General features: G+C 69.3%; 49 protein-coding genes and 1 tRNA gene. 38 read left to right on the top strand and 12 right to left on the bottom strand.

Annotated features, from left to right (window positions below; all coding sequences use genetic code 11):
- The first annotated feature begins 115 nt into the window (after positions 1–115).
- Complete coding sequence (locus AACX88_RS15520) at positions 116–295, top strand: hypothetical protein (RefSeq protein WP_339393772.1); 180 nt, start codon at positions 116–118, stop codon at positions 293–295.
- Between the two features lie 122 nt (positions 296–417).
- On the opposite strand, the gene AACX88_RS15515 is transcribed toward AACX88_RS15520, so the two are convergent.
- Together AACX88_RS15515 and AACX88_RS15510 are read right to left on the bottom strand one after the other, a co-directional pair.
- Positions 418–1,995: a GMC family oxidoreductase gene (locus tag AACX88_RS15515; RefSeq protein WP_339393771.1), complete on the bottom strand. Its 1,578-nt coding sequence runs from the start codon at positions 1,993–1,995 to the stop codon at positions 418–420.
- Positions 1,992–3,476, bottom strand: a complete 1,485-nt coding sequence (locus AACX88_RS15510; protein ID WP_339393770.1) for an aldehyde dehydrogenase family protein — start codon at positions 3,474–3,476, stop codon at positions 1,992–1,994. The genes AACX88_RS15515 and AACX88_RS15510 overlap by 4 nt, the downstream gene beginning before the upstream one ends.
- Positions 3,477–3,921: 445 nt before the next feature.
- On the opposite strand from AACX88_RS15510, the gene AACX88_RS15505 reads away from it, so the two are divergent.
- The 24 genes from AACX88_RS15505 (at position 3,922) to AACX88_RS15390 (ending at position 30,471) form a co-directional block, all read left to right on the top strand.
- Entirely contained in the window at positions 3,922–6,243 is a 2,322-nt protein-coding gene (locus tag AACX88_RS15505; RefSeq protein ID WP_339393769.1) for a hypothetical protein, read from the top strand.
- Positions 6,240–7,268 (top strand): HAD-IIA family hydrolase, encoded by a 1,029-nt coding sequence (locus tag AACX88_RS15500; RefSeq protein ID WP_339393768.1) that lies wholly within the window; start codon positions 6,240–6,242, stop codon positions 7,266–7,268. The genes AACX88_RS15505 and AACX88_RS15500 overlap by 4 nt, the downstream gene beginning before the upstream one ends.
- Positions 7,261–7,443, top strand: coding sequence for a hypothetical protein (locus AACX88_RS15495; RefSeq protein WP_339393767.1), 183 nt, complete (start codon positions 7,261–7,263; stop codon positions 7,441–7,443). Before AACX88_RS15500 ends, AACX88_RS15495 begins: the two co-directional genes overlap by 8 nt.
- Positions 7,440–8,351 (top strand): TlyA family RNA methyltransferase, encoded by a 912-nt coding sequence (locus AACX88_RS15490; RefSeq protein WP_339393766.1) that lies wholly within the window; start codon positions 7,440–7,442, stop codon positions 8,349–8,351. The genes AACX88_RS15495 and AACX88_RS15490 overlap by 4 nt, the downstream gene beginning before the upstream one ends.
- A complete protein-coding gene (locus tag AACX88_RS15485) occupies positions 8,348–9,289 on the top strand; it encodes an NAD kinase (RefSeq protein ID WP_211979132.1) in 942 nt (313 codons plus the stop codon). The genes AACX88_RS15490 and AACX88_RS15485 overlap by 4 nt, the downstream gene beginning before the upstream one ends.
- A complete protein-coding gene (recN, locus tag AACX88_RS15480) occupies positions 9,290–10,993 on the top strand; it encodes a DNA repair protein RecN (RefSeq protein ID WP_339393765.1) in 1,704 nt (567 codons plus the stop codon).
- 15 nt (positions 10,994–11,008) lie between these two features.
- Positions 11,009–12,259, top strand: coding sequence for a putative cytokinetic ring protein SteA (gene steA, locus AACX88_RS15475; protein WP_339393764.1), 1,251 nt, complete (start codon positions 11,009–11,011; stop codon positions 12,257–12,259).
- On the top strand, positions 12,256–13,206 hold the full coding sequence (locus AACX88_RS15470; protein WP_339393763.1) for a copper transporter: 951 nt from the start codon (positions 12,256–12,258) through the stop codon (positions 13,204–13,206). The genes steA and AACX88_RS15470 overlap by 4 nt, the downstream gene beginning before the upstream one ends.
- A 1-nt stretch (position 13,207) precedes the next feature.
- On the top strand, positions 13,208–14,080 hold the full coding sequence (locus tag AACX88_RS15465; protein WP_339393762.1) for a hypothetical protein: 873 nt from the start codon (positions 13,208–13,210) through the stop codon (positions 14,078–14,080).
- Positions 14,077–15,876, top strand: a complete 1,800-nt coding sequence (murJ, locus tag AACX88_RS15460; protein WP_339393761.1) for a murein biosynthesis integral membrane protein MurJ — start codon at positions 14,077–14,079, stop codon at positions 15,874–15,876. Before AACX88_RS15465 ends, murJ begins: the two co-directional genes overlap by 4 nt.
- Positions 15,873–17,075, top strand: a complete 1,203-nt coding sequence (locus AACX88_RS15455; RefSeq protein ID WP_339393760.1) for a glycosyltransferase — start codon at positions 15,873–15,875, stop codon at positions 17,073–17,075. The genes murJ and AACX88_RS15455 overlap by 4 nt, the downstream gene beginning before the upstream one ends.
- A 145-nt stretch (positions 17,076–17,220) precedes the next feature.
- Entirely contained in the window at positions 17,221–18,369 is a 1,149-nt protein-coding gene (locus AACX88_RS15450; protein ID WP_339393759.1) for a glycosyltransferase, read from the top strand.
- A gap of 14 nt (positions 18,370–18,383) precedes the next feature.
- The gene (locus AACX88_RS15445; RefSeq protein WP_339393758.1) at positions 18,384–20,045 is read left to right on the top strand and encodes a CTP synthase; all 1,662 of its coding nucleotides are present in this window, start codon (positions 18,384–18,386) and stop codon (positions 20,043–20,045) included.
- 13 nt (positions 20,046–20,058) lie between these two features.
- Entirely contained in the window at positions 20,059–20,736 is a 678-nt protein-coding gene (locus AACX88_RS15440; protein ID WP_339393757.1) for an NUDIX domain-containing protein, read from the top strand.
- Between the two features lie 6 nt (positions 20,737–20,742).
- A complete protein-coding gene (xerD, locus tag AACX88_RS15435) occupies positions 20,743–21,690 on the top strand; it encodes a site-specific tyrosine recombinase XerD (protein ID WP_339393756.1) in 948 nt (315 codons plus the stop codon).
- 40 nt (positions 21,691–21,730) lie between these two features.
- Complete coding sequence (locus AACX88_RS15430; RefSeq protein WP_339393755.1) at positions 21,731–22,600, top strand: ParA family protein; 870 nt, start codon at positions 21,731–21,733, stop codon at positions 22,598–22,600.
- Complete coding sequence (locus tag AACX88_RS15425; protein WP_339393778.1) at positions 22,597–23,499, top strand: segregation and condensation protein A; 903 nt, start codon at positions 22,597–22,599, stop codon at positions 23,497–23,499. Before AACX88_RS15430 ends, AACX88_RS15425 begins: the two co-directional genes overlap by 4 nt.
- A complete protein-coding gene (gene scpB, locus AACX88_RS15420) occupies positions 23,496–24,137 on the top strand; it encodes an SMC-Scp complex subunit ScpB (RefSeq protein ID WP_339393754.1) in 642 nt (213 codons plus the stop codon). The genes AACX88_RS15425 and scpB overlap by 4 nt, the downstream gene beginning before the upstream one ends.
- Before the next feature lie 9 nt (positions 24,138–24,146).
- Positions 24,147–25,001 (top strand): pseudouridine synthase, encoded by an 855-nt coding sequence (locus AACX88_RS15415; protein ID WP_422614449.1) that lies wholly within the window; start codon positions 24,147–24,149, stop codon positions 24,999–25,001.
- Positions 24,998–26,095: a prephenate dehydrogenase gene (locus tag AACX88_RS15410; protein ID WP_339393752.1), complete on the top strand. Its 1,098-nt coding sequence runs from the start codon at positions 24,998–25,000 to the stop codon at positions 26,093–26,095. Before AACX88_RS15415 ends, AACX88_RS15410 begins: the two co-directional genes overlap by 4 nt.
- Positions 26,092–26,751, top strand: a complete 660-nt coding sequence (gene cmk, locus AACX88_RS15405; RefSeq protein WP_339393751.1) for a (d)CMP kinase — start codon at positions 26,092–26,094, stop codon at positions 26,749–26,751. Before AACX88_RS15410 ends, cmk begins: the two co-directional genes overlap by 4 nt.
- Positions 26,748–28,259: a ribosome biogenesis GTPase Der gene (der, locus tag AACX88_RS15400; protein ID WP_339393750.1), complete on the top strand. Its 1,512-nt coding sequence runs from the start codon at positions 26,748–26,750 to the stop codon at positions 28,257–28,259. The genes cmk and der overlap by 4 nt, the downstream gene beginning before the upstream one ends.
- Complete coding sequence (locus AACX88_RS15395) at positions 28,260–29,351, top strand: AI-2E family transporter (RefSeq protein ID WP_339393749.1); 1,092 nt, start codon at positions 28,260–28,262, stop codon at positions 29,349–29,351. It abuts the gene before it with no gap.
- A gap of 493 nt (positions 29,352–29,844) precedes the next feature.
- The gene (locus tag AACX88_RS15390; RefSeq protein ID WP_339393748.1) at positions 29,845–30,471 is read left to right on the top strand and encodes an L-threonylcarbamoyladenylate synthase; all 627 of its coding nucleotides are present in this window, start codon (positions 29,845–29,847) and stop codon (positions 30,469–30,471) included.
- Between the two features lie 28 nt (positions 30,472–30,499).
- Here the strand turns inward: AACX88_RS15390 and AACX88_RS15385 are convergent, their stop codons facing one another.
- Genes AACX88_RS15385 through AACX88_RS15370 form a run of 4 tightly spaced genes read right to left on the bottom strand, consistent with a single transcriptional unit; the run spans position 30,500 to position 33,387 of the window.
- Positions 30,500–30,709 carry a ferredoxin gene (locus AACX88_RS15385; protein WP_339393747.1) on the bottom strand — a complete coding sequence of 70 codons (210 nt, stop codon included), beginning with the start codon at positions 30,707–30,709 and terminating at the stop codon, positions 30,500–30,502.
- Complete coding sequence (locus tag AACX88_RS15380; RefSeq protein WP_339393746.1) at positions 30,706–31,923, bottom strand: NAD(P)/FAD-dependent oxidoreductase; 1,218 nt, start codon at positions 31,921–31,923, stop codon at positions 30,706–30,708. The genes AACX88_RS15385 and AACX88_RS15380 overlap by 4 nt, the downstream gene beginning before the upstream one ends.
- Positions 31,920–32,294 carry a Rieske (2Fe-2S) protein gene (locus AACX88_RS15375; RefSeq protein ID WP_339393745.1) on the bottom strand — a complete coding sequence of 125 codons (375 nt, stop codon included), beginning with the start codon at positions 32,292–32,294 and terminating at the stop codon, positions 31,920–31,922. The genes AACX88_RS15380 and AACX88_RS15375 overlap by 4 nt, the downstream gene beginning before the upstream one ends.
- Positions 32,278–33,387 (bottom strand): amidohydrolase family protein, encoded by a 1,110-nt coding sequence (locus AACX88_RS15370; RefSeq protein ID WP_339393744.1) that lies wholly within the window; start codon positions 33,385–33,387, stop codon positions 32,278–32,280. The genes AACX88_RS15375 and AACX88_RS15370 overlap by 17 nt, the downstream gene beginning before the upstream one ends.
- Positions 33,388–33,529: 142 nt before the next feature.
- Here AACX88_RS15370 and AACX88_RS15365 point away from each other — a divergent pair, with 142 nt between their 5' ends.
- From AACX88_RS15365 to AACX88_RS15345, 5 genes are all read left to right on the top strand, one after another.
- A complete protein-coding gene (locus tag AACX88_RS15365) occupies positions 33,530–34,279 on the top strand; it encodes an IclR family transcriptional regulator (protein ID WP_339393743.1) in 750 nt (249 codons plus the stop codon).
- Positions 34,280–34,397: 118 nt separating this feature from the next.
- On the top strand, positions 34,398–35,141 hold the full coding sequence (locus tag AACX88_RS15360) for an SDR family oxidoreductase (protein WP_339393742.1): 744 nt from the start codon (positions 34,398–34,400) through the stop codon (positions 35,139–35,141).
- Between the two features lie 56 nt (positions 35,142–35,197).
- The gene (locus AACX88_RS15355) at positions 35,198–36,397 is read left to right on the top strand and encodes an acetyl-CoA C-acyltransferase (RefSeq protein ID WP_339393741.1); all 1,200 of its coding nucleotides are present in this window, start codon (positions 35,198–35,200) and stop codon (positions 36,395–36,397) included.
- A gap of 55 nt (positions 36,398–36,452) precedes the next feature.
- Positions 36,453–37,769: an MATE family efflux transporter gene (locus AACX88_RS15350; protein ID WP_339393740.1), complete on the top strand. Its 1,317-nt coding sequence runs from the start codon at positions 36,453–36,455 to the stop codon at positions 37,767–37,769.
- 115 nt (positions 37,770–37,884) lie between these two features.
- Complete coding sequence (locus AACX88_RS15345; protein WP_339393739.1) at positions 37,885–38,625, top strand: GNAT family N-acetyltransferase; 741 nt, start codon at positions 37,885–37,887, stop codon at positions 38,623–38,625.
- On the opposite strand, the gene AACX88_RS15340 is transcribed toward AACX88_RS15345, so the two are convergent.
- Together AACX88_RS15340 and AACX88_RS15335 are read right to left on the bottom strand one after the other, a co-directional pair.
- Positions 38,596–39,960 carry a M1 family metallopeptidase gene (locus AACX88_RS15340; protein WP_339393738.1) on the bottom strand — a complete coding sequence of 455 codons (1,365 nt, stop codon included), beginning with the start codon at positions 39,958–39,960 and terminating at the stop codon, positions 38,596–38,598. The genes AACX88_RS15345 and AACX88_RS15340 overlap by 30 nt on opposite strands.
- A complete protein-coding gene (locus AACX88_RS15335) occupies positions 39,899–43,852 on the bottom strand; it encodes a Pls/PosA family non-ribosomal peptide synthetase (protein ID WP_339393737.1) in 3,954 nt (1,317 codons plus the stop codon). The genes AACX88_RS15340 and AACX88_RS15335 overlap by 62 nt, the downstream gene beginning before the upstream one ends.
- A gap of 165 nt (positions 43,853–44,017) precedes the next feature.
- Here AACX88_RS15335 and AACX88_RS15330 point away from each other — a divergent pair, with 165 nt between their 5' ends.
- Together AACX88_RS15330 and AACX88_RS15325 are read left to right on the top strand one after the other, a co-directional pair.
- Positions 44,018–45,232 (top strand): metal-dependent hydrolase family protein, encoded by a 1,215-nt coding sequence (locus AACX88_RS15330; RefSeq protein ID WP_339393736.1) that lies wholly within the window; start codon positions 44,018–44,020, stop codon positions 45,230–45,232.
- 64 nt (positions 45,233–45,296) lie between these two features.
- Complete coding sequence (locus tag AACX88_RS15325; RefSeq protein ID WP_339393735.1) at positions 45,297–45,881, top strand: DedA family protein; 585 nt, start codon at positions 45,297–45,299, stop codon at positions 45,879–45,881.
- 69 nt (positions 45,882–45,950) lie between these two features.
- On the opposite strand, the gene AACX88_RS15320 is transcribed toward AACX88_RS15325, so the two are convergent.
- Entirely contained in the window at positions 45,951–47,381 is a 1,431-nt protein-coding gene (locus AACX88_RS15320) for a sugar porter family MFS transporter (RefSeq protein WP_339393777.1), read from the bottom strand.
- Between the two features lie 298 nt (positions 47,382–47,679).
- Here AACX88_RS15320 and AACX88_RS15315 point away from each other — a divergent pair, with 298 nt between their 5' ends.
- Together AACX88_RS15315 and AACX88_RS15310 are read left to right on the top strand one after the other, a co-directional pair.
- On the top strand, positions 47,680–48,897 hold the full coding sequence (locus tag AACX88_RS15315) for an MFS transporter (protein WP_339393734.1): 1,218 nt from the start codon (positions 47,680–47,682) through the stop codon (positions 48,895–48,897).
- Between the two features lie 232 nt (positions 48,898–49,129).
- Positions 49,130–50,335 carry an integrase core domain-containing protein gene (locus AACX88_RS15310; protein ID WP_339393733.1) on the top strand — a complete coding sequence of 402 codons (1,206 nt, stop codon included), beginning with the start codon at positions 49,130–49,132 and terminating at the stop codon, positions 50,333–50,335.
- A 130-nt stretch (positions 50,336–50,465) separates the two neighbouring features.
- On the opposite strand, the gene AACX88_RS15305 is transcribed toward AACX88_RS15310, so the two are convergent.
- Positions 50,466–50,542 (bottom strand) — tRNA-Pro (locus tag AACX88_RS15305).
- A 233-nt stretch (positions 50,543–50,775) separates the two neighbouring features.
- Here AACX88_RS15305 and gcvH point away from each other — a divergent pair.
- From gcvH to AACX88_RS15285, 4 genes are read left to right on the top strand one after another with little or no spacing between them, the layout of a single operon-like run.
- Positions 50,776–51,180, top strand: coding sequence for a glycine cleavage system protein GcvH (gcvH, locus tag AACX88_RS15300; RefSeq protein ID WP_339393732.1), 405 nt, complete (start codon positions 50,776–50,778; stop codon positions 51,178–51,180).
- Positions 51,180–52,136 carry an FHA domain-containing protein gene (locus AACX88_RS17705; protein ID WP_422614448.1) on the top strand — a complete coding sequence of 319 codons (957 nt, stop codon included), beginning with the start codon at positions 51,180–51,182 and terminating at the stop codon, positions 52,134–52,136. Before gcvH ends, AACX88_RS17705 begins: the two co-directional genes overlap by 1 nt.
- 10 nt (positions 52,137–52,146) lie before the next feature.
- Positions 52,147–52,629 carry a bifunctional nuclease family protein gene (locus AACX88_RS15290; protein WP_339393731.1) on the top strand — a complete coding sequence of 161 codons (483 nt, stop codon included), beginning with the start codon at positions 52,147–52,149 and terminating at the stop codon, positions 52,627–52,629.
- Positions 52,630–52,642: 13 nt separating this feature from the next.
- Entirely contained in the window at positions 52,643–54,037 is a 1,395-nt protein-coding gene (locus AACX88_RS15285) for a class II 3-deoxy-7-phosphoheptulonate synthase (RefSeq protein WP_339393730.1), read from the top strand.
- Positions 54,038–54,126: 89 nt separating this feature from the next.
- Here the strand turns inward: AACX88_RS15285 and AACX88_RS15280 are convergent, their stop codons facing one another.
- Positions 54,127–56,220: a protein kinase domain-containing protein gene (locus AACX88_RS15280; RefSeq protein ID WP_339393729.1), complete on the bottom strand. Its 2,094-nt coding sequence runs from the start codon at positions 56,218–56,220 to the stop codon at positions 54,127–54,129.
- Complete coding sequence (locus AACX88_RS15275; protein WP_339393728.1) at positions 56,217–57,353, bottom strand: LysM peptidoglycan-binding domain-containing protein; 1,137 nt, start codon at positions 57,351–57,353, stop codon at positions 56,217–56,219. Before AACX88_RS15275 ends, AACX88_RS15280 begins: the two co-directional genes overlap by 4 nt.
- Between the last annotated feature and the right edge of the window lie 318 nt (positions 57,354–57,671).

Genomic DNA, 57,671 nt, shown 5'->3' with positions numbered 1-57,671 from the left:
AGGCACGCAATTCGGAAGCACAGAAGATTCGGGTGCGGAAGCGCTAGGCTCGGTTCCCACCGGGATTGGGCCATGTTCGAAGCCTGCACGACGAGGTTCCGGAAGGGAGCTCTCGATGGACATCGGCGAAGTGTTATCGGCCGGCGGAGAACTGCTGGGCTGGTGGTTCGAGACGTTCAAGTCCTCGGAAGAGACGCTCGAGACTGAAGACGGTGCCGATTCCGAAGACGGAACCGAGCCCAATGGCCCTGAACCCGACGGTCCCGACGACCAGGGTGGCCCCGAGGCGGAGTGACCGCAGCACAGCAGAGGGCCGGCCGCTCACCTCACTGGTGAACGACCGGCCCCGCGACGCGAACAGCACGTGGGCGGTCACCGACCGCCTGCGCAGCCACAGCCTCGGCGATCAGCGGGACATCACTGCCCGGACTTGATCATCTCCGCGAGCTTCTCACCCATCATCATCACGGTGATGTTCGGGTTGACGGTGGTGATCTCCGGCATCGCCGAGGCGTCGACGACGCGCAGACGGTTGACGCCCTTGACCCGCAGCTGCGGATCGAGCGGCGCCGAGACGTCGTCGGCCGCACCCATCTTCGCCGTGCCCACAGGGTGGTAGACGGTGTTGTGGGTGCGTACGATGTAGTCCTCGAGCTCCTCATCCGTCTGCGCCTCGGTGCCGGGGAACAGCTCACGTCCGGCCCACTCGGACATCGCATCCTGCGAGACGATCTCCCGGGCCTTGCGGATGCCGGCGATCATCACGCGCATGTCGTGACCGTCGGGATCGGTGAAGTAGCGCGGATCGACGAGCGGCTTGTCCCGGAAGTCGCACGAGCGCAGGCGCACCGTGCCCCGCGACCGCGCATGCGTGACGTTCGGGGTGAGGCAGAACGTGTTCTCCGAGGTCGGGTAGCCCTGACGCACGGTGTGCATGTCGAAGGGCACCGAACCGTAGTGCATCATGAGGTCCGGACGGTCGAGCCCATCCTCGGTGGGGGAGAAGATGCCGATCTCCCACCACTGCGTCGAGTCCTCGACCATCGGCTTCTTCGCCTCCCACGAGATCACGCCCTCGGGGTGGTCTTGGAGGTTCTCACCGACTCCCGGCGCGTCGACACGGGTCTCGATTCCCACCTCGGCGAGGTGGTCTGCCGGACCGATGCCCGAGAGCATGAGCAGCTGCGGGGTGTTTATCGCACCGGCGGAGACGATGACCTCCTTCTTCGCCTCGATGCGGTGGGTCTTGCCGAAGGCGTTGTTGACCACGAGGACGCCTGTGGCGTTGTTCTCGTCGTCGAACTCGATCTCCTTGGCCTGGGTGTCGGTGAGGATCGTGAGGTTCTCACGGTCGAGGATCGGGTGCAGGTAGGACACCGATGAGGACGACCGGGTGCCGTCGTCCTTGCGGTTGACCTGGAAGAAGTTCGCCCCGTTGATGACGGTCTCGCCCTCGTTGAACTGCACCTTCGGGATGCCGGCCTGCTCGCAGGCCTCGAGGAGCGCGATGCCGCACGGGTCGACCGGGGGCACGTTCATCAGGCGCACCGGACCGTCATGGCCGTGGTGGTCTCCGGGCAGCTCATTGTTCTCGAGCTTCTTGTACAGGCCGAAGGTGTCCTTCGACCCCCAGCCGGTGGCCCCGTACTTCGTCTCCCACTCGTCGAGGTCCTCCTTCGGCGCCCAGAAGGCGATGCACGAGTTGTGCGAGGAGCACCCGCCGAGGACCTTCGCCCGCGCGTGGCGCATGAACGAGTTGCCGTGCTCCTGCTTCTCGATCGGGTAGTCCCAGTCGAACCCGGATTCGAGGAGCTCCATCCACCGGTTGAGGCGGAGGATGACGTCCTCGTCGACATCGGTGGGGCCGGCCTCGAGCAGGCCGACGGTGACGTTCGGGTCCTCGCTCAGGCGAGCGGCGACCGCGGCTCCGGCCGATCCGCCTCCGACGACGACGTAGTCAAAGCTGTGCGTGGTATCCACGGGGACTCTCCTCATTCGCTCTCGGTGTGCACGGGGAACCAGCCGGTGACGGCGGGCTCGAGGTTGTGGTAGATGTGCTTGGCCTCCTGGTACTCGGCCATGCCGGTGGGTCCGAGCTCACGCCCGAACCCGGACTGTTTGAAACCGCCCCATTCGGCCTGCGGCAGGTACGGGTGGAAGTCGTTGATCCAGATCGTGCCGTGGCGCAGCTTCGCCGCGACCTCCTGGCACTTGCCCGCATCCTGCGTCCACACGGCGCCGGCCAGGCCGTAGATGGTGTCGTTGGCCGTGTCGACCGCCTCGTCGACGGAGGAGAAGGTCTCGACCGTGACGACGGGACCGAACGCCTCATCGGAGACCACGGACATGCCGCGTTCGACCTGGTCGAGCACGGTGGGCAGGTAGTAGTAGCCGTTCTCGAGGTCGCCCTCGCCCCACTTGCCGCCGCAGCGCACACGGGCACCTTCGGCCACGCCCTTCTCCACGTACTTCGTCACCTTGTCGCGGTGGGCGGCGGAGATGAGCGGTCCGGTCTCGGCATCGGGATCGAAGGGCCCGCCGAGGCGGATCTGGGAGGCCCGTTCGACGAGCTTGTCGACGAACTCCTCGGCGATCGACTCCTCGACGATGAGGCGGGCACCGGCCGAGCACACCTGGCCGGAGTGGACGAACGCGCCGTTGAGCGCATTGTCGAGGGCAGCATCGAGGTCGGCGTCGGCGAAGACGACGTTGGGGTTCTTGCCGCCGAGCTCGAGCGCGACCTTCTTCACGGTCGCGGCGGCGTTGGCGGCGAGGAGACGTCCGGTGATGAGGCCGCCGGTGAAGGAGACCATGTCGACGTCCTCGCTCGTCGACAGCGGGGCACCGGCATCGGCACCCGCGCCGAGGATGAGGTTGCCGACTCCGGCGGGCAGCCCGAGCTCCTCCATGACCTGCATCGTCATGATCGCGGTGTGCGGGGTGAGTTCGGCCGGCTTGAGGACGAAGGTGTTGCCCGCGGCCAGACACGGGGCGATCTTCCACGCGGCCTGCAGCAGCGGGTAGTTCCAGGGGGTGATGAGCGCGCACACGCCGACGGGCTCATACGAGATGCGGCTGACGACGGCGTCGGAGCCGGCGTCGACGATGCGACCGGCATCGTTGGCGGCGAGCTTGCCGAAGTAGTCGAAGCAGTTGGCGATGTCGTCCATGTCGATGCGCGACTCGATGATCCGCTTGCCGGTGTCCAGCGACTCGGCGACGGCGAATTCCTCCTTGCGCTCGCGCAGCACGGAGGCGAAGCGGAGCAGGAAGTCACCGCGTTCGCTCGCGGGCACGCTCGACCAGACGCCGGAGTCGAAGGCGCGGCGGGCCGCAGCGATCGCGAGTTCGGTGTCGGCGGGGCTGGCTTCGTCGACGACGGCGACGAGAGTGTCATCGGCAGGATTGCGGATCTCACGGGTGCGGCCGTCCTGGGCCGAGACCCACTGTCCATCGATGAAGAGTGTGTTGGGCACGATGTCTCCTATTCCTGGTGCGATCGTTCGGATGCGTTCGTGTGGTCAGCGATCATAGCCGCCGGCACGATGAGCCGACAGGTGGGCTGAAGGTGGTGGAGAGGAAACCGTCGACGGTGACGGAGATTTCGCCGAGGCGGTTGCGAATCCCCGATGCAGAAGCAGGCTGACGACATCTGTCGTTTCTGCGGCCATGAAAACCCCACTGACTGCGTGTGCATGGGTGGTCGCCCCGGAAGACGAGGCTCTCTGATCGGTTCGCGACGAGTCTAACAGAGCGATCGGGGCGGACTCCGAGGTGGGAACGGCTGTGATCCGAGGGTAGGGGAGCGGGCGATCCGGGTGCGCGGATGCAGGTGGGGGCGTGTCCCCGACCACAAGGTGCCTGACGCGAGCGTGGACTAGAATGGTGCGGAATCATTGAAAAGTCTTTATAGGGAGAATCGTGGCCCAAGGGGATTCGCGAGACAGCCAGCACAACCGCCGACAGGACTCGTCGTCCTCGCGCGGGCCACGACATTCCGACCGCCGAGGCGGCTACGGCGGAGACCGTCGCAACGACGGTGAGCGCCGTGGTGGGTACCAGGGCAATCGCCGTGATGATGACCGCCAGGGTGGTTACCGCGGAAACCGCGGCAATGATGACCGCCGTGGCGGGTTCGGCGGAGATCGCCGCAACGACGGTGAGCGCCGTGGTGGGTACCAGGGCAACCGCCGTGACGATGACCGCCGGGGCGGCTACCAGGGACAGCGCCGAAACGACGACGATCGCCGGGGTGGATATCAGGGCAACCGGCGTGATGACGACCGCCGTGGTGGTTACCAGGGCAATCGCCGTGATGACGACCGCCGTGGTGGTTACCAGGGCAATCGCCGTGATGACGACCGCCGTGGCGGCTACCAGGGCAATCGCCGCGACGATGACCGTCAGGGCGGCTACCGCGGGAACCGCGGCAACGACGACCGCCGAGGAGGCTACCAGGGGCAGCGCCGAAACGACGACGACCGCCGCGGTGGATTCGGCGGAGACCGCCGCACCAACGATGATCGCCGTGGCGGCTACCAGGGCAACCGCCGAGATGACGACCGTCAGGGCGGCTACCGCGGAAACCGTGGCAACGATGGTGATCGCCGTGGTGGTTACCAGGGCAACCGGCGTGACGATGACCGTCGTGGTGGCTATCAGAGCAACCGTCGTGACGATGACCGTCAGGGCGGTTACCGCGGGAACCGCGGTGATGATGACCGCAGGGGCGGCTACCGCGGCGACCGACGTGGCGACTACCGCCGGGACGGCTACCAGGGCAATCGCGGCAGCGAACGCGGCGGCTACGGCCGCAACAACAATGACCGCCGCGCCTCTCGCGCGACCGACACGGGCGACTACGCACGCGAGCAGCGCGCTCGCCGTCCCCGCCTCCAGGAACCCGAGATCCCCGAGGACATCACCGGCAAGGAACTCGACAAGGAGATCCGCGGCCAGCTGCGTTCTCTCGACAAGGAGAACGCCGAGACCGTCGCCAAGCACCTCGTCGCGACCGGCGGTTTCCTCGACGTCGACCCCGAACGCGCCTACGAACACGCGAAGGCCGCAATGGCCCGTGCCGGCCGTGTCGGCCTCGTCCGTGAAGCACTCGGCATCGCCGCCTACCACGTGGAGAAGTACGACGAAGCCGTCCGCGAACTGCGCACGCACCGCCGCATCTCCGGGTCGAACGAGAACATCGCTCTCATCGCCGACGCCGAACGCGGCCGCGGCAAGCCGGAGAAGGCCCTCGAACTGCTCGAATGGGCCAAGGAAGCCGAACTCGACAATGACACTCGCACCGAGCTCGTCATCGTCGCAGCCGGCGCCAAGTCCGACCTCGGCGACATCGATGCAGCCCGCGCGCTCATCGAGGCCGAGGACTTCACCCAGCGTCCGAGCGGTGCGCTCGTCCGCCTGATGTCCGCTTACGCTGAGGTGCTGCGCCTCCACGGTGAGACCGAGCTCGCCGACAAGTACGAAGAGCTGTCCCGCCGCACCGCGAAGGCCACGGGAACGCTGTTCGGCGACGAAGAGCCCGACCCGAACTTCGGCGTCGAGATCGAGACCGTCGAAGAGATTCCCGACGAGGATCTTGAGGGCAACGACGATGCTGACGCTGACTCGAACGGTGACGCTGACTCGAACACCGACGCCGACGTAGAGGCTGACGCGCATGCCGACGCCGATGCAGAGAGCGACGCGGCAGCGGATGACATCGCGTCGACCGACACCGTGTCGACCGGCACCGCGTCTGACGAGACTCCGTCGACCGACGAGGGCACCCCCAGCGCAGATGCCGGGCAGACCGGCTCGACGGACGACGATGCTCCGTCCTCGTCGGGTGAGGCCATCGAGGACTCCGTAGCCGGCGACGCAGCATCTGTGGCCGAAGCGGACGAACCGACCGTGGCCCGGCCTGCCTCGAAGACGCATGTCTCCGAGAAGGAGCTGAAGAAGGTCAAGGTCTCCGACGACGAGATCGAAGCAGAGCTTGACGAGCTCCTCGCCGAAGCAGACGCCGCCGAAGCAGACGCCGCCGAAGCAGATGACGCTGAAGCGGGCGCCTCCGATGCGACCGACGGTGACGCGATCGCCGACTCTGCCGAAGCGCCGAGCGACGGCGACGAGGCAGATGCGACCGACGCCGACGACACCGCGACGGACGACACCGCGACCGACGCTGACGACACCGCGACCGACGAGCCGGAGGGATCGGACTCGGCGAACGGAGATCGGTGACCGAGGCCGCCGAGCACGCCCGAGACCACGGCGTCCCCGCGGGGACGCCGATCGACGGCGTGCTCTTCGACCTCGACGGCGTCGTCTACCACGGCCCCGAAGCCATCCCCGGCGCGGTCACCGGCATCACCGGACTCCACGACCGCGGCATCCCCGTCGGCTATGTGACGAACAATGCGACCCGCACCGCCGAGGTCGTCGCCGCCCACATCTCCGACCTCGGCATCCCCACGGCCCCGACCGACGTCATCACCTCACCGCAGGTCCTCGCGGCCCGCCTCAACGAGGAATACGGCGCGGGCGCGAAGATCCTCCTCGTCGGCACGACCGGGCTCTCCGAGGCGCTCACCCAAGCGGGCCTGACGATCGTCGACTCCCTCGAGGACTCTCCCGTCGCCCTCGCGCAGGGACTCGACCCGCACATCGACTACGCCGGCATCGTCCGCGCGGCCGAGGCGATCACGACAGGCCTCGACTGGTGGGCGACGAACCCCGACTTCTCGATAGTCGGCCGGGCGAGCAGAGTGCCCGGCAACGGCGCCTTCCTCGACATGCTCTCTCGCCTCACCGACCGACAACCGCGCATCGTCGGCAAACCCTCCCCGGACGTCATGACCCACGCCGGGAAGCGGCTCGGCGCCGCCCGCCCGCTCATGGTCGGCGACCGCCTCGACACCGACATCGAAGGCGGCAACCGGGCAGGCTTCGACACCGCCCTCGTCCTCACCGGCGTCCACGACCTCCACGACGCCCTGGCCGCCGACCCGATCCGCAGGCCCACGTTCATCCTGCCGACGCTTGACGACCTGCCGCGCGTGCTCGACGCCGCGATGGGGCGGCCGCAGGCACCAGAAGGAAACGGCGTCGAGCTTGCCCCCACCGCCGGCGGCAGGGAGCTCCACCTCGCCGAGGCGGCACTCACCGACCCGGCCGCGATCGAGGACGCGCTGCGCCTGGCCTGGCAGGCGATCGACGCCGGTGAGAGCATTGAGCCGGGAAACCTGCCGAGGAGGATCGATGACTGAGACCCCGAACGCCCCCGGGACCCCCGTCCCCACCCCGGGAAGCGCCAACAAGGACGTCCCCGCCGAGGCGTGGAAGCGGGATCTCGCGACGGCCGCAGAGGCCCCGGCCGCCGACCGGCACACCACGATCTCCGCCCTCCTCGACGACCTCGACGCCCAGGTGGGTTCTCTGTGAGCCAGCCCGGCCCGACCGACCCCGGCCCGATCCCTCCCGGTCCGATCCCTCCTGGCCACCCCGGCCCCGACGACGCCCCATCGCACGGACCGCAGCCCCGCACACGCCTCGACCGTGCCCTTGTCGACCGCGGCCTGCTGCCCTCCCGCTCCCGCGCCGCCCGCGAGATCGCCGCCGGCCGTGTGAGCGTCAACGGCGCCACCGTGGTCAAACCCGCCGTCGAAGTCACCGCCGCAGACACCCTTACCGTCGACGACCCGGACCCGTGGGTCGCCCGCAGTGCCCACAAACTCCTCGGCGCCCTCACCGACTTCGGCGTCGACCGCCTCGACGGGCTCACGGCACTCGACGCCGGCGCCTCGACCGGCGGATTCACCCAGGTCCTCCTCAGCCGCGGCGTCGGCGAGGTCTGGGCCGTCGACGTCGGCCACGACCAGCTCGCCGAGATCCTGCGCACCGACGCCCGCGTCCACGTCCGCGAAGGCCTCAACCTCCGGGCCCTCGCAGGCTCCGACGTGCCCGCCCACGGCGTCGACCTCGTCGTCGCCGACGTCTCCTTCATCTCCCTGCGCCTCCTCCTCGAACCCCTCCTGGCCACCGTCCGCCCCGGCGGCGAACTCCTCCTCATGGTCAAACCCCAGTTCGAACTCGCCCGCTCCGTCCTCGACAAGCACGGCGTCGTCACGAAGCCCGCCGACCGCCGCCGCGCGATCGCCTCCGTCCTCGACGCGATCGACGCGACAGGGGCCCGCGTCACCGACATCGCCGCCTCGGCGCTTCCGGGACCCAGCGGAAACCGGGAGTACTTCCTGCGTGTTCGACCCGAATCCACCCCACCTGCGTCCGATAGGCTCGATACGGCGGCGGTCCGCGCCCGCCTCGAGGAGATCATGGAAGGAGAGTCGTGAGCCGGTACATCATGGTGCTGCTCCACCCGCAGCGCGAGGACTCCGCGGTCGCCGCGGTCCAGGTGTGGAAGGCCCTCCTCGACGACGGCATCACCCCCGTCGTCCTCGACGAGGAGATCCTCGACGTCGCCTCCCGCAGCTCCTACCCCGACGTCCACCAGGACCTCCTCTCCCGCTGCGTCATCATCAGCGCCAGCCAGCTCGCGACGTGGAAGACCAAGTGCGAACTCGTCATCGTCCTCGGCGGCGACGGCACGATCCTGCGCGCCGCCGAACGCTTCCACGGCTCCGGGGTCCCGCTCATGGGCATCAACCTCGGTCACGTCGGATTCCTCGCCGAAAGCGAGAAGGAGGACCTCGCCGAGGCGGTCCACCGTGCCTCCGAACGCGACTACCTCGTCGAGGAGCGGCTCGCCCTCGACGTCAGCGTCTGGCATGAGGGCGAGCAGATCTACTCGGCCTGGGCGCTCAACGAGGCGACCGTGGAGAAGACCTCGAAGTCCCGGATGATCGACGTCGTCCTCGGCGTCGACTCCCGCCCCGTCTCTGCGTTCGGCTGCGACGGCGTCATCCTCGCGACCCCCACCGGGTCGACCGCGTACTCGTTCTCCGCCGGCGGACCCATCGTGTGGCCCGAGGTCGAAGCGCTCCTCCTCGTCCCGATCTCCGCCCACGCGCTGTTCACCGAACCGCTCGTCGTCAACCCGAACTCCCGCCTCGGCGTGGAGATCACCCCATCGAACCCCGACTTCGCCGCCGTCCTCTGGTGCGACGGCCGCCGGGCCCTCGAACTGCCCGCCGGGGCCCGGGTCGAAGCGAAGCGCTCGGAGTCCCCGATCAAGCTCGCCCGCCTCCACACCGGTCCCTTCACCGACCGCCTCGTCGCGAAGTTCCGCCTCCCCGTCTCCGGGTGGCGGGGACCGATCGAGGGAGGCTGAATGATCTCCGAACTGCGCATCTCCCACCTCGGCGTCATCGCCGCAGCCGAGGTCGAACTCGCCCCCGGATTCACCGTCGTCACCGGTGAGACCGGTGCCGGCAAGACGATGTTCGTCTCCGCTCTCAGCCTGCTCATGGGGGAGAAGGTGGGTGCCGGCGTCGTCCGCACAGGCGCGGAGAAGGCCGAGGTCGAAGGCATCTTCACCGAGGTGCCCGAGCCCGTGCAGACCCGCATCGAAGAAGCCGGGGGCAGCGCCGACGACGAGGCGATCATCTCCCGCACCGTCGCGAGCAAAGGCCGGGCGCGGGCGACCGCCGGGGGCCGGACCGTGCCCATCGGGGTCCTCTCCGAGATCGCCGATGACCTCATCACCCTCCACGGCCAGTCCGAACAGCTCCGACTCAAAGGCCAGACCGCGCAGCGCCGCCTCCTCGACTCAGCCGGGGGACCCGCCCTCGCCGACGCCGCTGAGGCGTACCGGACCGCGTTCGGACACTGGCGGGAGACCGAGGCCCGCGTCCAGCGGATCAAGGACTCCACCGCGGCCAGGCGCGAACGCATCCTCTGGCTCCAGGGCTGCCTCGACGCGATCGACAAAGTCCGCCCCCAACCCGGCGAGGACGAGGCGCTCACCGCCCTGGCCGCGAAGCTCGGTGCCGCAGCTGACATCACCCGCGCCGTCGGCGGCGCCCACGACCTCCTGCTGGGCTCCGAACTCGATGAGACCGGTGCCGCCGTCGACCGCGTCCACGAAGCGATCAGCGCACTGACCGACGTCGAGAGCTCCGACCCCGAACTCGTCCGCATCCGCGAGGGCCTCTCCGACACCGTGCTGCGCCTCTCCGACGCGGCCGCGGAGCTGAGCTCCTACCTCTCCGGCTTCGACGAGCTGGGGGAGACCTCGCTCGAGGAGACCGAAGCCCGGCGCGCCGAACTCGGAACGCTCGCCCCCTACGGGGAGACCGTCGCCGAGGTCCTCGACTTCGAGACCCGCGCGGCCGCCGAACTCACCGAACTCGAAACCGAGGACCGCGACCTCGACCAGCTCGACGCCGAACTCGCCGCCGCCGAGGCGGCCATGCGGGAGACCGGTGCCGCCCTCAGTGAGGCCCGCCGGGCGACCGCGGAGACGTTCTCTGCCGCGGTGAGCGAGGAGCTCACCGCCCTGTCGATGCCCAAGGCGCAGGTGCGCTTCGAGATCGCCGACCGCGAACCCACGATCCACGGCCTCGACGACATCCGCCTCACCTTCGCCCCGCACGACTCCTCACGCGGTGACGACATCGGGAAGGTCGCCTCCGGCGGTGAGCTCTCCCGCGTCATGCTCGCCATCGAAGTCGTCCGCGCCGCCGAAGACGGAGTGCCCACATACGTCTTCGACGAAGTCGACGCCGGAGTGGGCGGACGGGCCGCCGTCGAGATCGGCCGCAGGCTCGCGAAACTCGCCCGCCACGCCCAGGTCATCGTCGTCACCCACCTCCCGCAGGTCGCCGCGTGGGCCGACACGCACGTGACGATCGTCAAGGACGACGACGCGGAGACCGTGCGCTCAGGGGTGCGGGAACTGAGCGAGGACGAACGCGTCGTCGAGCTCTCCCGCATGCTCGCCGGGATGGAGGACTCCGCCTCGGCGAAGGCCCACGCAGCCGAACTCCTCGACTCAGCGCGGCAGGTCAAAGCCGGGTCCGTCGCGGCCTCATGAGAGAATAGGCGAACCATGAAAGCGCGCAGACTACGGGAGAACCCCCCTGTCCCGACCCGGTCCGATGCGGCCCCGGCCAAGCTCGACCGACGGACGAAGGACCTCACGAAGCGCTTGGCCCCCGGTGACATCGCGATCATCAAGCACTCCGACATCGACCGCGTCTCCGCCGAGGCGCTCGTCGCGTGCCGCCCCGTCGCCGTGATCAACGCGGACAAGTCGATCTCCGGCCGCTACCCGAACCTGGGCCCCGGGATCATCGTCGACGCGGGCATCCCGCTCATCGACGCCACCGGGGCTGAGATCTTCGACACGGTGGCAGAAGGCGACGAGATCAGCATCGATTCGGGCACCGTCTACCTGGGCGGCACCGAGGTGGCCTCCGGCGTCTTCCAGACCCCGGAGACCATCGCCGAGGACATGCACGAAGCCGAAGCCGGCATGAACTCCGTGCTCGTCGACTTCGTCGACAACACCATCGAGTACATCCGCAAGGACTCCGACCTCCTCTCCGCCGAACTCGTCGTCCCAGACGTCCGCACCGACTTCAGCGGCCGCCACGCCCTCATCGTCGTCCGCGGCTACCACTACAAAGAGGATCTCGCGATCCTCGCTTCCTACATCCGGGAGTACCGGCCCCTGCTCATCGGCGTCGACGGCGGTGCCGATGCGATCCTCGAAGCCGGCTACAAACCCGACATGATCGTCGGCGACATGGACTCCGTCTCCGACTCCGCGCTCACCTCCGGGGCCGAGATCGTCGTCCACGCCTACCGTGACGGCCACGCCCCGGGCACCGAGCGGGTCCAGGCCCTCGGCGTCGACTGCGTGGCCTTCGCCGCCTCCGGCACGAGCGAGGACATCGCAATGCTGCTCGCCGACGACAAAGGCGCGGACCTCATCGTCGCCGTCGGCACCCACGACACCCTCATGGAGTTCCTCGACAAGGGACGCAAGGGCATGGCCTCGACGTTCCTCACCCGACTGCGCGTGGGCTCGAAGCTCATCGACGCCAAAGGCGTGTCCCTGCTCTACCGGCAGCGGATCTCCAGCCTCCAGCTCACCGTGCTCATCATCGCCGGTCTCGTCGCCCTCGGCGTCGCACTCACCGCGACCGCGGCCGGGCAGACGTTCCTCGGACTCATCGCCGCCCAGCTCGACAGCGTCTTCGGGTGGATCGGCTCCCTGTTCGGCGGCGACCCCGCTGTGACCTCCGACTCCGCCGGCGCGTTCTGGGCCGGACTCGACTCAAGGACACTCAAGTGATCGACTTCCGCTACCACCTCGTCTCCCTCGTCTCGGTCTTCCTCGCCCTCGCCGTGGGCATCGTCCTCGGCGCCGGCCCCCTCAAGGAGCCGATCGGCGAGTCTCTGCAGAGCCAGGTCGACGCCCTGCGCACCGACCGCGACGACCTGCGCGGGAAGCTCGAGGCCGCCAACGGCAACATCGACAAGCAGAACGACTTCGTCACCGCCGCAGCCCCCGAACTCATCGGCGACACCCTCAAGGGCACGACGATCACGATGATCTCCGCCCCCGACGCCCAGCAGGAGCAGGTCGAACAGGTGAGCAACCGCATCAAGGAGGCAGGCGGCACGATCGCCGGCGACGTCTCCTTCGTCGACGACGCACTCAGCGTCAGCGGCGCCGGGGACTTCCTCACCACCCTGCGCGGCATCGTGCCCACCCTGCCGCAGGACGATGCCACAGCCATCCGCTCGGCGCTCGTCATCGCCCTGACCGGCAAGGCCTCGATGCTCGCCGAAGGCAAGGACCGCGACGACGCGCAGGCCAAGGCCGGGGAGCTCTTCACCGCCTTCGTCGACGCCGGCCGTCTGCGCACCGACACCGACCACAAGACCACCGACCTCTTCGTCATCATCGACGACGAGGACTCCCAGCTCGCCGACGAGACGAAGCCGAGCCCCGACGCCACGAACGACCAGGCGACCCGCGACATCATCACCGAGTTCGTCAACGCCCTGACCGCGGAGGCGAAGTCCGTCGTCGTCGCCGGCGACGCCGCCTCGGCGCAGAACGGCCTCGTCTCCGTGCTCCGCACCGAGAAGTCCCGCGCCTCCACCGTCGACGGGCTGGGCCTGAGCGCCGGCGCCATCATCACGGTCCGCGCGATCGCCGCCGGCAACGCCGGCACCCACGGCCACTTCGGCTTCGCCTCTGACGCCGAATCGATCCTGCCCGGGAAGGTCTGACATGATCCGCACCCTCGTGTCCTCCGCCGTCGCCGGACTCATCGGCTACGGCGTGACGAAAGCCGTGCTCCACTCGCCGCTGCGCACCCACCGCTCGACCGTGCGGACCAACCACGCCGGACGCGATGTCTCCCTCGTCGAAGGACCCGCCGTGACCGCGGGTCTCCTCGCCGGCAGCGTCCTCATCGAGGACCCCCGCCAGCGCGCGGCCACCCTGCTCGCGACCTCGGTCTCCGGTGCCCTCGGCGCCGTCGACGACTTCATGGAATCCGGGTCGTCGAAGGGTCTGCGCGGCCACCTCAGCGCTCTGGCCCACGGTGAGATCACGACCGGGGCGATCAAGGTCACCGGCATCCCCGTCGCCGCGATCATCGCCGCCGCCGTCCTCGGCTCAGAGGCCGACCGCCGTCACGGACTGCTCGACTGGGTGCACCCGGTTCAGGAACGGTCCTGGTGGCAGGCAGCGGTCGAGACCGTCGTCACCGGCGGCGTCATCGCCGGCACCGCGAACCTCTTCAACCTCCTCGACCTCCGCCCCGGTCGCGCGCTCAAGGCCGGGCTCCTCGTCGGAGGTCTCATGCCGCACCAGCGGCACGTCACCTGCGTGCCGACCGCCGTGGTCACGGGCACGAGCATCGCCGCGTGGCCCGATGACCTCGACGGGTCCGTCATGCTCGGCGACACCGGCGCCAATGCGCTCGGTGCCGCCATCGGCACGACTCTCTCTGCGAACCTGACGCCCAGACAGCGCGCCGTCGTCCTCGCCGTCCTCGTCGGACTCACCCTGGCCAGCGAGAAGGCCTCCTTCACCACCGTCATCGAATCCACCCCCGGACTGCGCGAGATCGACGCCTTCGGGCGAGCGGTGAAGTGAATAAGCTGGTACGGGTCTTCGCCTCCGCGGCGCTGCTCGTCTCGGTCATCACCCTCATCACCCGACTCGTCGGGTTCCTCCGGTGGCTCGTCTTCTCCGGGTCCGTCGGCGCCGGCACCGTCGGCACCGCATACCAGAGCGCCAACCAGGTGCCGAACATCCTCTTCGAGGTCGTCGCCGGCGGCGCTCTGGCCGGAGCGATCATCCCGCTCCTTGCGATCCCGCTCGCCCGTTCGGACCGGGTCACGGCGGGCCGCATCGCCTCGGCGTTGCTGACCTGGGCGGTGAGCGTGACTCTGCCCCTGTCGGTCATCCTCGCCGTCTTCGCCCAGCCGATCGCCGCCCTCCTCGTGCCCCGCGCGGGAGACGAACAGGTCGCCACGGCCGCGTTCCTCCTCATGTTCTCCCCGCAGCTCGTCCTCTACGGCATCGGCGCGGTCCTCACCGGTGTCCTCCAGGCCCACCGGAAGTTCCTCTGGCCGGCCTTCGCCCCACTGCTCTCGAGCCTCGTCGTCATCGGCTCCTACATCACCTACCGCAGCGTCGGCGGCACGGATGCCACGTGGGAGACCCACATCGGGTGGCTCGGCTGGGGGACCACCGCCGGTGTCGCCGCCCTCGCCCTCCCGCTGGCCCTGCCCATGCGCAGCACGGGACTGAGCATCCGCCCCACCTGGGTCTTCCCACCCGGGGTGGCCCACCGGGCACTGCGCCTGGCCGGGGCCGGAATGACTGCACTGCTCGCCCAGCAGGGTGCCGTGCTCGTCACGATGCTCCTGTCCAACCGATCCGGCGGAACCGGCACGTTCGTCCTCTTCAACTACATCAACGCCGTCTACCTCCTGCCCTACGCCGTCCTTGCGATCCCCGTGGTCACGGTGATGTTCCCGACCCTGTCGACCTGGGTCGGGCGGACCAAGGACGCCGAGCTGCCCCCGGAGGATCGGGCGGGCGCGGGAGTGCGGCTGCGGTCGATGACGGCGACCACCTCGGCGGTCATCGTCACCATCGGACTCCTCGGCACCGTCATCCTCTTCAGCGCCGCCGGCCCCCTGCAGTCGTTCTTCACCGCCATCGACGCCGTCGGCGGGAAGGACGCCGCACCGTTCTCGGCGATGAGCACAGCGATCATGGTCATGGCCCTCGCCGTGCCCGGCTGGTCGTTCATCGCGTGGGGATCGCGGATCTTCTACGCCCTCGAGCGCTCCCGGCACGCCGCTGTCGCGACGACGACCGGGTGGGTCCTCGTCATCGTCGGCATGGTCGCGGCGATCGCCCTCACCGAGGCGGCCGGCAGTCCCGGCCGCACGCTCGTGGCGATCTGTCTGGGCTATGTCATCGGCATGAGTGCGGCCGCCGTATCGCTGCTCGTCTCGATCCGTCGGGTCCTCGGCCCCGAGGCTCTGCGCGGTCTCCTCCGCCGGGGTCTGCGCTCCCTCGGTGCCGCCGCGGTCGCCTCGGGCATCGGCGTCCTCGTCGCGTGGTGGCTCACGGGCCTGCTCGGCACGGCCGCCGTGCCCTCGGTCATCGTCGGCGTCCTCGCAGCCCTCGTCGGGGTCCTCGTGTTCGCAGGCCTTCACCTCCTCGATCGCAGCTACATCGCCGAGGTGCGCGGCATGCTCGCGTCCCGCCGGCAGGCCCCGCCCGCCCAGGACCCGGCCGTGCCGACCGTTCCCGAACCCGGCCCCGACCACGAGGGCCCCGGCATCCCGCCGTCGACGCCCGGCACCGCACCCGGCGCCGCTCCGGGCGCCGCCCCCGGACCCCAGTCGGACTCTGATGAGGAGAGACCATGAGGATCGTCTACGTCATCGGCACCTCGACGGGGGGGGTCGGCACGCATGTGCGGGCCCTGGCCCGCGACGTCGCCGCCGCCGGCAACGAGGTCGGCGTCATCGGACCGGCGGAGACCGATGAGCACTTCGGCTTCTCCGCCCTGCCCGGGGTGCGCTTCGCCGCCCTCGAGGTCGGCACCGGCGTCGACCCGCGCGACACCGTGCTCGTCGCCCGGCTGCGCCGCATCCTGCGCGGCTTCGGCCCCGATGTCGTCCACGCGCACGGCTTCCGCGCGGGCCTGCTCGCCTACCTCGCCACCCGGCTGCTGCGCCCCCGACCGCGCTTCATCGTCAGCCTCCACAACCGCGCCTCGGGCACCGGGGTGCGCGGAAGCGTCGAGACGGGGATCGAACGTCTGCTCGCCCGCAGCGCCGATCTCACGCTCGCCGCGAGCACCGACCTCGTCGTCCGCGCCCACGAGCTCGGCGCCCGTGACGCCCGCTTCGCCCCGGCCGCAGCCCCCGCCGTGCGCACCGTCACCCCCGCCGAGGCGGCAGCGACCCGCCGCGCGCTGGCCGCGCAGTTCGGGTTCTCCGTCGACGCCGTCATCGTCCTCGCCGTCGGCCGGGTCGCCCCGCAGAAGAACTACGGCATGCTCGTGCGCGCCCTGACCCGCCTCGGCGCGGACGCGGACCACCGCCGCGACGTCGACGCAGACCGGGCCGACGGCGTGGACGACGCCGAGGCAGCGGACCGACGCGAGATCGTCGTCCTCGTCGCCGGGGCCGCGGATGAGACCGTGCTCGCCGACATCCGTGCACAGTACGCCGAGGCCGCGGCCGCCTCGGCGCTGCCGGCTCTCCATTTCCTCGGCGCCCGCCAGGACATCGCCGAGCTCGGTGCCGCCGCGGACATCTACGTGCTCACGAGCGTGTGGGAGGCCCGCGCCCTCGTCCTCCAGGAGGCGCTCATCACCGGGCAGCCGATCGTCGCCACGGCGACCGGCGGGACCCCGGAGCTCGTCGCCGACGCCGGTGTCCTCATCGAGTCCGACGACGACGCGGCGCTCGCCGAGGCGATCCGGACCCTCGCCGCCGACCCGGAGCTGCGCGAGGAACTGGGGGAGCGGGCCCGCAACCGCGGCCGTGAGCTGCCCGACGAAGCCGCCGTCGCCGCCGAGCTCCTCGCCGTCTACGCCGAGGCTGACACCGAGCGCTGAGCCGGCCGACACCGCGCTCTCGATCCCCGCGATTTCCGCGCGCTGAGCCAGCACGGATACCGGCAGGTAGGCTGATGCGGCCGCTGCCCGAAACGGTGCCGTCTCCCAGGTAGGCTAGAGACACACCAACGAGAAGGACGAGGGAATGACCGAGACCGATCAGATCGAGCCGCTGAGCACGCAGACACGGATCCTCCACGTGCTCGCCGACACCACGGAACCCGTCGCCGAAGTGGCGAAGCTCGCCGTCATCGGTCACCTGCGCGCCGGCCACCAGGTCGCCCTCGCCGCCCACTCCTCGATCCTGGAGACCCTCGAGGTGCCCGCGGACCTGGTCGAGAACTACCGGGAGATCGAGCTGAGCGCCAAGCGCCGCCTCTCACCCTCCGATCCCGCCTCGGCGTTCACCCTCCACAAGATCTACCCGCACGTCGACATCGTCCACGGTCACGGCCTCCACGCGGCCACCCTCTCGGGACTCGGCTTCACGGGCCTGCCCTCGCGGCTGAGCCCCCGGGCCGTCGGCACGATCGAGAACTTCGACCCCGCCGACGTCATCGAGAAGACCGGGGCGGAGATCGTCGCCCGCACCGCCAGCGCGGTCCTCGGCACGACCGAACCCGTCGTCGAATGGTTCTCCGGCTCCGTGCCGCTGACCGAACGCGCCGAACTCGTCACCCCCGACATCGACTCCGACCTCACGGTCACCGCCTCCCGCGCGCAGGTGCGCCGCGAACTCGGCATCGACGAGGGCACGTGGATGGTCGCGAGCCCCATCGCACTCAAGGACCACACGGCGCTCGCGACCGTCCTCGACGCCGCCGACCAGATCAACCGGCGCCGCCCCGACCGCCGGGTCGTCTTCGTGCTCACCGGCACCGGACGCGACCGCCGCCAGATCGCCCGGGCGTTCTCAGACCGCGGCGTCATCGTCGCCCCGACCGGTGACCTCGTCGACGTCGTCGCGGCCGCCGACGTCGTCATCGCCGCCGAGCAGATGACGGGCCTGAGCCACGAGGACCTCATGCAGCTGGCCAAGCCCACCGTCTTCATCGGCGCCGAACGCCGCGCCGGCATCTGGGGTGACGCGGCCGACATCGTGCCCGCCGACGACACCGACGCCCTGCTGCGTGAGATCAATCATCTTCTCGACGACCCGTCCGCACGCGGAGCCCAGGCGATCGCAGCGAAGAAGCGGGTCATCGACGTCGACAGCCCCTCAGAGATCGCCGCGAGCCTGCTCGGTCTCTACGCCGAGGTCGAGGCCCGGTCGAAGTCGGCAAGCCGAGTTTGATAGAATCAAATTCCGTGGTGAATCGAACCGGGCCGACTGAGCCGAACACAGTAAAGCACATCTTCGTCACGGGAGGCGTCGCCTCCTCTCTCGGCAAGGGTCTGACGGCATCGAGCCTCGGACACCTGCTCACACAGCGCGGCATCAAGGTCGCCATGCAGAAGCTCGACCCCTACCTCAATGTGGATCCGGGCACGATGAATCCGTTCCAGCACGGTGAGGTCTTCGTCACCGAGGACGGAGCGGAGACCGACCTCGACATCGGCCACTACGAGCGCTTCCTCGACATCGACCTCGACGGGGCCGCGAACGTCACGACCGGTCAGGTCTACTCCTCGGTCATCGCCAAGGAGCGCCGCGGCGCCTACCTCGGCGACACGGTCCAGGTCATCCCGCACATCACGGACGAGATCAAGTCCCGGATGCGCGCCCAGGCCGAACGTCCCGCCGAGGACCGTCCCGATGTCATCATCACCGAGATCGGCGGCACCGTCGGCGACATCGAGTCCCAGCCGTTCCTCGAGGCCGCCCGCCAGGTCCGCCACGACGTCGGCCGCGACAACGTCTTCTTCATCCACGTCTCCCTCGTGCCCTACCTCGGGCCTTCGGGTGAGCTGAAGACGAAGCCGACCCAGCACTCGGTGGCGGCCCTTCGCTCGATCGGCATCCAGCCCGACTCGATCGTGCTCCGCTCCGATCGAGAGCTGCCCGACTCGATCCGCGGCAAGATCGCCTCCTCGTGCGACGTCGATCTCGAAGCGGTCGTGTCCTGCGTCGACGCCCGCAGCATCTACGACATCCCCAAGGTCCTCCACGACGGCGGCCTCGACGTCTACGTCATCCGCCGCCTCAACCTGCCCTTCCGCGACGTCGACTGGACGAAGTGGGACTGGGTCCTCGACCGCGTACACCAGCCCGCCCACGAGGTGACGATCGGCGTCGTCGGCAAGTACATCGACCTGCCCGACGCCTACCTGTCCGTCACCGAGGCGCTGCGCCACGGCGGGTTCGCCAACGACGCGAAGGTCCGGATCGAATGGATCCAGTCCGACGGCTGCGAATCCGACGCCGAGGCGGCCGCCGTCCTGGGCGGCCTCGACGCGATCTGCATCCCCGGAGGCTTCGGCATCCGCGGCATCGAAGGCAAGGTCGGTGCCCTGAAGTTCGCCCGCGAGAACAACATCCCGACCCTCGGCCTGTGCCTGGGCCTGCAGTGCATGGTCATCGAGTACGCACGCAACGTCGCCGGCATCGAGGGCGCCTCGTCCTCGGAGTTCGACCCCGACACGAAGTTCCCGGTCGTCGCGACGATGGCCGAGCAGATGTCGATCGTCGACGGCGAGGGCGACCTCGGCGGCACGATGCGCCTGGGCACCTACCGGGCGAAGCTCGACGAGGGCAGCGTCGTCGCCGAGACCTACGGCTCGACCGACATCAGCGAACGCCACCGTCACCGCTACGAGGTCAACAACGCCTACCGCGACGACCTCGCCGAGGCGGGGCTGAAGTTCTCGGGCACCTCGCCCAACGGCGAGCTCGTCGAATTCGTCGAGCTGCCCGAGTCCGAGCACCCGTACTACGTCTCGACCCAGGCCCACCCCGAGCTCAAGTCTCGTCCGACGAAGCCGCACCCGCTCTTCGCGGGGCTCGTCGCCGCAGCCCTGAAGCAGAAGTGAGGGCCGGGCGCCGATGAGCGATCTGCACGACGTCCCGTTCACCCCGGAGATCACTGCCTCCGACGAGGTGTATCGGGGCGCCGTGTGGACGATCCGGCGTGAGACCTTCGACCTGCCCGAAGCCGCAGGCCTCGTCCGCGACCTCATGGCCCACACCGGGGCCGTTGCCGTCGCGTGCGTCGACGCGGAGGATCGCCTCCTCCTCGTCCAGCAGTACCGCCACCCCGTCCGGGCGCGCCTGTGGGAGGTCCCCGCGGGCCTGCTCGACATCCCCGGCGAGGACCCGCTCACCGCCGCCAAACGCGAACTCGCCGAGGAGGCCGACCTCACCGCCGCCCGCTGGGAGGTCCTCTCCGACTCGGCGCTGTCACCCGGGGGCAGCAGCGAATCCATCCGCCTCTACCTTGCCCGTGGGCTCAGCCTGGTTCCCGCCGCGGACCAGCATGAGCGCAGCGACGAGGAGGCCGGGTTCGTCTACCGGTGGGTCAGCCTCGACGAGGCGCTCACCGCGATCGGCGAGGGCAGGATCACCAATGCCGTCGCCCAGCTCGCGATCCTCCAGGTGAGCAATGTCTTAGCCGCCGAGGCGGCCGGCCGGCCGACGCGCACGCGCAGTTTCGACGCGCCCCGTCTTCTCGTCGACGGCCGTGACACCCCGCCGGCCGGTCAGTCGACCGACGCGGACTCCTAGACCCGCATGGCCCGGCACGGCGCCGAACTCCTCCCCGAGCTGCCTGCGGCGATCGCCCGCGACATCGGAGCCTACCTCGCATCCCTGCGCTTCGAACGCGGGCTCTCACTCAACTCGATCGACGCCTATGCCCGTGACCTCGGGAGGTACGGGACGTGGCTGGCAGACGCCGGGGTCGAGCGCCTCGGCGAGGTCAGCCGCACCCACGTCGAGGACTTCGCCCTGCACCTCCAGGACTCCGGTCTCGCCCCGCGCACCCGCGCCCGCGCCCTCGTCGCCGTCCGCCGGTTCCACTCCTTCGCCGCCGCCGACGGCCTCACGGGGACCGACCCGGCATCCGAGGTCAGCCCGCCCCGGGAGGGACTGCGGCTGCCGAAGGCGCTGTCGGTGGCAGCGATCGAGGCGATGCTCGCGACCACCGGCGGGGAGGAACCCGCGCAGATCCGGGCCGCAGCCCTCCTCGAACTCCTCTACGCCACAGGTGCCCGGATCTCCGAGGCCGTCGGCGCCGACCTCGACGACATCGACCTGGAGACCGGACTCATCCGCCTCTACGGCAAGGGCGGGAAGGAGAGGATCGTCCCCTTCGGCTCGCATGCCCAGGCGGCGCTCGGGGCCTGGGTGACCCGGGTGCGCCCGGGGATGGCGGCGAAGGCGAAGGCCGGCACCCCGGCAGGGGCCCTGTTCCTCAACGCCCGCGGCACCCGGATGTCCCGGCAGACGGCGTGGAAGATCGTCGGGCGGGCCGGTGAGCTCGCCGGGGTGGGCACCGAGGTGTTCCCGCACACGTTCCGGCACTCGTTCGCCACCCACCTCCTCGAGGGCGGGGCGGACATCCGCGTCGTCCAGGAGCTGCTCGGCCACGCCTCGGTGACGACGACGCAGATCTACACGAAGGTGTCGGAGGAAACATTGCGCGAGGTCTACGCCACCTCGCACCCCCGAGCGCGGTAGGGTTGGTCTCAGCACGCAACGAAAGGTGGCCGACCGAGTGATGAATCCGCAACAGGCGTTGGATCTGTCCGCAGTGAAGTCCCCCACGGCGGGAGCCGAGGACTTCGCCGAACCAGCACCCCTGGACTCGCACGGTCCCGCCCGCATCATCGCCATGGTCAACCAGAAGGGCGGGGTCGGGAAGACGACCTCGTCGATCAACCTCGGTGCCTCTCTGGCCGCGTACGGCCGCAAGATGCTCCTCGTCGACTTCGACCCGCAGGGTGCCCTGTCCGTGGGACTGGGCATCAACCCCTACGATCTCGACATCAGCGTCTACAACCTGCTCATGAACCCCCGCCTCGACCCGCACGAGGTCATCGTCGAGACCGACTTCGACAACATCGACGTCCTGCCCGCGAACATCGACCTCTCCGCGGCCGAGGTCCAGCTCGTCGGCGAGGTCGCCCGCGAACAGGTCCTCTCCCGGGCACTCGCGAAGGTCGCAGGCGAATACGACGTCATCCTCATCGACTGCCAGCCCTCACTCGGTCTGCTCACCGTCAACGCGCTCACCGCAGCCCACGGCGTCATCATCCCGCTCGAGACCGAGTTCTTCGCCCTGCGCGGCGTCGCCCTCCTCGTCGAGACGATCGAGAAGGTCCAGGACCGGCTCAACCCCTCGCTTGAGATCGACGGGATCCTCGCGACGATGTTCGACTCGCGGACCCTGCACTCGAAGGAGGTGATGACGCGCGTGTCCGAGGCCTTCGACGACAAGGTCTTCGACACCGTCATCAACCGCACCGTGAAGTTCCCCGACGCCTCCGTCGCGGCCGAACCGATCACGAGCTTCGCCCCGAAGCATCCCGGCTCCGAGGCGTACCGGCGCCTGGCCAGGGAGCTCATCGCCCGCGGAGGCGCGCCCTGAGCGAGGCTGTCACCGAGGAGGCCGCGGAGCACGGCTTCCAGGTCGAGCTGGAGAACTTCTCCGGCCCCTTCGACCTCCTCCTCGGGCTCATCTCCAAGCGCCGTCTCGACATCACGGAGATCGCGCTCGCCGAGGTGACCGACGAGTTCATCGCGTACACGACGAAACTGGGGGACGAGGGAAGCGGGGCGAGCCTCGCCGAGATCTCCCAGTTCCTCCTCGTCGCCGCGACCCTGCTCGACCTCAAGACCGCCCGGCTCCTGCCCCATGAGGAAGGGGAGGAGGAGCTCGACCTCGAACTCCTCGAAGCCCGCGACCTCCTCTTCGCCAGGCTTCTGCAGTACAAGGCGTACAAGGCCGTGAGCGGGTTCCTCTCCGAGGCGATGACGGCCGGGTCGATCCGCGTGCCCCGTGCCGTCGGACTCGAGGAGGAGTTCCAGGACGTCCTCCCGCCGCTCGAGCTGAGCATCGGCCCCGGTGAGCTCGCCTCCCTGTTCGCGACCGTCCTCCAACGCGACCACACCCCGCCCACGGTCGCCGTCGACCACATCCACCTGCCGCTCGTCAGCGTCTCCGAGCAGCGCGGGCACATCCTCGGGCTGCTGCGCTCCGGCGAGGTCGACTTCCAGGACCTCCTCGACTCTGCGCAGAACACGCTCGTCATCGTCGCCCGGTTCTTAGCCCTCCTCGAGCTCTTCAAGGTCGGCCTCTGCGACTTCACGCAGGACGAGCCGCTGGGCCAGCTCCTCATCTCCCGGACCGAGACCCCAGAGGACGGCGTCGACCTCCGCACGGAGGGTACCTGGAGCGCCGAGGAGGACGAGAGCACCGCCTCGGCGGGGGAGAACGACGACGCGACCGCCTCGGCGGGGACAGACGACAAGGACGGCAGCGCATGATCGACGACGAGATCCTCTCCGGCATCGAAGCCGTGCTCATGGTCAGCGACGCCGCGGTCTCGACCGCGGAACTCGCCGCGGCCCTCGGCATCGACGAGGACACGGTGACCGAGGCGATCGCCGAGCTCTCCCGCGACTACGACGGCGCCCCGGCCGGCTCCTCGGCGGAAGACGGGCAGCCGGCCCGGCGGCAGCGGGGCTTCGAGATCCGGGCCGTGGCAGGCGGCTTCCGCATCCACTCCCGCGGGGACTACCACGACGTCGTCAAGGACTTCCTCACCGCCGGGCAGAGCGCGAAGCTCTCCCAGGCCGCGCTCGAGACCCTCGCGGTCATCGCCTACCGGCAGCCGATCTCGCGCCCCCGCATCGCCGCGATCCGCGGGGTCAGCGTCGACGGCGTCATCCGGACCCTGCTGCTGCGCGGACTCATCGTCGAGGCGGGGAAGGAGGCGACCACCTCGGCGCTGCTCTATGCGACGACGCACCAGTTCCTCGACGCCCTCGGCATGGTCAGCCTCGACGAACTGCCCGACATCGCCCCGTACCTGCCCGAAGACGCCGACGTCGAGGAGCTCGGAGCCGACGAGACCGAGGTCCTCGCCACAGTCGAGGACGGAATGTCACCAGACGACGATTGATTTGAGACAATGGTCCCCATGAGTCCCTACCGCGATCCCAGGGCGCCCGGCGGGCGCAGCAACCGTCCCAGCCGCAAGCAGCGCGCCAGCACGAAGAAGGCGCCCACCGGCACGGGTGAGACCTCGGACGCCCACGTCAGCGGGGGAGTGCGCCTGCAGAAGGTCCTCGCCGAGGCGGGACTGGGCTCACGTCGGGCCTGCGAGCAGCTCATCCTCGACGGCCGGGTCGAGGTCGACGGGAACATCGTCACCGAACTCGGCACCCGCATCGACCCCGAGACGCAGTCCGTCTACGTCGACACGCTGCGGATCTCCACGTCGAAGCAGAAGGTCTACCTCGCGCTCAACAAGCCCGCGGGAGTCGTCTCGACGATGAAGGACCCCGAGGGCCGGAAGAACCTCGCCGACTACGTCGGCAACCGCGCGGAGCGGATCTTCCACGTCGGTCGCCTCGACACCGACACCGAGGGCCTCATCCTGCTCACCAACGACGGGGAGCTCGCCAACCGGCTCGCCCACCCGCGCTACGAGATCCCCAAGACCTACCTCGCGCAGGTCAAGGGCCAGCTCGCGAAGGACGCGAGCGCACGGCTGAAGGCCGGCATCGAACTCGACGACGGCATCGTGAAGGTCGACGAGTTCCGGCTCGTCGACTCCACCCCCGGCCGCTCCGTCGTCGAACTCACCCTCCACTCGGGACGCAACCGGGTCGTGCGCCGCCTGCTCGCAGCGATCGGCAACCCCGTCGAACGCCTCGTGCGCACCCAGTTCGGACCGATCTCGCTCGCCGAGCAGCGGCAGGGCAAGATCCGTCCCCTGCGCTCGGACGAGATCGGCGAGCTCTTCGAGGCCGTCGACCTGTGAGAGTCCACATCATCGGCACCGGGCTGCTCGGTGCGAGCCTCGGCCTGGCGCTGACCGGGCGCGGGCACACGGTGACCCTCGAGGACACCTCGCCCACGGCCCAGCAGCTCGCCGCCGACCTCGGCGCGGGACGCCCGTACACCGCCGGTGAGCCGATCGACCCCGACATCGTCGTCGTCGGCACCCCGCCCGACGTCGCCGCCGCCGTCATCGCGCAGGCGCTGCGGGACTACCCGCGGGCGACGGTGACCGATGTCGCGAGCATCAAGACCCGTCTCCTCGAGACCGTGACGGACCTCGTCACCGCTGATGAGCTCGACCGCTACATCGGCTGCCACCCGATGGCCGGGCGGGAGAAGTCGGGGGCGATCTCGGCCCGGCCCGACCTCTTCATCGCCCGCCCCTGGGTGATCTGCTCCGACGCCGACACCCCGACCCACCGACTCCGCGAGGTCGAGGAGATGGCCGAGGCCACCGGCGCCTCGGTGACCCATCTCGATCCCGGCATCCACGATGCCGCGGTCGCGAAGGTCTCCCACGTCCCGCAGGTCGTGTCCTCCCTCGTCGCCTCCCAGCTGCGCCATGCCCCCCTCGACGAGGTGGCCCTGGCCGGTCAAGGACTGCGCGACGTCACCCGCATCGCCGCCTCCGAACCGGGCCTGTGGACGCAGATCCTGGCCGGCAACGCCGAGGAGGTCAGGGCCGTCCTCGTGGCCCTGCGCACCGAACTCGACACGGTCATCGAGGCCCTCGAACTCGGTCCCGGATCGACCGGGGCGATCGCGCGGACGATCGCGCACGGCAACGAGGGACACGACCGGATCCCCGGCAAGCACGGACAGGCCCCGACGGCATATGCTGTCGTCACGGTCCTCATCCCCGACACGCCGGGGACGCTGGCCTCCCTGTTCAAGGACATCGGGGACCTCGGCATCAACGTCGAGGACTTCCGCATGGACCACGCTCCCGGGCGCCGGCTCGGCATCGTCGACGTCTCGGTGATGCCGGCGAACGCGAGCGACCTCGAGACCGGACTGCAGTCACTGGGATGGCGGATCCCCGAATCCGCCATCGAGAAGGAAGGAACCACATGAGCGTCGTCGCCATCGACGGACCCAGCGGGGTCGGCAAGTCGAGCACTGCGAAGGAGGTCGCCCGCCGCCTTGACTACGCGTACCTCGACACGGGTGCGATGTACCGGGCGATGGCGTGGCTGGCGCTCAGCCGCGGGGTCACCGATCCCGTCGACGTCCTCGAACAGGTCCGCGGCGCCGACCTCGAGATCTCCACCGACCCCGACGAGTTCTCCGTCTCCGTCGACGGCATCGACGTCACCGATGAGATCCGCAGCGCCGAGGTCTCCGAGAACGTCCAGACCGTCTCCTCCGTCACCGACGCCCGGGCCGAGCTCATCGAGCGGCAGCGCGAGATCATCGCGGCAGCCGCCCCCGGCATCGTCGTCGAGGGCCGTGACATCACGACCGTCGTCGCCCCCGACGCGCCCGTGCGCATCCTCATGACCGCCCGCGACGACGTCCGCGTGGCCCGCCGGGCCAAGGAGGTCCACGGCAATGCCGACGCCGAGGCGGTCGCCGCCACCGCGAACCTGGTCACCGGCCGTGACGCGAAAGACGCGGCCACGACGAGCTTCCTCACCGCCGCCGAGGGCGTCTTCACCCTCGACACGAGCGATCTGAACTTCGAGCAGGTCGTGGGGACCGTGCTCGACCTGGTGAAGGACGCAGAATGACCGACGAGGAATTCCACGAGACCCCCGACGAGGCGCTCGCCGAGCGCCTCGGGCAGATCAGCGACGAGGAAGCCGAACAGCGGGCGACCGCGCTCGAGGCCGGACTCGAGAGCTACGAACTCGAGGACGAGGACCGGGCGCTGCTCGACACCCTCGGCTTCGAGATCGAAGAGGAGGAGGCCCACGGGGCCGATCCGGTCCTGGCGATCGTCGGCCGACCCAACGTCGGCAAGTCCACCCTCGTCAACCGCATCCTCGGCCGCCGTGAGGCCGTCGTCGAGGACGTTCCCGGCGTCACCCGCGACCGGGTGAGCTACCGGGCGGAGTGGAACGGCAAGGACTTCACCCTCGTCGACACCGGCGGCTGGGACTCCGACTCGAAGGGCATGGCCTCGCGGATCGCGATCCAGTCCGAGGTCGCCGTCGACATGGCCGACGCCGTCGTCCTCGTCGTCGACGCGACGACCGGTCCCACGGCCACCGACGAGATGGTCGTGAAGATGCTGCGGAAGAAGAAGAAACCCGTCATCCTCGCCGCGAACAAGGTCGACGACGAACGCGGCGAGCTCATGGCCGCCGAACTCTGGGGCCTCGGACTCGGCCAGCCGTGGTCGGTCTCGGCCCTGCACGGGCGCGGCGTCGCCGACCTCCTCGACGAGGCGATCTCCGTCCTGCCCGAGGTCTCCGAGGTCGAGACCCGCATCGAGGAGGGCGGACCCCGCCGGGTCGCCCTCGTCGGGCGACCCAACGTCGGCAAGTCCTCCCTGCTCAACAAGCTCGTCGGCTCCGAACGCGTGCTCGTCGACAACGTCGCCGGCACCACCCGCGATCCCGTCGACGAACTCATCGAGCTCGGCGGGAAGCAGTGGCGCTTCGTCGACACCGCCGGCATCCGCAGGCGTGCCCACCAGGCCAGCGGCGCGGACTTCTACGCCGCCCTGCGCACGCAGACGGCGCTCGAGCGCGCCGAGGTCGCCGTCGTCCTCCTCGAAGCGCAGGAACCCCTGAGCGAGCAGGACGTGCGCATCGTCACGACCGCCGCCGAGGCGGGACGGGCCATCGTGCTCGCGTTCAACAAGTGGGACCTCCTCGACGAGGAGCGCCGCTACTACCTCGAACGCGAGATCGAACGCGACCTCGCCCACGTCGCCTGGGCACCGCGGGTGAACATCTCCGCGAAGACCGGACGGCACGCGGAGAAGCTCGTGCCGGCGATGGAGACCGCGCTGGAGAACTGGGACAAGCGCATCCCCACCGGGCGTCTCAACGCGTTCCTCGGCGAACTCGTCGCCGCGAACCCGCACCCGGTGCGCGGAGGCAAGCAGCCGCGCATCCTCTTCGGCACCCAGGTCCAGTCCCGGCCGCCGAAGTTCGTGCTCTTCACCTCCGGATTCCTCGAACCGGGGTATCGTCGGTTCATCATCAGGCGTCTGCGCGAGACGTTCGGCTTCGAGGGAACGCCGATCGAGGTCTCGATGCGGATTCGGGAGAAGAGACGAGGTCGGTAGATGAGCGAAGGCGCTGAGCCGCAGGCAGCCCCACCATGGCATGCCCGGCCGCCGGCGAGAGCCCTCGCCGTCGTCCTCACCATCGCAGGCCTCGCCTACGCTCTGACCTTCTTCCGGGGACTCCAGGAGATCGTCGCCCCCGTCTTCCTCGCGCTCAACTTCTACATCGTCGTCTACCCCGTGCAGCGGTTCCTCACCAAGCGCGGGGTGCCCGGGGCGATCGGGGCGTGCGTGTCCGTCGTCCTCGTGCTGCTCATGATCCTGGCGTTCTTCGGGCTCACGGCGTGGTCGATCGCCGAACTCGTCATCCTCATCCCCAGCTACGGCAGCGAGCTCGTGGCGACGTATCACAGCCTCATGTCGATGCTCTCGGACCTCGGGGTGACCTCGAACCTGCTCGAGGCGCAGCTGCGGCAGTTCAACGTCCGCTCGATCCTCGACGCGATCACCCCGCTGCTGACGAACATCTCCCTCGGTGCCGGCCTGCTCACCACGGTGATCATGGCGGTCTTCTTCGTCGCGATGGACTCGATGGGCGTGGGCATGCGGATGGGGATGCTGCGGGACGCCAAGCCGTCGCTCGCGCAGGCCCTCGGCGGGTTCGCGACCGGCGTGCGCCGCTACTGGGTGGTCGCGACGATCTTCGGTCTCATCGTCGCGATCCTCGACGTCGTGGCGCTCGCGATCATCGACGTCCCGCTCGTGTGGGTGTGGGGTGTGCTCGCGTTCCTCACGAACTACATCCCGAACATCGGCTTCGTCATCGGCCTCATCCCGCCGGCATTGCTCGCCCTCGTCGACAGCGGTTGGCAGTCGGCCCTGTGGGTGATCGTCGCGTACTGCGTGCTCAACTTCGTCATCCAGGCGATCATCCAGCCGAAGTTCACGGGAGAGTCCGTGGGGGTGACCCCGCTCGTGTCGTTCCTCTCGCTGCTCTTCTGGGTGTGGGTGCTCGGATGGCTCGGTGCCCTGCTCGCCCTGCCGGCGACCCTGCTCGTCAAGGCGCTCCTCGTCGACGCCGACCCGAAGGCGCGGTGGGTCAACATCCTGCTCGCCTCCGACCCCAAGACGGCCCACACCCCCGTCCACTGACCCGGACACCCGAGGTCACTGACCCGGTCGCCGGTCGGCCGCCTCGGCGAAATTCTGTCGATCCACGCGGGGCCGGATTTCCGCGTCGCGGGCGGCGCGGATTTCGTGCCTGGCGTGGAACGGCGGTGCGGCGGATCGCGGGGGCGTCGATTTCCGTGCTCCGCGTGGATCCGCGCGGACGGATCCAGCCGCCGGTCGACTGCCTCGGCGAAATTCTGTCGATCCACGCGGGGCCGGAATTCCGCGTCGCGGGCGGCGCGGATTTCGAGCCTCGCGTGGATCGGCGTCGCGGCGGATCGTGGGGGCGTCGATTTCCGTGCTCCGCGTGGATCGGCGCGGACGGATGCCGGCCGGTCGACTGCCTCGGGAACCGACTACCGCCTGGGGCACGGACGCGCATGCCGGCCGACCGCCTCGGCGGGGTGCGGTCTGCGTCCTCGCCGCCGCTGCCGGCGTCGCTGACAATCGGCGGCAGGCGTGACTACCATGGACTATGGCGACATTGCTGCAGATCCATCCCGAGAACCCCCAGCCCCGACTCATCACCAAGGCCGCTGAGGTCCTCCGCGACGGCGGACTCATCGCCTACCCCACGGACTCGTGCTACGCGCTCGGCTGCGCGCTCGAGAACAAGGAGGGCATCGAGCGCATCACCCGCATCCGCCAGCTCAACTCGAAGCACCACTTCACCCTCATGTGCCACGACTTCGCCCAGCTGGGGCAGTTCGTCATCGTCGACAACTCGGACTTCCGGGCGATCAAGTCGATGACGCCGGGCCCGTACACGTTCATCATGAAGGCGACGAAGGAGGTCCCGCGCCGGATGATGCACCCGAAGAAGCACTCGGTGGGCGCCCGCATCCCGCAGAACACCACGGCCCTGGCCCTCGTCGAGGCGATGGGGGAGCCGATCCTCTCCTCGACCCTCCTGCTGCCCGGCGATGAGAACCCGCTCACCGAGGCCGAGGACGTCATGGACCAGATCGGCCACGACGTCGACGTCGTCATCGAGTCGGGCACCCCGGGCGTCGTGCCCACCTCGGTCATCGACTTCACGGGCAAGTACCCGGAGGTCGCCCGCGTCGGCGCCGGTGACGTCTCCCGCTTCCTCGACGAGTAGGATTCCTCGCCGAGGCGGGCACCGATCCTCAGGTGCTCTCGATGATGATCGCCCCGACCGGACACGTGCGTTCGGCGAGCTCCAAGCGGGCAGGGTCCCTGTCGTCGGCCTCGTCGGTGACCACGGCGACGCCGCGGGCCTCATCCATCCTGAACCAGCCGGGGGCGAGCCGTGCGCAGCTGCCCGAGCCGATGCAGATGGGCTCCTCGACGGTGACCTTCTCAGGATTCGACATCATGCTGCGCTCTCTGTGTGTCGGACGGTGAATTCCCGCCGCAGAGCGGCGAACTCTCGGGGCCTGCCGACGACGAGGGCGGCGACGGGACGTCCCCGGTGCCGGTAGTGGGCGATGAACGTATCGGCGGCCTCACCGTCGTCGAACTCGACGTCGAGGCTGTCGATGTCGGTTCCCGGCGGAACCTGACCCAACCACTGCACGAGCAGCCCGTGCTGATGCGACCAGAAGTACGGGACAGGGTCGAACGGTTCGAGGTCGGCGACCTCCCCTTCGGCCAGGACGGTCCTCGCCGCTGCCGCACCGTGCTCGGCAGCCGTGCGCCAGTGACCGCCGGGCAGCCACGACCGTGTCCGGGGACTCCACCGTCGGGTGCAGTCGCCGGCGGCATAGACATCGGGGACACCCGTGCGGCCGTAGGCGTCGACGCTGATGCCGCCGAGGCGGGAGGTCTCGTCGACGAGGTCGGTGACCGTCGGGCACCACCGATCGTTGGGGACGATGCCGGTGCCGACGAGCACGGCGTCGCCGCTCAGATGCGTGCCGTCGCCGAGCATGACGTCGACACCGGAGTCCGTCGAGCACAGGGCGACCGCACGACCGCCGAGGAAGCGCACCCCCTTGGCATGGTGTCGTTCCGCCATGCGCTCGGCGGCCGCATGGCCGACCGCGGCGGCAAGCGGCCTGGCGCTGCGGTCGACGATGACGACCTCGCAGCCGAGGGATGCCGCGGTCGAGGCGACCTCGCAGCCGACGAAGCCGGCGCCGATGACGACGAGCCGTCGCAGCCCGGGAAGCTGACTGCGCAGGGCGCGGGCGTCGGGAAGATCGCGCAGCACATGGATCCGGGGGTCGGTGAGGAGCCCCGGCACCGTGCGCCGGGCATGGGCCCCGGTGGCGATGACGAGACTGTCGTAGCCGATCGCACTGCGGTCTGAGAGCTCGACGCGATGCGCCTGCGGGTCGAGCGCCACAGCCCGGCGTCCGAGGACCATCTCGACCCCGGCGTCCTCGTAACCGCCCGGCTGCAGCAGAGTGTCGTCCGCCTCGACTAACCCGGAGAGGAACTCCTTCGACAGCAGGGTGCGGTCATAGGGTGCGGTGCGTTCGTCGCTGATCATCGTGACCTCTCCCGCCCGACCGGAGGCCGCCAGCACGGTCGCGCAGCGATGGGCGGCGACGCCGCCGCCGATGATGACGGTGCGCTGAGACCTCACAGTTCGATCACCACCTCGTCGCCGTCGACTCTCACGGGGTAGCGGCGGGCCCTGAACTTGGGGTCGGCGAGTGCCTCTCCGGTGGTGATGTCGAACTCCCAACCGTGCCACGCGCAGCGGACGATGCTGCCGTCGCGACCGTATGCGAAGTCCGTGCCCTGGGTCGGCATCGTGGTTCCGCAGATCGGGCCTTCGCACAGGGCGCCGCCCTTGTGCGGGCAGCCGTTGTGAAGGGCGTAGAACCGACCGGCGACGTTGAAGACGCCGATGCTCCGGCCCTCCACCTCGACGATCCGCCGCTGACCGGGCACGAGCTCGTCGACGGTGCACACGGGATGGCCGTCCCGCCTCGTCTCAGCCGGCGAGCTCATCGACGACCTCCTGTGCCGGCAGTCGGTAGACCGACCGCGCATTGCTGTCGAGGACGGCCTCACGCCAGTCCTCGGGCAGCCGGATGAAGTTGGGATCGTCGAAGTCCCAGTGCGGGTAGTCGGAGGCGAACATGAGCATGTCCTGGGCGCCGATGTCGGCCAGCGCCGGCCACAGCGCCTGCGGGGAGTTCGGCACCTCGAGGGGCTGAGTGGTCAGCCGGATGTGGTCGCGGGCGTACTCGCTGGGCAGGCGTCTGAGCCACGGCGTCTCCTTGCGCAGCGCACGGAAGTCCTCATCGAGGCGCCAGAGGACCGGGGGCACCCAGGCGACGCCGCATTCGATGAGGATCAGCCTGGCATTGGGCCACTTCTCGAACACGCCGTGGGCGATCGTGCTGCCCAGGTGCGCCATCCCGGTCTCACAGAGCAGGGCGTGGGTCTCCCAGAAGAACGTCGTGGGACCGCACGCGATCGGCGTGGAGTTGAGACCGCCCTGCCCGCCGAGGTGGGCCGCGAACGGCAGATCGTACTCCGCGCAGGCCTCCCAGATGGGGTGGAAGAAGGGATCGCCGTACGGCCGTTGGGAGCCGCTGGAGACGAGGACCTGGACGATGTCGGGATGGTCGCCGAGGCGGCGGATCTCGGCGGCGGCGAGCTGCGGGTTCTGCGGTGCGACGCTGAGAGATCCCCGCAGACGCGGGTCGGCCGAGAGCCAGTTCTCGATCATCCAGTCGTTGTAGGCGCTGGCCCCCCCCTGGGCGTAGTACGGGTTGGCCAGCGTCGAGACCTCGATGCTCTCGTCGCCGGTGAGCACGGCATAGTCGATCGAGTACCGATCGAGCAGCTGCTCGGCCAAGAACGGCAGGTCGGCACCCGGGGTCACTCCGGACGGGGGCACGGCGTCGTAGCGCATGAAGCCCTCCGGGTGGAGCCACGGGCGATGCGCGTGGGGGAAGGCCCCGCGCGGCCCGGGGATCTCGCCGCGGTCGAGATACTCCCGGAAGGCAGGGTCGAGGTAGTCGAGCAGAACCTCCGCCGAGGTCCAGCTGTTGTGGACGTCGCAGTCGATCACAGGATCCTCCTTGATTGCCATATGGGCAACATTGGATACATATGGCAATACCAGCGTGGCATCCGCGAGAGGGGCCGTCAAGAGCGGATCGCGATCGGGTGCCGGTCGGGCGCGACCGCCGTTCCGTTCTGCCTGGTGGCGCCGATGCTACGATCTGGAGACCATGAGGAAACTGGAGACGGTGGATCGTGCGCTGCAGCTGCTGCAGGCCTTCAGCGACGACTCCCGCGAACTGACGGTCGGGGCGCTCGCGACGGCGCTCGATGTCCATCCGAGTTCGGTGTCCCGACTCGTCGGCACCCTGGCCGAGCGCGGCTTCCTCGAACGGGTGCCCGGCGGGGACGCCTGGCGTCTGGGACCCGAGCTCGTGCGACTCGGAACGATGGCGCGGGGCTCGGTCGACCTCATCACCGCGGCGCGGTCGCCGATGGACTCGCTTGCCGGGGCCACGGGGGAGACCGTGGTGCTCTCGACCCTCGACCAGGGCGAGGCGGTCGACGTCGCGCAGGTCGACGGCCCCCATCTCATCTCCGCGCGCCAGTGGATCGGCCGACGCGCACCCCTCCACGCCTCCTCCGACGGCAAGGTGCTCATGGCCTTCGCCGAGGGCCGACCCGCCGAGCTCACCCGAGAGACCGACCGCACCCTGACCACGCGGAAGGAGCTCGACGCTGAGATCGCCGAGGTGCGCCGCCGGGGATGGGCGACGGCTGAGAGCGAGATGGAGCTCGGCCTCAGCGGCGTCGCGGCCCCTGTCCGCGATCATCTCGGGCGGTGCGTGGCGGCACTGAGCATCAGCGGGCCCGAGTATCGACTGTCCGCCGAACGACTGGAGGCCGCCGCCGGCGATGTCGTAGCGGCCGCGGCGACGATCAGCGAGGCTCTGGGTCTGCGGCGCCCGTCCAGTCAGTGAGCAATCATTCGTTCAGGAGCGTTTCTGGGCTAGAGTGAGTCGTGGCCGCAGTGGGAGGTGCATCACGTACCCCGGCGGCCCCGAGCAACCCAGCACCTGACTCCCGGAGGGATCCCGCATGGCACGCACAGCAATCGTCACCGGAGGCGGACGCGGCATCGGCGCCGCGATCGCGAAGAAGCTCGCGGCCGAGGGCCTTAGGGTCGCTGTCCTCGACATGGGTCCGACCGAGGACACCGTCGCAGCGATCACCGCCGCCGGGGGAGAGTCGATCGGTCTGGATGCCGACGTCTCCGACGAGGCCTCGGTGGGCGGTGCCGTCGCCGAGGTGGCCGACCGCCTCGGCGCCCCCACCGTGCTCATCAACAACGCCGGGATCCTCCGTGACAACCTGCTGTTCAAGATGACCTACGAGGAGTTCGAGAAGGTGCTCGCCGTCCACCTCGGCGGGGCGTTCCTCATGGCCAAGGCCGTCCAGGAGCACATGGTGGCCGAGAAGTTCGGGCGGATCGTCTCGATGTCCTCGACCTCGGCGCTGGGCAACCGCGGGCAGACGAACTACTCGGCGGCGAAGGCCGGCATCCAGGGGATGACGAAGACCTGGGCGATCGAACTCGGGAAGTTCGGGGTCACGGCGAATGCCATCGCCCCCGGATTCATCGAGACGGACATGACGAAGGCGACGGCCGACCGCGTCGGCGTCGACTTCGAGGACTTCAAGAAGGCCGCGATCAGCCAGATCCCCGTCGGCCGGGCCGGACACCCTGAGGACATCGCGAACACCGCCGCGTTCCTCGTCTCCGAGGGCGCAGGCTTCGTCTCCGGCCAGGTCATCTACGTCGCCGGCGGCCCGAAGGACTGACTCCGGCCCGCACTCATCCACCAACACCGCAGACACGTCCACGAAGGAGCCACACCATGGTCGACGCCGTCATCGTCTCCACCGCCCGCACCCCGATCGGTCGGGCCTACCGCGGAGCATTCAACGACACCCAGGCCCAGGAGCTCGCCGGGCACGCGATCGCCCACGCCGTCGAGCGGGCCGGCGTCGAGGGGGGTGAGGTCGACGACGTCATCATCGGCTCGGCCCTCCAGCAGGGCAGCCAGGGCACGAACATCGGCCGTCAGGCCGGCCTGCGAGCGGGACTGCCCGTCACCGTGGCCGGCATGTCCGTCGACCGGCAGTGCGCCTCGGGGCTCATGGCGATCGCGACCGCGGCGAAGCAGATCATCGTCGACGGACAGCGCATCGCCGTCGGCGGCGGCGTCGAATCCGTCTCCCTCGTCCAGAACGAGCACATGAACACCTACCGGGCGAAGGACCCGTGGCTCGAGGAGAACGTGCCCGGCATCTACTATCCGATGCTCGCGACCGCCGAGGTCGTCGCCGAACGCTACGGCGTCTCCCGCGAGGACCAGGACGCCTACTCCCTCGAATCGCAGAAGCGCACCGCCGCCGCGCAGGAGGCCGGTCGATTCGATGACGAGATCGTCCCGCTCACCTCGACGAAGGTCGTTCTCGACAAGGAGACGGGAGAGACCTCCACGCAGGAGGTCACCCTGACCAAGGACGAGGGCAACCGCCCCGAGACGACGCTCGAGGGACTCGCGAAGCTCACACCCGTCCTCGAGCCCGGTGTCGCTTCGACGGTGCCGAGCATCACCGCGGGCAACGCCTCCCAGCTCTCCGACGGCGCCTCGGCGTCCGTGCTCATGTCCGATGCCGAGGCGTCCCGGCGGGGACTGACTCCGCTCGGCATCTACCGCGGGATGGCCGTGGCCGGAGTCGCCCCTGACGAGATGGGCATCGGACCGGTCTTCGCCGTGCCGAAGCTCCTCGACGCCCACGGGCTGACGATCGACGACATCGGCCTGTGGGAGCTCAACGAGGCCTTCGCCGTCCAGGCCCTGTACTGTCGTGACCGGCTCGGCATCGACCCCGAGCGCTACAACGTCGACGGCGGCGGCATCTCCGTGGGCCACCCGTACGGGATGACCGGGGCCCGCCTCGTCGGCCACGCCCTCATCGAAGGCAGGCGCCGAGGTGTGAAGTACGTCGTCGTGACGATGTGCATCGGCGGCGGGCAGGGAGCCGCGGGACTCTTCGAAGTCGTCTGAGCCCGGCCGGGCCCGGCAGCCTTAGCCCCTGTCCCGATTCGCTAGACTCGCTGTCGTGGCAGCGATCGACAGGGACATCATCCGGCTGGCGCTGCCGGCGCTCGGCGCGCTCATCGCCGAACCGATCTTCCTCCTCACGGACACGGCCATGGTCGGCCACCTCGGCGCGGACGCCCTCGGTTCGCTCGCGATCGCCTCGACGATCCTCCAGACGGTGCTCGGGCTCATGGTCTTCCTCGCGTATGCGACGACGCCGCGGGTGGCCAAGCGGATGGGCGCCGGCGACACGCAGGGCGCGGTCGGGGCGGGCTTCGACGGGATCTGGCTGGCGCTGGCCACCTCGGTGGTCCTCCTCGCCGTCGGCCTGCCGCTGCTGGGCACGGCGATCGCCGCCTTCGGGCCCAGCCCCGCGATCGCCGCAGGAGCCCAGTCCTACCTCGCGATCTCGTGGTGGGGTCTGCCGTTCATGCTCGTCGTCATCGCCGCGACCGGGCTGCTGCGCGGACTCCAGGACACCCGCACCCCGCTCGTCGTCGCCGCTCTCGGCTGCGTGGCCAACATCGGCCTCAACGCCCTCTTCATCTACGGCCTCGGCATGGGTGTGGCCGGGTCTGCGCTCGGCACCGTCATCGCCCAGGCCGGCATGTGCGCCGTCTACATCCTCATCGCCCTGCGGGCGGCCCGCCGCTTCCACGCAAGCTTCCGTCCCGACTGGGCGGGGGTTCTCACCTCGGCGAAGACCTCCGGCTGGCTGCTGCTGCGCAATGCGAGCCTGCGGGCGTCCCTCATCATCCTCGTCGTCCTCGCCACCGCGCTGGGGACGACGCAGCTCGCCGCGATCCAGGTTGCGCAGTCGATCTTCTTCGCCCTCGCGCTCGCCCTGGACTCCCTGGCGATCGCCGGACAGGCGCTCATCGGCCTCCAGCTCGGGGCGAAGACCGTCGACGTCGTCGCCGCGATCAACCGCCGCCTCATCGCCTGGGGCATCGGCTTCGGTCTCATCGTCGGCCTCGTCCTCATCGCCGGGTCCGGTCTCATCCCGTACGCGTTCTCCTCCGACCCCGGCGTCATCGCCGTGCTCACGGGCCTGCTGCCCATCCTCGCGGTGAGCATGCCCGTGGCCGGGTACGTCTTCGTCCTCGACGGCGTCCTCATGGGGGCCGAGGACGCCCGCTATCTCGCTCTGGCACAATTGGTCGCGGTGATCGGCTATGTGCTCCTGCTCGGTCCGATCACCGGACTCGTGCCCGGCGCGAAGGGGCTGTGGGCGGCGTTCTGCCTCGGCTTCGTCGGGCTCCGGGCGATCACGCTCGGCTGGCGAGTCCGCAACCACCGGTGGATCCGCACCGCGGTCGAGAAGGGAATCACATGAGCAGCACCGACACCCCGAATCCGCACCGGATCTGCGCGCGCGGATCCGTCCCCTGCCGGCCGACACCCCCGAGGAGACGTTCCTGCCGTTCCTCGACCTCTGCTTCAACTGGTCGATGGACAAGCCGACGATCCCGCGCGAGGATCTCGTCCACCGAGCTGATGCCCGCCACTACTTCGCCGGCTGGGGGCGGCCCGGGGATCTCGCCGTGGCCTGCTTCGACGAGACCGGTGAGGAGATCGTCGGCCTCGCCTGGCTGCGTCTGGCTGAGGACGGCGGGGTCGACGCCGGAGACGGCGGACCGGCCGATGCCGCGTTCGCGGCGGGGCTGAGTGAGGATCCCTCGGAGGCCGGCCGGACCGTGCCCTCCGATGTCCTCGCCGAGGCGGACGCCGCCACCGAGGCGGATGCGGGCATCGAGGCGGACGCGGGCATCGAGGCGGACGCCGGCTTCGGGAAGGACGCCGTGACCGACCCCGCCGAGGCGGACCCCGGCACCGAGGTCAAGCCCGGCACCGAGGTCACGCCCGAGTCCGAGGTCACGCCCGAGTCCGACGGCACGCCCGCCTCGGCGACGAATGACCCCGAACCAACGGACGCCCCCTTCGCCGGCTACGGGTGGGTGGCCGCCGACATCCCCGAACTCTCGATCGCGGTCCTGCCCGACCATCAGGGTGAGGGCATCGGGCGGGCGCTGCTCACGGTCCTGCTCACCCTGGCGCGGATGAGCGGGGTCGAGGCGGTCAGCCTCGCCGTCGAGGACGGCAACGGGGCGAAGAGCCTCTACCTCGACGAGGGCTTCGTCACCGTCGGACGCAACGGGGACTCAGACCTGCTGGTGCGGCAGCTGCGGTAGGGTCGCGCCGTAGAGCCACGGGTCGATCACCTCGGCGACGTCCCGGCCCGCGACCTTCGAGAAGCACGCGATGAGGTCGGCGGTATCGACGTTGCCGTGGCGGTGACGGGTCGTCCACTCCCGCACCCCGTCGAAGAACACCTTGTCGCCGAGGCTGACCCGCAGGGCATGGAGGCACAGGGCCCCGCGCTTGTAGACGCGGTCGTCGAACATGCCCGGCCCGCCGGGATCTCCGAGGACGATGTCCTGGGGCGAGACCGCCAGCGACTCGTACCAGGCCACTGCCCAGTCGTGGGCGCTCATCCGGCCCGAGGCCTCCGACCACAGCCACTCCGCGTAGCACGCGAAGCCCTCGTTGAGCCAGATGTCCGACCAGGTCTTGGGGGTGAGCGAATTGCCGAACCACTGGTGGGCAAGTTCGTGGGCGATGAGACGCTCGGACTCCCATTCGGGGCCGAGATGGTTGGGTCCGAGCACGGACAGCGGCTGCGACTCGAGCGGGATCTCGAGCTCCTCGTCGGTGACGACGACGTCGTAGCGGTCGAACGGGTAGGGCCCGAAGAGGTCGACGAAGACATTCATCATCGTGTGCTGGACGGGCAGGCGCAGGGCCGCGGTGTGCCAGTGCTGTCCGGCGAAGAGTCCGAGCGGGACGGGACTCGGCGCGGCCCCGACCGGCACGGCGATGGGGCCCTGCCGGTAGCGGCCGATCTGCACGGTCGCTAGGTACGTCGCCAGCGGTGTCGTCGACCGGTACGTCCACGCGGTGCGCCCGGCCTTGCGGACCTTGTCGGTGAGTTCGCCGTTGGAGACGACGGTGTACTCGGATTCCGTGAGCACGGTGATCCGGAACTTCGCCTTGTTCGAGGGATGGTCGTTGCACGGGAACCACGTCGAGGCCCCGATCGGCTGTCCGGCGACGAGGACCCCGTCCTCGAGCTCCTCCCAGCCGATGTCACCCCACGTCCCGATGGCCGGCTGCGGGTTGCCCGCATACGCGATGTCGATGCGCACCGGCTGGTTGCGCACGAGCGGCTCCGTGGTCAGGCGCAGCTTCTTCCCGCGGGCGGTGAAGCGGACCTTGCGGCCGTTGACGCTCGCCTTCGTCACCCGCATGCCCGTGAGGTCGAGGACGATCGACGTCGTATCGGTGAGCACCCGACCGGTGAGCCGGGCGCGGCCGGCGAGCCGGTTGGGTCCGATCCGGTAGTCGAGGTCGATGTCGTAGTGGTCGATGTGCAGATCGGGGGTGCCGACGCCGGGAGTGTAGGGATCAAGCATGGACACGGTCGGCGGTGTCGTCGTTCCGGTGGCGCTCGGGAAGTTCTGGGGCATCCACCCAGGGTATGACAGGATTGCCGCTGAAGTAGGCATGCGGGGGAACGAACTCGCCGCGCATGACCAGCGAGGTCGCCCCGACCGTCGAGTTCTCACCGAGGGTCGCCGCCGGCAGGATGACGCTGTTGGGTCCCAGGGTGGCCCCGGCTTCGAGTTCGACGGTGTCGAGGCTCATCACCCGGTCGTGGAAGAGGTGCGTCTGGACGACGCAGCCGCGGTTGACCGTCGAATTGTCGCCGAGGCGCACGAGGTCGGCCTCGGGCAGCCAGTAGCTCTCACACCACACGCCGTGGCCGATCGTCGCGCCCATCGCCCGCAGGTACCACACGATGGCAGGCGTGCCCACGGCGTTGCGGGTGAACCAGGGGGCGGCGACGAGTTCGACGAAGCAGTCGGCGACCTCGCCGCGCCAGATGAACGACGACCACAGCGGATGATCGCCGGGGGAGATGCGGCCGACGAACACCCATTTCGCGATGACGGCGATTCCGGCCGCGACCGCACCGGCGGCCATCATGACGATGCCGGAGGTGAGCAGGGCGAGTCCGACCGAGGCGAAGAACTCCTGCTGCCCACCGTCGCCGAACAGGGCCGCCGGCACGCCGAGGAGGGCGATGATCGTGAGGATGACCGCGGCGACGAGGGCGCCGCCGACCATCACCGAGGTGATCCGCATCGTCTCGAACAGCCCGCGGGCGGCCTTGACCCCGAACTTCGGGGCGTAGGTGAGCCCCTCATCGGCGTCGACGGCGGCCCGGCGCAGCTGCACCGGGGGAGAGCCGAGCCACGAGGAGCCCTTCTTCGCCTTCGCCGGGGCCGCGGAGAGCACGGCGACGAGGGCGTTCTTCGGCACCCGCCGTCCGGGGGAGGCGATGCCGGAGTTGCCGAGGAACGCGCGTTTGCCGACCTTCGCCCGTCCGGCGCGCATCCAGCCGTGGCCGAGTTCGTAGCTGGCGACCATCGTGTCGTCGGCGAGGAACGCTCCGGCCGCGATCGTCGTCATCTTCGGGACGAAGACGACGGTGGAGATCTCCGTGCCGGGACCGACCTTCGCCCCCAGCGCCCGCAGCCACCACGGGGTGAGCATCGAGGCGTAGAGGGGGAAGAGGAGGTCGCGGGCCAGGTCGAGGAGGCGTTCGGTCGCCCACACCCGGTAGCCGCGTCCCGAACGGACGGGGAACTCGCCCTCCTCCATCCCGATCGCGAGCAGACGCACGGAGACGAGGATGAGAAGGGCGACCGTGACGAACCACAGGCACGCGATGAGCGGGGACCAGGCGAGGACGAGCCACGGATTCTCCACGACCTCGATGCCGGAGACGGCGACCATGAGCCACAGTCCCGGCAGGGCCGCGAGGTAGGGCAGGGCGGCGTTGAGCTGCGAGCCTGCGGCGTAGAAGAGGAACGGCAGGCGGCGGCGCTCCGGCGGGGCCGGCCACGTCTTCTTCGCCTTGCCGATGCGCACGGCCGGGGAGCCGGAGTAGATCTGGTTGCGGCGGACCTTCCCGGTCACCGCGGACCCGGCCTCGATGAGCGCCCCCGCCCCGATCCGCGTGCCGGGCATGAGCGTCGAGCGGGCCCCGACGGTCGCGTTCTCACCGACCTCGATCGTCCCGATGCGCAGCAGATCGCCGTCGACCCACCAGCCCTTGAGGTCGACTTCGGGTTCGATGGCCGCCCCCGCTTCGAGGGTGAGGAACCCGGTGACCGGGGGTGCCGAATGGAGGTCGGCACCCGAACCGACCCGGTTGCCCAGCAGACGGGCGTACCACGTCACCCACGGTGCGCTCGCCACGGACACGGCTGCGGCGATGTCGGCGATGTGCTCGGCCAGCCACAGGCGTTTGTGCACCCAGCCCGAACGCGGGTAGACCCCGGGCCGCAGGCCTGCGAGGAGGAGCCTGGCGGCGAGGGCGGAGATGAGCATCCGTCCCCACGCGGTGACGAAGACGAGGTAGAGGGTGATGACCACCGGCCACGGGGTGAACGGGACGGCCGCGCCGAGGAGGTCAGCGACATTGGCGAGCACCATGGCGATGACGACCCAGCGGACGCCGGCGAGGATGTGGACGGGGATCGCCAGCAGCGTCTGGAACGCCTGCATCCCCTTCGAGGTGCGCCCGATGTCACGCTGCGGACCGGCAGGCACCGCGGCCCCCTCATCGCCGAGGCACAGGGTCGCCAGTGCCCCGAAGCGGGGGTGGGCGTAGATGTCGCCGACGGTCACGCTCGGGTGCTCCTGGCGCAGCCGGGAGACCAGCTGGGCGGCGGCGAGGCTGCCGCCGCCGGCGGTGAAGAAGTCCGTGTCCGTGCCCGGTCGGGTCCCCAGCACCGCCGTCCACTGGTCGGCGATCCATTCGGTCTCGGGGGCGAAGGCCTCCGCCGAGTCCTCGGCCTGCTCGCTCCCGCCCATCGGCCACGGCAGGGCGTTGCGGTCGACCTTGCCGGAGGTCTTCGTCGGCAGTTCGCCCACGAGCGCGAGCCGGGGGACGAGGGCGGCGGGCAGCTCCGCCCGCAGGGCCTCCTCCCAGTCAGGGATCCGCTCGTCGGCTCCCGCCGAGGTGGTCGCGAGGTAGCCGACGAGGATGTCCGTGCCCGCGGGGGTCTTCTTCACCGCGGCCGCGGCACCCTCGACCCCGGGCAGGGCCTGGAGGGCTGCGTCGATCTCCCCGAGTTCGATGCGCCTTCCCCCGAGCTTGATCTGCTCGTCGGCGCGGCCGACGAAGATCAGGCCCGCGGAGTCGTTGACGACGAGGTCACCCGATCGGTACGCCCGGTCCCAGCCGAGCGTGGGCATGGGGGCGTACTTCTCGGCGTCCTTGGCCGGGTCGAGGTAGCGGGCGAGGCCGACGCCGCCGATGATGAGCTCACCGGTCTCGCCTTCGGCCACGGGGACTCCTGCGGCGTCGACGACGGCCAGTGCCCACCCGGCCAGGGGCAGGCCGATGCGCACGGGGTCGGTGCCGTCGAGGATCGCCGCGCACGCAACGACGGTCGCCTCGGTGGGACCGTACGTGTTCCACACCTCCCGGCCCTCGTCGCTGAGCCTGCGGCCGAGTTCGGGCGGGGCCGCCTCGCCGCCGAAGATGAGCAGGCGCACGGCGTCGAGGGCCTCGGCCGGCCACAGGGCGGCGAGCGTGGGCACGGTCGAGACGACGGTGATCCCGCGCGAGGACAGCCACGGGCCCAGATCCATGCCGGACTTCACGAGCGCCCGAGGGGCGGGCACGAGGCACGCGCCGTGCCGCCAGGCCAGCCACATCTCCTCGCAGCTGGCGTCGAAGGCGACGGAGAGACCCGCGAGGACCCGGTCGCCGGGACCCAGCGGATCGTCCTGGCAGAACAGGGCCGCCTCGGCGTCGACGAAGGCCGCCGCCGAGCGGTGGGTCACGGCCACACCCTTCGGGGTGCCCGTCGACCCGGAGGTGAAGATCACCCAGCAGTCATCGTCGGGGGTGGGGCTGCGCAGCGCGGACCGGTCGAGAGGTCCCCGATCGTTGCGGGATTCGATCGCCCGCTCCGCGGTGACGACCCCGGTCACGGCCGCCTCGGCGAAGACCGTGCGCGCCCGCTCATCGGGATCGTCGACGTCGACGGGGACGTACGCGGCCCCGAGCATCATCGTCGCGAGGATCGAGACGTAGAGGTCGACCGACCCCGAGGGCACCCGGATGCCGACCTTGTCTCCGGGACCGATGCCGGCGTCGGCGAGTGAGAGCGCGAGATCCCTGATCTCGGCGATGAGCTCGGCGTAGCTGAGCACGGTGCGACCGTCGTCGATCGCGGGCTGATCGCCATGGGCGCCCGCCGTCTCGAGGAGGACGTCGATGAGGGTGCGGTCCTCGCGGGGGCGAGGCTGAGCAGGAAATTGCGCGGCGTAGTCTGTCACAGTTCTTCCGGATCGAGCGACCAAGGGCCGACTCTCACAGGGGTCGACCAGTATCGGCCCTGATCATACTGCGTCAAGGTGTCGGAGCAGTGAACATGACGCGGCCGCGGGGGTCGTGATAGATGTGAGGAGGCGAGATTCCACAACGGCGAGGAGCACAGCAGAATGGTCACGGTCTTTTCCAACGCAGCGGTCTTCGACGGCACCCGGTTCATCCCCGGCCGCCGCGACGTCGTCGTCGACGGGTCGCAGATCACCGCGATCACCGAGGCGGGGCAGGGCTCCCACAACGCCGGCGACACCTTCGTCGACTGCTCCGAGCGCACCCTCATCCCCGGCATCATCGACTGCCACGTCCACCTCATGAGCTCCGGCGCCGACAGCACCGCCTCCTTCCACAATCCCTTCTCCCTGCCCTTCTACTCCTCGGTCCGTCATATGGAGGACACGCTGGCCGGCGGGGTGACGACGGTGCGCGACGCCGGCGGCACCGACCTCGGTGCCAAGGTCGCCGTCGACACCGGGGTCGTCCGGGGCCCGCGGATGACGATCGCGGTGACGATCATGTCCCAGACCGGCGGGCACGGGGACTTCCACCTCGTCTCCGGGGCCGACTCCCCGTTCCTCTCCCCGCACCCCGGCCGTCCCTCCGGCGTCGCCGACGGTGTCGAGGGCGTGCAGCGGAAGACCCGGGAACTGCTGCGGGCCGGGGCCGACCACATCAAGATCTGCTCGACCGGGGGAGTGCTCTCACCCCGGGACGATCCCCGGCACTCCCAGTTCACGGAGGAGGAGATCACCGTCATCGTCGCCGAGGCGGCCGCCCAGGGTGCGCACGTCATGTCCCATGCCCAGGGCGCTCCCGGGATCAAGAACGCCGTGCGCGCCGGGGTCCGCTCGATCGAACACGGCATCTACCTCGACGACGAGGCGATCGACCTCATGCTCGAGAACGGCACCTTCCTCGTGCCCACCCTGCAGGCCCCGCAGGCCGTGATCACGGCCGCCGAGGCGGGGGCGAGCCTGCCCCAGTCCGTCATCGACAAGGCCCACTCGGTCATCGAGACCCACCGCGAGTCGATCGCGAAGGCCCACGAGGCGGGAGTGCGGATCGCCATGGGCACCGACGCCGGGGTCGGACCCCACGGGAGGAACCTCGAGGAGATCAGCCTCCTCGCCGAGGCCGGCCTCTCCGGGGCCGAAGCGCTCGCCGCAGGCACCTCGACGGCGGCCGAACTCCTCGGCCACGACGACCGGGGACGCATCGCCGCCGGGATGCTCGCCGATCTCGTCCTCGTCGACGGGGATCTGAGCACCGAGGATGTCCGCGGCATCGAGGACCGGGTGAGCGAGGTGTGGCTCGACGGCACCCGCGTGTGAGGTGAGGCTAACTTCGGCGTAGAATCGTTGCGAAGACCCACCCGAACCCGACACGGAGGCGCACGTGAATCCCCTCGACTGGTCGTTGCCGATCGCGGTCACGTGGCTCATCCTCTTCGGGATCATCCTCGCCCGCGCCGGCGGAACCTACCTGCTCGGGCGGCTGGCGCGGAAGGGGATGCAGCGCATCGACCGGGTCGAGAGGATCATGTCGGGACGCAAGTACCGCAAAGCCGAGGCGATGATCGAACGCTTCGGGGCACCCGTCATCGCCGTGTCCTTCCTCATGGTCGGCGTGCAGACGGTGCTCAACCTCGCCGCCGGCACCTCGGGGATGAGTGCGAAGCGCTACGTCCCGGCCCTCATCGTCGGGGGATCCGTGTGGGCGCTCATCTACTCGACCGTCGGCCTCATCGGCTTCCGCGCCGTAGCGAAGGCCTATGAGGTGGCGCCGGGACTGACGATCGGCCTCGGTGCGTGCTTCGTCCTCGCGATCGGCGGACTGATCATCGGCCTCAAGCGCAAGGACGAGACGCCGGAGGAGGCTCCGGACGAGACGACCGGCGCCGAGGAAGACTCGCCCGCGGCTCCCCGCGGCACCACCTCGGCCGGCACCACCTCGGCGAAGGCCGCCGGCGACTCCGCCTGAGTCTCCCGACGTCACCGCCTGAGACTCCCGGCGGCACCACCTCGGCGCGCCCAAAATTGTCCGCCTGCGTCAGCTGGCGCGCTTGTGGTGGACGGGGGCGGCGTCCTCGCTCATGTCCTCGAGTTCGATGCCCTTCGTCTCCGGCACCTTCCACCACACGAAGAAGAAGGAGAGGACGGCGAAGAACGCGTAGAAGCCGTACGCGAAGGTGAGGCTGATGTCGGCGAAGACGGGGAAGGTCGTCGAGATTGCGAAGTTCGCGACCCATTGGGCGGCCGCAGCCACGGCCAGGGCGCCTGCGCGGATGCGATTGGGGAACATCTCGCCGAGCAGCACCCACACGAGCGGTCCCCACGTCGCGCCGAAGCCGACGACGAAGAGGTTGGCGGCGATGAGGGCGATGATCGACCACGGGGCGGGCAGCACCGCGCTCGACGTGCCGTCGGCGCCGGTGACGAGTTCGGCGAAGGAGAACGCGAGCGCCATCGTCGCCAGCGACAGTCCCATGAGCGCGGAGCCGGCCAGCAGCATCTTCCGCCGGCCCACCCGGTCGACGAGGAGGATCGCGACGATCGTGACGAGGATGTTCGTCACCGAGGTGATCACCGAGGTCAGCAGTGCGCTCGATTCGTCGAAGCCGACGGACTTCCACAGCGTCGTCGAGTAGTAGAAGATGACGTTGATGCCGACGAACTGCTGGAACACGGACAGCAGGATCCCGATCCACACGATCGGCTTGAGACCGAACCGCTTGCCCAGCAGGTCCCGGAACGACTCCCGCTCCTCCCGGTGGAGTGACTCGCGGATGCGGGCGATGAGGGAATCGGTGTCGACGACGCCGGTGAAGTCGCGCAGCACCTTCGCCGCTTCGTCCTCCCGACCACGGGCGACGAGGAAGCGCGGGGACTCGGGCAGGCCGAGGGCCGCGAGACCGTAGACGAGGGCGGGGACCGCCTCGACCATGAACATCCACCTCCACGTGTCGATGCCGAACCAGAACGGTGCGGCCGCCCCGCCGGAGACGGAGGCGAGGAGCGCGTTGGAGAGCAGGGCGGCGAAGATGCCGGTGACGATCGCCAGCTGCTGCAGCGAGCCGAGGCGACCGCGCACCCGGGCGGGCGACACCTCGGCGATGTAGGCGGGGGCGATGACCGAGGCCGCACCGACGCCGAGCCCGCCGACCATGCGCCAGATGATGAGGTCGGTGACGCCGAAGGCCAGCCCCGAGCCGATCGCCGAGGCGAAGAAGAGGATCGCGGCGACGACCATGACCGGCAGGCGGCCGAAGCGGTTGGCGAGGCTGCCGGCGAACCATGCGCCGATCGCGCACGCGATGAGTGCGGAGGACACGGCGAAGCCCTTGAGGGCGGCCCCGAGGTCGAAGTCCGCGGCGAGTGCGTCGACGGCGCCGTTGATGACGGCGGTGTCGAAGCCGAAGAGGAAGCCGCCGAGGGCGGCGGCGATCGAGATGCCGATGATGCGGGAGGACACCCGCTCCATTCCGTGCAGCCGGTTGTCGGCTGGGTTCTGGGACGAGGACACGGGAGGTCTCCTTGGGCGCTGGGGCGTCGGGACGGGCCCCGACTTCGGATCGTGACCCAGGCTACGCCAGGTCAGCGGACTTGGGGGACAACCTCGGCGGGGAAATGTTCTCAGGGTCCCGGATCCGTCTCCTCGCCGAGGTGACCTCGCCCGTCCCGGCAGGTGCCCTTCCCCTCTCGCCGAGGAGGGCCAGTGGTGCCGCGGGGCATGGGTAGAGTGGTGCGCGGTCCATCGGCACCAAGGAGAGGAACCGGGGTTGGCGAAGCAGGACGAGCCGGGATTCGCCGGCATCGCCGGAGCCGCGATCTACTTCGGATCGAACGGCGCCGCGTTCGCTGCCCTCCTGCCCTGGTATCCGATGCTCGTCGACCGCCTGGGGCTGACGTCCTTCCAGTTCGGGCTCGTCGTCGCTTCCTTCGCGATCGGCTCCATCGCCTCCTCCGTGCTCCCGGCCCGCCTCATCGCGCGCTTCGGGGCCAACGCCGTCGTGCTCGTCGGGACCGTGTTCCTCGTCCTCGCGATCGCTGCGACCCCGTGGTCGGTGAGCGGGTGGATGATGGCCGGCTGCCTCTTCCTCGCCGGGGTCTTCGACGCGATCGTCGACGTGGCCCAGAACGTCGTCGGCATCGGCGTGCAGGAGAACCGCTCGCGGGTCATCCTCTCCTCGATGCACGCGGTGTGGAGCCTCGGGGGCCTGGTCAGCGGGGCGCTCGCCACGGCGGCCGCCTCGGCGGGAGTCGACATGCGAGCCCACATCGCGATCGTCGCCGCCGCCTGCATCGTCCTCGTCATCATCGGCCGCCGGCTCATCGGGGCCGAGGGCACGCATTGGGGTCGGCGCCTCGTCGACGACTCCGGGGCCGGAGCACAGGGGGCCCGGGAACCGGGACGGCGCAGGCGGATCCTCCTCATCGCACTGCCGCTCGCGGTCGTCGCGGTGTGCGGAACCGCGGTCGAGGACATCGCGAACAACTGGTCGTCACTGGCCGCCGTGCAGCTCGCGGGGATTCCCGTGGCCATGGCCGGCATCGGCTTCAGCACCGTCATCGGCGCACAGTGCCTCGGACGGTTCACAGGCGACGTCCTCGTCCAACGGTTCGGTCCGGGACGCATCGCCCGCCTCGGCGGGATCCTCATCGCGGCAGGCGGTCTCGGACTCGCGACGGCGACAGGTCCCGTCCAGCTGCTCGTCTCGCTCGCCGCGATGGGCTACGGCTCGGCCACGCTCGTCCCGGGCGCCCTCAGCGCCGCCTCCCACATCCCGGGTGCGGGCAGGGCGGCCGGCGTGACGCTGGTCAACTGGATCATGCGGGTCGGCTTCATGGCCACGAGTCCGCTCGTCGGGATCGTCGCGACGGCGAGCACCCTGCGTTGGGGTCTCGGACTCCTCGTGGTCATTGGGCTGGCGACGACGATCTTCGCCGGACGCCTCGACACGCCAGGCGGCAGGGAAGCGCCTGCGGGTCGCGGGTGAGGTGCCGGGCAGTCGGCTGTGCGGGCCCGGTGCGGATCCGCTCTGGAAAGCGAGAATGCCGTGACATCCTGTGGACGTCACGGCACCTGAGAAAATGTCGGGCTAGCGGTGTCTGGTTTCACGACATCGTTCCGGTATGTCTCCCGACATCCTTCCGCTGATCTCTCATGACATCGTTCCACCATGTGTGTCACGACATGCTTCCACCTATGTCTCACGACATTGTTCCGATATGGACGAACTCAACAAGAACCGCAGCATCATCCTCGCCATCACCGAAGGAGGCCTCACCCACGCCGAAGCAGCCACCCGCTTCGGCGTGTCCACCCGCTGGATCCGCACCCTGCTCGCCCGGTTCCGCACCGGAGGACTCGACGCCGTCGACCCTCGCCCACGCACACCCCACACCAACCCCAGAGCCATCCCCGAGTCCACCGTCAACGCGATCCTCACCCTGCGACACACACTCACCGACCAAGGACTCGACGCCGGCCCCGAATCCATCTGGGACCGCCTCCCACCCGAAACCCGACCCAGCGTGTCCACGATCTGGAGAACCCTCAAACGCCACAACCTGATCACACCCCAACCCCAGAAACGCCCACGCTCCTCCTGGCACCGCTTCGCAGCCGACGCCCCCAACGAATGCTGGCAATCCGACTTTCCCCCGCAAGCGGGCGGTACCCCCACCCATTGGCCTCTCACGAACGGCACCGACGTCGAGATCGTCTCCTGGCTCGATGACCACTCCCGCAAACTCCTCCACACCAGCGCCTACCCCGCGATCACCGGACCGATCGTCATCGACACGTTCACCACCACCATGGACGAACACGGCCCACCAGCATCAACACTGACCGACAACGGGATGGTCTTCACGACCCGATTCGCCCGCGGGCACGACGGGAAACGGGCCCAACCCAACGCGTTCGAACAACTCCTGTCCGATCTGAAGATCTCCCAGAAGAACGGTGCCCGCAACCACCCCACCACCCAGGGCAAGATCGAACGCTTCCACCAGACCCTCAAACGCTGGCTGGCCGCTGACGGGCTCGTCGACACCGTCGAGGAGCTCAACGCGCAACTGCAGCGCTTCATGCTGATCTACAACACCCAACGCCCCCACCGGGCGATCGGGCGCCGAACCCCGGACGAGGCGTACTACGCGACCCCGAAGGCCGAACCCGTCGCTGAGCTCGACTCCCAGGTATGGCGCATCCGCTACGACCGAGTCGATCGAGACGGGAAGGTGTCCCTGCGCTATGCCGGGAGACTGCGGCATCTGGGGATCGGCCGTCGGTGGGCCGGTGTGCGCGTCATCGTCCTCATCCATGCCGAGCAGACGATGGTCATCGCTCCCGGCAGCGGTGAGCTCATCGCCGAGCACATCATCGATCCCAGCAGGGACTATCAGGCGAAACAGAAACCGGAACGATGACTGGAGACATAACCGGAACGATGACGTGAGACATCAGCACGATGACCGGAACGATGTCTGGAGACAGACCAGGGCCAGAAAAGAGAAATGTGCCGCGACATCGTAGGAACGATGTCGCGACACATCACATTGGTCGGGCTAGCGGGATTTGAACCCACGACCTCTTCACCCCCAGTGAAGCGCGCTACCAAGCTGCGCCATAGCCCGTTGTCCAGCACCTGTGCCGGGGCAACGTGGACTAGCCTATAACGATCGTCGCCCAACTTCCAAAATTGCCGTTCGTGACCTTCGACAAACTAGTATCATCCCAGGTAGCCGCCTGCGAAACGGGTGCTCTCCGACGCCCGCTCAGGGGGTCGGTAACATTTCCGTTTCGTGATTGTTATGCAAGCACTTCAGGCGGCTATGCTTGGAACACCGACAAGCTAAGAGGAGTCGACATGGCGGAACTGGAGTTTCCAGTGTCTTACCTGTACTCAAAGGACCACGAGTGGGTCCACACCACGGAGAACAATGTCGTCTACCGTGTGGGTATCACGGATTACGCCCAGTCCCAGCTGGGCGACGTCGTCTATGTCGACCTGCCTGCTGTCGGAGATTCGATCACGATGGGCGAGTCCTGTGGTGAGGTGGAGAGCACGAAGAGCGTCTCCGATCTCATCGCGCCGCTGTCGGGAACGATCACGGAAGTCAACGACGCCCTCGAAGACAAGCCGGAGACCGTCAATTCCTCCCCCTATGAGGACGGTTGGATGTACCTCGTCGAGGCGAGCGATCCAGTGCAGGTGACCGGTCTCATGGACGAGGAGCAGTACCACAAGCTCGTGCAGAGCGAGGAGGCATGATGTCGCAGAACAATGACCAAGGTCGCCGGAACCCCTCGCAGCCGTGGTACGACAACGGAGAAGTCCCGCAGTCGAAGAAGTTCCCCTTCGGCACCGGAGACGAGGCCGAGGGCAACCAGCCCGGCGGAGGACATCCGAACACCCCTGCCTACGGGCAGCCTCCCGTGGACAACGCGCCGCAGGCGCCGAACTTCGGCGGCGGAAACGGTGCAGGCCGGTACCAGCAGGAACCGCCTCGGCGGGACGAGCAGCAGTACCAGCCGCCCCAGCAGGGCGCTGACCAGGGCCGCGGCCGCCACGCCGATCACCCCACGGGGGAGCAGGCGCCGGGCCAGGCCTACGACGATCAGCAGGGTCGTCACGCCCAGTACCAGCCTCCGCAGCAGGCCGGCTACCAGCAGCAGGGCGGCCAGCAGTACGACCCGCGTGACAGCCAGGGCGGTCAGCAGGGCTACGACCCGCGAGACAACCAGGGTGGTCAGCAGTACGACCAGGGCGGTCAGCAGTACGGTCAGCCCGGCAACGAGCAGAACCAGCAGTATCCGGTCTCCGGCGGGCAGAACCCGGGCGATTCGGGCCAGCAGCCGTTCCAGGGCATCCTCGACCCGCACACCGGTGAGATCCACCCGGTGCCCGACCTCGACGGACTCCAGGACACGGATGCGCTCCTCGTCGTCGTCTCGGGACCGGACTCCGGGTCGCAGATCCTGCTCGACACCGATGTCGTCACCGTCGGTCGCAGCCCCAACGCGGACATCTTCCTCGACGATGTCACCGTCTCGCGCAAGCACGCCGAGTTCATCCGCACCCCCAGCGGCTTCACCCTGCGTGACACCGGTTCGCTCAACGGCACCTACGTCGGTCGTCAGCTCATCGACTCCATCGAACTGCAGAACGGCGCAGACGTGCAGATCGGGAAGTTCCGGATGATCTTCCAGCAGCGTCCGCGCTCCTGAGAAGGAGATAATGTCCAACGTCGAAGTCGAGGTCGTCGGGGTGCGCATCGAGATGCCCGCCAACCAGCCGATCCTCCTGCTCAAGGCCACTGAGCCCGCGTACTACCTGCCGATCTGGGTGGGGGCGATCGAAGCGAACGCGCTTTCGATCGCGCAGCGCGGACTCACCCCGCCGCGGCCGATGACCCATGCCCTTCTGCTCGACGTCCTCGGCGCCCATGACGACGAGCTCTCCGACGTCACCATCACCGGTCGCGACGGTCAGATCTTCCTCGCCGAACTCCACACCGAGGACGGCAAGACGATCTCCGCCCGGCCCTCGGACGCCGTGACGCTGGCACTGACAGCAGAGTGCCCCGTCTACGTCGATTCCGACCTCCTCAAAGACGCCGGCATCGAAGCCCCCGAAGCAGACGAAGAAGAGGTCGCGCAGTTCCGCGACTTCCTCGACAACGTCTCCGCCGAGGACTTCGAGACCGGCGAAGAGACATGAAGAAAGAGCAAGCGTGAGCCTCCACATCGATCCGGTCTTCGCCCACACGGACATCACCGCAGCCGGCACCGACGACCTCTCCGGTCTCGACGACTGGAGGGAGATGGACGCCAAACAGCAGCCGACCTATCTCGACTCCGAGGCCCTCGACGATTCGCTGACCAGGCTGCGCAGCTACCCGCCGCTGATCTTCGCCGGCGAAGCCGACGTCCTCAAGCAGCGGATTGCGGCAGCCTCGCGCGGTGAGGCCTTCGTCCTCGCCGGCGGCGACTGCGCGGAGTCCTTCGCCGGCGCCCAGGCCGACAAGATCCGGGCCCGCGTCCAGACCGTCCTGCAGATGGCCGCGGTCCTCACCTACGGCGGGTCGATGCCCGTGGTCAAGATCGGGCGCATGGCCGGCCAGTTCGCCAAGCCCCGCTCGGCGGACATGGAGACCCGTGACGGCGTCACCCTGCCCTCGTTCCGCGGCGACATCGTCAACGGCTACGAGTTCACCGAGGAGTCCCGGCGGCACGACCCGGCCCGACTCCTGCAGGCCTACCACGTCTCGGCGTCGACGCTCAACCTCATCCGCGCCTTCACCCAGGGCGGCTTCGCCGACCTGCGGCTGGTCCACGAATGGAACCGCGGTTTCCTCGCCTCGAACCCCGGCTACCAGCGCTACGAGCAGACCGCCCGCGAGATCGATCGGGCGATCCGCTTCATGGACGCGTGCGGCGCGGACTTCGAGGCTCTGCGGACCACGGAGTTCTACTCCGCCCACGAGGCGCTGCTCCTCGAGTACGAACGCGCGCTCACCCGCATCGATTCGCGTTCGGGTCTGCCCTACGACGTGTCCGGGCACTTCCTGTGGATCGGTGAGCGCACCCGTGAGATCGACGGCGCGCACGTCGACTTCCTCTCGAAGGTGCAGAATCCCATCGGCGTCAAGCTGGGCCCGACCGCGACCGCCGAGGATGCCCTCGCGCTCGCGGAGAAGCTCGATCCGAACGCCGAACCCGGCCGACTGACGTTCGTCACCCGCATGGGTGCCGGGAAGATCAACGACGTCCTGCCGAAGCTCCTCGCCGGGATCGGCGACCAGCTCCCGCACGTGACGTGGGTGAGCGACCCCATGCATGGGAACACGATCACCTCGAGCACCGGGTACAAGACGCGCCGGTTCGAGGACGTCATGGCCGAGGTCGAAGGGTTCTTCTCAGCCCATCAGGAAGCCGGCACCATTCCCGGCGGCCTGCACATCGAACTCACCGGCGACGACGTCACCGAGATCATGGGCGGAGCCACGGAGATCGACGACGAAGGTCTGCGCCGTCGCTACGAGACGCTCGTCGATCCGCGCCTCAACCACGACCAGTCACTCGAGATGGCCTTCCAGGTCGCCGAATACCTCACCCGCCGCGGCTGAGAGCTCTCACCGCAGCACCGAGACGACGAAGCGCCGGCGGATCACCGCCGGCGCTTCGTTGTCTGCGCGGTCACCACCGCGCTTGAGGGCTACTTGCCTGAGTCCTTGGGCTTGTCCTCTTTGGGCTTCTCATCCTTGGGCTTGTCGTCCTTGGGCTCCTTGCCCTTGGAGACGCGGACGATGACGAGCGAGTTGTACGGCTTCGCCTCGGTGCTCTTGGGCCATTGGAAGACGACGTCGCCCTTGGGCACCGTGTCGGAGAAGACCTCTTCCTTCCCGACGCGGAAGCCGCGCTTCGTCAGCGTCGCGAACGCCGCATCGTAGCTCAGGCCCTCGACCTTCGGCACCGCGATGGGGGCATCGCCCTTCGAGACGACGAGGTCGACCTTCTCATCGTGGACGAGCTGTTCCCCCTCCTTCTTCGAGGCGCTGATGACTGTGCCCTTGTCCACGGAGTCGTCGTACTTCTCATCGACCTTGCCCACCGCGAGCCCGGCGTCCTTGAGTGCGGCCTTCGCCTCGTCCGCGCTCAGTCCTTCGAGCTTGGGCACGGCGAACATCTCGACGCCCTTCGACACGACGAGGGTGACCGTCGAATCCGGGGAGAGCTCGGTGCCGCCGACGGGTTCGGAGCCGATCACGGTGCCGGCCGGGATCGAATCGTCGAAGACCTCCTGCTTCTTCGGGCTCAGCCCGTTCTCCTCGACCACGGCCGTCGCCTCGGCGAACTCCTTCCCGGCGAGCTGACCGGGAACGATCGATTTCTGCGCGGGCAGATTGGCGATGATCAGCCACGCGAGGAGCGCGAGGACGACGAGCCCCGCCCCGACCGTCGTCGCCAGCCGCCGACGCCGGCGTCGCTTCGGATGGGCAGGCGCCGAGGCCGCCACCACGGCAGCGCCGTCGTCCTCCCGACCATCGTCAGGGCCTTTGCCGCCCGAACCGCCGGAACCGTTGCCGTCCGAACCTGCGCCTCCGGAGGAGACATCTCCGGACTTCGCCGAGGCGGTCGAGCCAGCGCCCGAAGCCGCGGAACCCGTGGCGATCGCGGCGGCGGTACCCCCGGCTGAGGCTGCGGCAACGGCCATCCGCGGTGATTCGGCTTCGGCGGAGGACTCGGCGTCGTCTGCGGGCTCGCCCGCAGACTCGTCGTCACCCACAGACTCAGCATCGTCAACGGCGCCGGCATCCGCCTCGGCGGTCTCATCGTCGTAGAGGTAGGGGATCTCGTCGGTGCGCGACTTCTTCTCCTTCGGCACCTCCTCACCGAGGTCGATGCTCGCCGTCAGGGCAGGGGAGTGGTTCCCGGCCTCGGCCTCGGGATCGCCGAAGTCGAGTTCGGCATCCGTCATCTGCGCCCTGGCCTCGGCCAGCGCACGGCGGAACTCCCCGGCATCCTCCGGGCGGTCCTCGGGATCCTTCGACGTCGCCCACAGGACGAGGGCGTCGAGCAGCGGGCTGATGCCGTCGACCCTCTCCGACGGCGGCGGGACCGTGTCGTGGACGTGCCGGTAGGCGACCTGGATCGGCACGTCGTCGGTGTAGGGCTGAGTGCCGGTGAGCATCTCGTAGAACATGATGCCGACCGTGTAGAGGTCGGTGCGGGCATCCGCCCCGGCCCGGGTGACGAGTTCCGGGGCGACGTAGCCGACGGTGCCGATGAGCGTCTTCGTCGTCGTCGCCGAGGTGACGGCCCGGGCCAGCCCGAAATCGGCGAGCTTGACCTGGCCGTCGGTCCCCAGCAGGACGTTGTCGGGTTTGAGGTCGCGGTGGATGATCCCCGTCGAATGGACGGCCTCGAGCGCGGCGAGGATCGCGTCGAGCACGACGATCGCCTGCCTCGGCGTGAACGACCCCCGGTGCTTGAGCTCGCGGCGCAGCGTCACCGAGGGCAGATGCTCCATGACGAGGTAGACGATGTCCCCGTCACGAGCCTGGTCGTGGATCGCGACGAGGTTGGGATGGGTGAGCCGACCTGCGTTGATCGCCTCCCGGCGGAAGCGCTCGACGAAGGTCTCATCGGAGATGAGGTGCTCGTGCATGACCTTGATCGCGATCTCGCGGTCGAGGCGCAGGTCCGTGCCGCGGTAGACCATCGCCATACCGCCCCGGGCGATCTTCGCATCGATCCGGTAGCGGTCGTTGAGGACGACGCCGAGCAGCGGATCCGGAAGGGAGCTCATCGGGCCACCTCCAGACGTCCCCGCTGCATCTGCACGCCGCGGACGAAGGCCTTCGTCTCCGGCAGCAGCCCATCGGCGCGCACCGAGCGCAGATCCTGGTAGTAGCCGGCCAGCGCCTCGTCCTCGGAGTCCGTGGATTCGATGAGCCAGCCGAGGATGACGGTGCCGGCGACGATGTTGTCGGCGATGTCGAGGACGTCGAGCCCCCGGCCGACGATGTCGCTGGCCCACCGGGCCGAACGCGGGGTGACCTGCATGATGCCGATCGCATTGCCCGCAGACACCGTCGCATGCTGGAACCCGGACTCCTGGGCCGCGACAGCCTGCATGAGCGCAGGTTCGGCACCGAGCTCCTCGGCGATCTGCGCGACGAGGAAGCGCGCCTGCTCCGGGGTGGGGTGGACCCGGCCGAGCAGGGTGGCCTTGTTCAGTCGGGCCGCGTGGACGACGCCGGCCTGCAGCGCTTCGCCCCACGCGCCCACGGACACATGGGGGAGGGTCTCGGGGATCTCGGGCGCCTGCCGGCGGGGACGGGTGCCGGTGTCCCGCAGCAGGAGGAGCTCGCCGACGCGGATGAGGGAATCCTCGCCCATCGCGTTCGCCCGCCGCAGGGTCGACGGGGAGATCCCGTGGGAGGCGGCGATCGACTGCAGGGTCTCCCCGGGCGCGACGATGTGCGAGGGGTCGGTCTCGGGCAGGTCGTTCTTCTCCGGCAGAGAGAGCACCTGGCCCTGGGAGAGGTTCTGACGGGGTGAGATCCGATTGAGCTCGGCCAGCGCGGGCACGGAGACGCCGTGCCGACTGGCGACCGCGTAGAGGGTGTCACCGGCCTTGACCTTGTACGTGCGGCCCCCGTGGGTCACGGGCACCGTCTCGCTCTTCGTTCCTGTCAGCCACTGCGGTCCCGCAGACGCCGAGTTCTCGGATCGCGCCGAGGTGGCTGACCGGGTCGACCGGTCGCCCGAGGCAGACGGTTCGGTGGGTTCCGGGGTCGCCTGGGAGGCCGCCTCGGAGGGCCTCTCGGCCTGAGCCTCGGGGCGGGGGACGGGACCGGTCGAGTTCACCCGGGAGGCCGCGCGGATGTCAGGGGCGGCGGTGATCGGCTTCGGAGGAGTCCGTCGCGAGCGTGTCATCTGTCACCTGTTCGGCTGCATATCGTGCGGGGAAGTTTCACCCTCCAGCGTATCCACTGCCCCCTGCCCAGCCCGGGATTGCGGCGGGCATGGCGGCGTGTTTCTTCGCCGAGTTGCTACGCTTGGGGGCGTGAATACCGAAGAACTCGTCCAGGACTGGTCCACGCTGCCCGACATCGTCGAAACCACGGGGTGGTGTCATAGCGTCGAAGCAACACTCCCGGTCGGCGGGGGTCTGATCGGTGGAGTGTGCAGATGGCGCGGGTGGGGTTGTCGTTCAGCGACAGGTCGGAGATCTCGGCGGCCTCGAAAGCGGGC

It is taken from the genome of Brevibacterium metallidurans, from assembly GCF_037101285.1.
In the GTDB taxonomy this organism is placed as follows: domain Bacteria; phylum Actinomycetota; class Actinomycetes; order Actinomycetales; family Brevibacteriaceae; genus Brevibacterium; species Brevibacterium metallidurans.
The sequence above is the reverse complement of the archived record's forward strand: the minus strand, read 5'-3'. Positions and strand labels throughout refer to the sequence as shown.

Bases quoted from the DNA above. Each gene is read 5' to 3' on its own strand.
- AACX88_RS15330 (WP_339393736.1), top strand. From the start codon at position 44,018: ATGGTCACGGTCTTTTCCAACGCAGCGGTCTTCGACGGCACCCGGTTC.
- AACX88_RS15415 (WP_422614449.1), top strand. From the start codon at position 24,147: ATGGTCCCCATGAGTCCCTACCGCGATCCCAGGGCGCCCGGCGGGCGC.
- AACX88_RS15320 (WP_339393777.1), bottom strand. From the start codon at position 47,381: ATGGAGCGGGTGTCCTCCCGCATCATCGGCATCTCGATCGCCGCCGCC.
- der (WP_339393750.1), top strand. From the start codon at position 26,748: ATGACCGACGAGGAATTCCACGAGACCCCCGACGAGGCGCTCGCCGAG.
- AACX88_RS15390 (WP_339393748.1), top strand. From the start codon at position 29,845: ATGGCGACATTGCTGCAGATCCATCCCGAGAACCCCCAGCCCCGACTC.
- AACX88_RS15365 (WP_339393743.1), top strand. From the start codon at position 33,530: ATGAGGAAACTGGAGACGGTGGATCGTGCGCTGCAGCTGCTGCAGGCC.
- gcvH (WP_339393732.1), top strand. From the start codon at position 50,776: ATGGCGGAACTGGAGTTTCCAGTGTCTTACCTGTACTCAAAGGACCAC.
- AACX88_RS15430 (WP_339393755.1), top strand. From the start codon at position 21,731: ATGAATCCGCAACAGGCGTTGGATCTGTCCGCAGTGAAGTCCCCCACG.
- steA (WP_339393764.1), top strand. From the start codon at position 11,009: ATGAAAGCGCGCAGACTACGGGAGAACCCCCCTGTCCCGACCCGGTCC.
- AACX88_RS15455 (WP_339393760.1), top strand. From the start codon at position 15,873: ATGAGGATCGTCTACGTCATCGGCACCTCGACGGGGGGGGTCGGCACG.
- AACX88_RS15345 (WP_339393739.1), top strand. From the start codon at position 37,885: ATGGACAAGCCGACGATCCCGCGCGAGGATCTCGTCCACCGAGCTGAT.
- AACX88_RS15310 (WP_339393733.1), top strand. From the start codon at position 49,130: ATGGACGAACTCAACAAGAACCGCAGCATCATCCTCGCCATCACCGAA.
- AACX88_RS15465 (WP_339393762.1), top strand. From the start codon at position 13,208: ATGATCCGCACCCTCGTGTCCTCCGCCGTCGCCGGACTCATCGGCTAC.
- AACX88_RS15340 (WP_339393738.1), bottom strand. From the start codon at position 39,960: ATGCCCCAGAACTTCCCGAGCGCCACCGGAACGACGACACCGCCGACC.
- AACX88_RS15440 (WP_339393757.1), top strand. From the start codon at position 20,059: ATGAGCGATCTGCACGACGTCCCGTTCACCCCGGAGATCACTGCCTCC.
- recN (WP_339393765.1), top strand. From the start codon at position 9,290: ATGATCTCCGAACTGCGCATCTCCCACCTCGGCGTCATCGCCGCAGCC.
- AACX88_RS15385 (WP_339393747.1), bottom strand. From the start codon at position 30,709: ATGATGTCGAATCCTGAGAAGGTCACCGTCGAGGAGCCCATCTGCATC.
- AACX88_RS15360 (WP_339393742.1), top strand. From the start codon at position 34,398: ATGGCACGCACAGCAATCGTCACCGGAGGCGGACGCGGCATCGGCGCC.
- scpB (WP_339393754.1), top strand. From the start codon at position 23,496: ATGATCGACGACGAGATCCTCTCCGGCATCGAAGCCGTGCTCATGGTC.
- cmk (WP_339393751.1), top strand. From the start codon at position 26,092: ATGAGCGTCGTCGCCATCGACGGACCCAGCGGGGTCGGCAAGTCGAGC.
- AACX88_RS17705 (WP_422614448.1), top strand. From the start codon at position 51,180: ATGTCGCAGAACAATGACCAAGGTCGCCGGAACCCCTCGCAGCCGTGG.
- AACX88_RS15280 (WP_339393729.1), bottom strand. From the start codon at position 56,220: ATGAGCTCCCTTCCGGATCCGCTGCTCGGCGTCGTCCTCAACGACCGC.
- xerD (WP_339393756.1), top strand. From the start codon at position 20,743: ATGGCCCGGCACGGCGCCGAACTCCTCCCCGAGCTGCCTGCGGCGATC.
- AACX88_RS15515 (WP_339393771.1), bottom strand. From the start codon at position 1,995: ATGAGGAGAGTCCCCGTGGATACCACGCACAGCTTTGACTACGTCGTC.
- AACX88_RS15450 (WP_339393759.1), top strand. From the start codon at position 17,221: ATGACCGAGACCGATCAGATCGAGCCGCTGAGCACGCAGACACGGATC.
- AACX88_RS15520 (WP_339393772.1), top strand. From the start codon at position 116: ATGGACATCGGCGAAGTGTTATCGGCCGGCGGAGAACTGCTGGGCTGG.
- AACX88_RS15290 (WP_339393731.1), top strand. From the start codon at position 52,147: ATGTCCAACGTCGAAGTCGAGGTCGTCGGGGTGCGCATCGAGATGCCC.
- AACX88_RS15275 (WP_339393728.1), bottom strand. From the start codon at position 57,353: ATGACACGCTCGCGACGGACTCCTCCGAAGCCGATCACCGCCGCCCCT.
- AACX88_RS15375 (WP_339393745.1), bottom strand. From the start codon at position 32,294: ATGAGCTCGCCGGCTGAGACGAGGCGGGACGGCCATCCCGTGTGCACC.
- AACX88_RS15355 (WP_339393741.1), top strand. From the start codon at position 35,198: ATGGTCGACGCCGTCATCGTCTCCACCGCCCGCACCCCGATCGGTCGG.
- AACX88_RS15370 (WP_339393744.1), bottom strand. From the start codon at position 33,387: ATGGCAATCAAGGAGGATCCTGTGATCGACTGCGACGTCCACAACAGC.
- AACX88_RS15395 (WP_339393749.1), top strand. From the start codon at position 28,260: ATGAGCGAAGGCGCTGAGCCGCAGGCAGCCCCACCATGGCATGCCCGG.
- AACX88_RS15495 (WP_339393767.1), top strand. From the start codon at position 7,261: ATGACTGAGACCCCGAACGCCCCCGGGACCCCCGTCCCCACCCCGGGA.